The sequence below is a fragment of the Trichococcus sp. K1Tr genome, assembly GCF_028309625.1.
Lineage (GTDB): Bacteria > Bacillota > Bacilli > Lactobacillales > Aerococcaceae > Trichococcus.
In genome coordinates, this window is the sequence record NZ_JAQMHR010000001.1 from 519,044 (window position 1) to 576,714 (window position 57,671).

Below are 57,671 nucleotides of genomic sequence, written 5' to 3' on the forward strand. Positions count from 1 at the left end.
TACTACACCCACCAGGCCCAACTCTTCCCCGACGATGGACAAGATGAAATCGGTGTGGGGTTCCGGCAGATAGCCTGACTTCTGGATGCTTTCACCGATGCCTACACCGAAAAGGCCGCCCCTGCTTAAAGCGTAGTACGAATTCACCACTTGGTACCCGGAATCCTGTATGTCGGCAAACGGATCGATGAATGATGTGATCCGTTCCATCTGATAGGAATGGAAGAAAGGGATGCTGCTCCCGAATGTTTTCACCATGACGATGATCAGACCATAAATCGCTCCGATTGCCCCAAAAATCATTACCCCATATTTGACTTTGATGCCGCTGTGAAGGAACAGCACGAGGCAGATAAAAGCAATGATGGCAGCCCCGCCGAGATCGGGCTGCAAGAAGACCATTATCACTGCTGCCGCCGTAATCAGGAGCGGTTTCTTCATCGTATCGTAAAAAACATCATTGATGAGGGACTGGTGTTTGGAAATGAACCAGGACAAGTAAAGGATCAGGTTCAATTTCATGAACTCCGCAGGTTGGAACCCGATTGTTCCAAAGTAGATCCAGCCGCGCGCCCCTTTCGTTGCCGTACCCGGCCAAAGCAAAAGGTAAGCCAAGATGCCGAAAAGAATGTACAAAACAAACATCAGCAGCTTTTCATTTTTGAACAGACGTTTTGAGAGAAATGAAACGAACAGCGCACCGAACAGACCCAGGACGGCGAATAACATTTGCCTGTAGAAGAAGTGTTCCGAATTATTGTAATCCGTCATGGCGCGGTAACTGCTGGAACTGTAGACCATCAGTATCCCGAAACCCGACAGGATGATGTATGGGATCAGAAGACGCCAATCCATATAGGAGAATTTTTTCTTGATTGCATATTTAATCATGTAGACAACTAAACCCCTTTGTCGGCGGAATCGTTTTTCGATTGATCAAAATAGTTCGTGTACATGGCATTCAAGGAAGCCTCCAAATCACTCAATATCTTGTGTCCCTCTTCTTTCGAGATGATTCCCAATTTAACGGCATACTCGACTTCACGGGAGAATCCGTACATTTGCGTATCCACCACATCCTCAAAGGCTGGACAGTTCGCAAAGCAGAGGTGTTCTTTTTGGCTATTGATTAATTTGTAGATCTTTTCAGCATCCTGCATCAAGATTTCCAAAGCAGTCGTTTTGTTGATGCTATCCATTTTAATTCCTCCCCTCAAAAGTTACTTCATTCTATCTTGGATTACTCCGCATTCCTTGCGGTTGATACAAAAATTGTATGGTCTTTCCAGTCTATTATACCAAACAAACAGGCTGACGCCTACCGCCATTCATCCCCCAGCGGATTCCAGAGTAATGAAGAGAAAAAGGGCCGAGGCAATGGTTGCCACGGACCCTTTTCCTGAACTTGCTTTCGGATTACTCTGCTTTTTTCTTGCGTTTAGCAGATTTTTCGCGCTCATTTTTGTCTAAGATTTGTTTACGCAGACGTACACTTTCAGGCGTCACTTCGCAATATTCATCTTCTCCCATGAATTCAAGCGATTCTTCCAGCGTCAATGTGCGTGGACGTTTAATCACGTTTGTAGAATCTTTATTTGCAGAACGGATATTCGTCATTTGTTTCGCTCTTGTGATGTTAACAGCGATGTCGGTGTCGCGGGCATTTTCGCCGACAATCATACCTTCGTAGATTTCCACACCAGGTTCGATGAAGATCGTTCCACGGTCCTCTACGCCCATGATGCCGTAAGTTGTTGTTTTGCCTGTTTCAGTAGAGACAAGCGCGCCTTTGCTGCGTCCGCCGATTTTGCCTGGCAACTCTGGCAAGTACGCTTCAAACGTATGAGCCATGATGCCGTAACCGCGTGTAATGGATAAGAATTCAGTAGAGTAACCGATCAGTCCACGTGATGGAACAAGGAAGATGATACGGACTTGGCCATTGCCGCTGTTTTGCATATCTTGCATTTCAGCTTTGCGTTGGCTGATCGTTTCAATTACGGAACCCATATATTCTTCAGGGGTGTCGATCTGAACACGTTCAAACGGCTCGCATCTTACGCCATCAACTTCTCTGATGATAACTTCTGGACGGGATACTTGCAATTCGTAACCTTCACGACGCATGTTTTCGATCAGGATGGACAAGTGTAACTCGCCACGTCCGGAAACGATCCAAGCATCAGGAGAGTCGGTAGGATCAACACGCAAAGATACGTCTGTGTGCAATTGTTTCATCAAACGCTCTTCGATTTTACGGGAAGTGACCCATTTACCTTCACGGCCTGCGAAAGGAGAGTTGTTTGTAAGGAAAGTCATTTGCAATGTAGGCTCGTCGATATGCAGAACCGGCAAAGCTTCACGATGATCAACAGGAGTCACTGTTTCACCAACAAAGATATCTTCCATACCGGAAATGGCAATCAAATCGCCCGCTTTTGCTTCTTCGATTTCGATACGGTCCAAACCAAAGTAGCCGAACAGTTTTGATACACGGAAATTCTTGGATGTGCCATCCAATTTAAGTAAGGATACTTGGTCCCCAACTTTGATTGTGCCACGGAATACGCGTCCGATACCGATACGGCCAACAAAGTCACTGTAGTCAAGTAAAGCTACTTGGAATTGCAATGGTTCAGCAGAGTTGTCGATTGGAGCTGGGATGTGTTCGATGATTGCATCAAAAACGTTATCCATTGTATCTTCTTGTTCAGTTGGATCATCTGACATGCTTGAAGTACCATGCATTGCAGAAGCATAGACAACCGGGAATTCCAATTGTTCGTCATCAGCGCCCAATTCGATGAATAATTCCAGAACTTCATCAACAACTTCAGCTGGTCTGGCAGTCGGTTTGTCGATTTTGTTTACTACGACGATAGGAATCAGTTTTTGCTCCAAAGCTTTTTTCAATACGAAACGCGTTTGCGGCATCGTACCTTCGTAAGCATCGACAACAAGCACTACACCATCAACCATACGCATGATACGTTCAACTTCTCCACCGAAATCCGCGTGGCCTGGTGTATCCATGATGTTGATGCGTGTACCTTTGTATTGTACGGCTGTATTTTTCGCCAAGATCGTGATTCCGCGTTCTTTTTCAAGATCGTTGGAGTCCATTGCGCGTTCCATAAGCTCAGTTCTAGCGTTCAATGTATCCGATTGTTTCAACAATTCATCTACTAATGTTGTTTTACCATGGTCAACGTGGGCGATGATTGCAACATTACGAATATCTTTTCTAAATTCCATTTGTTGTTTTCCTCCAAAATTTTACTTGTTTTTCACTGCTGTTTGATATGCCAACTGCTACTGCCATTATATAGTCGATCACAATTCTGAATTTGAACTTCCCATCAGTTTTCGTTTGCGGAATAGGTGAAAACCCGCTGAAAACTCATGAAGACAACTATCAACTTATCCAGTCTATCACCTCCGGAACCATTTGGAAAGAAAAAAGTTCAATGTAACGGCTTTCTTGGAAAAGTTATTCTTTCGGTTGTCACTCCGTCTCAGCTGCCCCTGGCCAGCACGGATTCAGGGCCCTGCCTTCTTTATGGATTTATCCGCAAAAAGAGACATAATCCAGAATGATTATGCCTCTGATTTTTTTGATTGGGTCCTACATGTTTTTGATGACCAGTTCCGCAAATCCGGAGCAGCTGACTTTTTGGGCAGCATCGTCCTTCATCAGATAATAGAAATCGCGTGTTACTGTTTTGTTGGCAATCGTCTTTTCGATGCCACGGGTGATCAAGTCACTGACTTCATTCCAGCCGATGTACTCGAACATCATGGCGCCAGACAATAACACTGAAGAAGGATTCAATTCATCCAAACCGGCATATTCCGGGGCAGTTCCGTGTGTTGCTTCGAAAATGGCATGCCCAGTGTTCTCATTGATGTTAGCCCCCGGCGCAATCCCGATTCCGCCCACTTGAGCAGCCAACGCATCAGAAATATAGTCACCGTTCAGGTTCAATGTAGCGATGACGTCATAGTTCTCAGGGTTCATCAAAATTTCCTGCAGGAAGATGTCAGCGATCCGGTCCTTGATGATCAACTTGCCTGCGGCAACAGCTTCTTCATAAGCTTTATCCGCTGCCTCTCTGCCGTCTGCAGCTTTTAAGGCATCGTATTGGGCCCAAGTGAAGACTTTATCGCCAAATTCGCGTTCCGCTAAAGCATATCCCCACTTCTTGAAGCCACCCTCCGTAAATTTCATGATGTTGCCTTTATGGACCAACGTCACGGAAGTGCGTCCATTTGCCAACGCATACTGGATGGCGCTGCGGATCAAGCGTTCCGACCCTTCGATCGAAACCGGTTTGACGCCGATTGCTGATGTTTCAGGGAAGCGGATTTTGTCCACGCCGAATTGGGTCTGCAGAATCTCGATGATTCGTTTTGCCTCTTCGCTTTGCGCTTCGAACTCGATCCCTGCGTAGCAATCTTCGGTATTTTCCCGGAAGATGACCATATCGGTTTTTTCAGGTTCTTTCAGCGGTGTCGGCACGCCTTCAAAATAACGGACAGGTCGCAGGCAGACGAAAAGGTCCAATGTCTGGCGCAAAGCGACATTCAAGGAACGGATACCCCCGCCTATTGGTGTCGTCAGTGGTCCTTTGATGGCCACTAAATGCTCACGGATGACATCCATGGTCTCATCAGGCAACCAGGAACCAGTCAAATCAAAAGCCTTCCCTCCTGCAAGCACTTCTTTCCAGACGATTTTACGGGAATCACCGTAGGCTTTTTCAACTGCTGCTTCAAATACTTTTTTGGATGCTTGCCAAATTTCCGGACCGATGCCATCCCCTTCGATGAAAGGGATAATCGGAAAATCAGGTGTATGCAACCCTGTTTCGTTCATAACAATTTTTTCGCCTACTGTCATTGTGCAGTACCTCCAATAGTTTCTTTTTCGGACAAAGGGATGTAAGTCAGGTTAACGGCTCCCACGTATTTAGAACGCGGACGGATCAAGGTAGCTTCACGCTTTTGCTCAAATACGTGCCCTAACCACCCGGATACACGGCTCATCGAAAACAACAGCGTGAAGAGGTCATGCTCTATCCCAAAGCAGTGATAAACAGTTGCAGAGTAGAAATCCACATTCGGAATCAAGCCTTTTTCCTTCAATAGATAGTCCTCTACTTCGCAGGAAAGATCATATAAATCTTCTTTTCCGAATTCCTGGGTCAATTCCTTAGCCATGCGTTTCAAATGTTTCTTGCGGGGATCTTCCGTTTTGTAGACACGGTGACCGAATCCCATGATTTTTTCTTTATTGTCCAATTTTGCTTTCAAGTAGCCTGGAACATCTCTGGTGTCTGATTCCGCTATTTCGGAGAGCATATCGAAAACGCGCTCATTCGCTCCACCGTGCAAGGGGCCTTTCAGGGCTCCGATAGCACCTGTGATACACGAATAGACATCCGTCAGCGTAGAGGCTGCAACGCGTGCGGTGAAGGTTGATGCGTTAAGATCGTGATCGGCATGGAGTACCAAACAATGATTATACGCTCTGACCAAATCCGGATTCGCCTCTTCGCCTGTCAACATATACAGGAAATTGGCTCCGAACGAAAGGTCTTCGCGAGGCGCGATCGGATCCAAACCTTTGCGTAATCGTGCGAATGCGGCTACAATCGTCGGAATTTTTGCTTGTATCGAGATTGCTTGAATATAGACAGAACGTTCGTCCATATCTTCCGCATACGGATCGAATACGCCCAATAGTGAGACCGTCGTGCGCAATACACTCATCGGGTGCAGATTCTGGCGGCACTGTATTTTCAGGCAAGCAATGACACTTTCAGATAAGGCCATATGCGTGTGAAGATCTTGCTTCAACTGCGCAAATTCTTCCCGGCTAGGCATTCTTGAATTCCACAACAAAAAGATGATTTCCTCAAACGATGCATCTTTTTCCACTAATTCGTCGATATTATATCCTGAGTAGGATAATTGTCCCTCAACAATTGCGCTAAGGGAGGTTTCTGATACGACAACGTCTGCTAATCCTTTATGTACTTCCATGATTTTTCTCTCCTCTCAAAAACCTCTCTTCAGCAAATTGGATGGCTTGCGCTTAATAAGCAAGCCCCATTTTTTTACGGATAACCATCGGCAGGATGCCTCCGTTACGGTAGTAAGTCATATCCACTTCAGAATCAAAACGGGCAATGGTCGTGAACTTGATTTCTTGGCCATCTGATTTGACTGCCGTCACCGGAATTTCTGCATGGATGCCGACACTATCGTTCAAATCGATCGTGATTTTTTCCGATCCGTCCAGTCCCAAACTTTCTGCATCTTGGCCTGTTTGGTATTGCAAAGGCAATACGCCCATCATCACAAGATTCGAACGGTGGATTCTTTCATAGCTCTTGGCGATGACTGCTTCGACCCCAAGTAGTTTGACGCCTTTGGCAGCCCAATCGCGGGATGAACCCATCCCATAATCGTCACCTGCAAAAATCACTAATCCGGTTCCGTTTTGACGGTATTTTTCTGACGCATCAAAGATACTCATCTCTTCGCCGGTAGGCCAGTAAATCGTGAAGCCGCCGTCTTTGCCGGATACCAGTTGATTGCGGATACGCATATTCGCCAACGTACCGCGCATCATCACTTCATGATTTCCGCGTCTTGCGCCGTAGGAGTTGAAATCACGGACGCCCACGCCTTTAGAAGACAAATATTGTCCAGCTGGTGTGCTGATGTCGATGCTTCCTGCAGGGGAAATGTGATCGGTCGTAACCGAGTCACCGAATTTACCCAATACCGATAGCCCATTCAAAGATACGATTGGTTTCGGTTCAGGTGATAAATTCTCGAAGAATGGCGGATTTGCGATGTAAGTCGATCCCTCTTCCCACTGGTACAGAGCGTCATCATTCGTTTCGATCGCATTCCATTCAGCATTGTCATCAAACACATGCAGATATTCCTCTTTGAATATCTCAGGTGTCACAAAATCACGGATCATCGCTTCGACAGCGTGCCTTTCCGGCCACAGATCTGCTAAGTAGACAGGTTGACCGTCTTTGCCGTTACCGATCGGCTCGGTTTTCAGATCGATGTTCATCGTACCTGCCAACGCATAAGCGACTACCAATGGCGGCGATGCCAAGTAGTTGGCTTTGACCAATGCGTGGATCCGTCCTTCAAAGTTACGGTTTCCGCTCAATGCGCTTGAAACCAATAAGTCGTTGTTTTTGATTGCTTCTTCCACTTCAGGCAAAAGCGGTCCTGAATTTCCGATGCAGGTCGTACAGCCGTAGCCGACAGTATTGAAGCCCAGTTCTTCCAGGTAAGGCAGTAATCCGGCATTATCCAAATAAGCAGTGACTACTTTTGATCCGGGTGCCAACGAAGTCTTGACGTATTTCGGAACGTTCAGTCCCAACTCCACAGCTCGTTTCGCCAATAATCCGGCACTCAACATTACGTATGGATTCGATGTGTTCGTGCAGCTTGTAATGGCCGCGATCGCAATGTCTCCTGTTTTCATCTTCACTTCTTCTCCATCGAGGATCAGCGAAACTTCTTTTTCTGTTTCATCTTCGGATAATCCAAATCCGGCATTGCCTTTCGGCGCAACCAAGGATCTTTGGAAATCTTCTTTCAATTTCGATACCGGCACCAAGTCTTGCGGGCGTTTCGGTCCTGCAACATTAGCCTCGATTGTGCTCAAGTCGATTTCAACGACTGTGGTATATTCTGGTTCCGGATCTTCAACACGGTAGTAAAGATCGTTTGCCTTAACGTATTCTTCTACTATAGAAACATGTTTTTCATCTCTGCCTGTCAACGTCAAGTAGTTAAGCACTTCATCGTCAACCGGGAAGAAGCCGCAGGTCGCACCATATTCAGGCGCCATGTTGGCGATGGTCGCACGATCCGCTAATGTCATGGACGATAATCCAGGACCGAAGAATTCGACAAATTTTCCGACTACTTTCATTTCACGCAATTTCTGGGTGACTTTCAATGCCAAGTCGGTTGCGGTAGCTGCTTCCTGCAATGAATTGATGAAGCGTACACCTACGACTTCAGGAACAGGGAAGAAGGAAGGCTCACCAAGCATGCTGGCTTCCGCTTCGATTCCGCCTACTCCCCAGCCCAAGACGCCAAGCGCATTTGCCATCGTCGTATGCGAATCTGTCCCCACCAAAGTGTCAGGGAAAACTAAGCTTCTGTTTTCATCGATTGCTTTTTCTGTGACGACTGATGCCAAGTATTCAATATTGACTTGGTGTACGATACCAGTAGCAGGCGGTACAGCGCGATAGTTGTCGAATGCTTTTTGCGCCCAGCTCAAGAATTGATATCGTTCCTGATTGCGTAAGAATTCCATCTTCATGTTCGCGATCAAGGCTTGCGGGGATCCGAAGTTATCCACTTGTACGGAGTGATCGATGACCAGATCGACAGGCACTTCCGGATTGATGATAGCTGGATCTCCGCCTAAATCATGGACTGTTTTTCTCAAGGAAGCCAAATCAACGACTGCCGGCACTCCTGTGAAGTCCTGTAGGATAACGCGGGAAGGTTTGAAGGGTATTTCGCCCTCGTTCGTTTCAGTTGCACTCCAGTTAGATAAAGTGACAACATGTTCTTCCTTGATGCCGCTTTCTCCCACTTGACGTAACAATGACTCAAGCAGCACTCGGATCGAGTAAGGCAGTTTAGCGATTTTTATTTTTTCATTGTTTTCTAATTTTTTTAATTTATAGTATTCATACTGATGACCATTTAAACTAAAAGAAGCTATGGCATTTTGATTAAAATCTGACATTGTATAACCCCCATTTATCATCTGATTCACATTCAACTCACTTAATACGAAAATTATAACCATAATTTAATCAAATGTAAATGTTTTAAATAAAAAAAATACCGCAAGGACGCGAAAATGATCGGGAAAACCTTACATGAGTTTGTCAGGTTTTTCATTAGAAAAAATGAGAAGGATGCTTCCGATCGTTCCTAAAATGAGATACTCCCTCATGAACCACCATTAAAAAGGCTCTTACATACTCATTTATTTATCATTTTTTGAATTTTTTTCACATTTTCTATTTTTAATCCAATTCTCTTTCTGAGAAAGGTAATTCCTTTTTTCAACATAAGTAAATAAAATCGTTTAAATCATACCTTTTCATGTCATGAATTCTGACATCTTTCGTTAACCAAAAAAAAGTGAACAAAATACATCATTCTGTATCTTGTCCACTTTATTTTAATCTTAATGAGGTTCCAACACTCATTGCCATTCGTTCCGGATTTCTTGGAAAGCACATCTGTTGGCGATAATCACCGCATTGTTCTGCAGCAGATTTATTTTTTCTCCCGTAACTTGTCTATAGACCAAGCCCACCTCTTCAGCGATGACCAACCCGGCAGCGATGTCCCATGGGGCCAAGGAAGGAGCGATATAAGCTACCAATTTGCCGGAAGCAACCCAAGCCGTTTCCAGCCCGGCGGAGCCGTTAACGCGCAAGCCACTGCTGTTTTTTGCGATTCTGCGCGCTTCATCCGCATCCGAGACCACCAATCGGTTACTGATTGCGACCAATCCCTCAGATAGAGGCAGCTCCTCTACCATAGGCAGCCTCCGATCATTGCAATACGCCCCATTATCCCGGATAGCAAAATAGAGCTCGTCCCGGACGACATCATAAATATAGCCCAAATGACCGACACCATCCTCATAGATACCGATCATGATGGCAAAATTTGCTCTCTGCTTGATGAAATTGAGGGTGCCATCAATCGGATCGATGATCCAGACAATTCCATCCAGATCCTGTATATCATGCCCTACGCTTTCTTCTCCCAAAATACGCTCATCTGGAAAGTGTGCAGTGATTTTTTCATACAGGAACACCTCAATTTCCCGATCCATGTTAGTAACCAGATCCGTTCGCGATGTTTTTTCTTTAATTTCAAGCTCCTTATTGAACGATTCCCGCAGCAAGTCTGCAGCTTCATGCAACCAAGACTTGATCAGGCTATGTCTTCTATCGATCTGATCCATCCGGCGCCCCCTTTCTGCCGCTCCTCTATCTGCGACTTATCCAGTCATTCAACGCTCCCCTAGGAAGATCTTGTTCTTTTCGCTTTTCTTTATTTCCTGCAGCACTTTGTACAAAGAATAACCCGATTCTTTCTCGAACTGATTGCCGTATTTCTTTTCCTGACCGACTGAAGGCAGCACCGTCTTAAATTCACGGTAAGCCTGCATAAAGTCTTCTTTGCTGATTCCACTTTCATAAGCACGCTCGACAGCATTCCATAAAGAGATAACTTTAACGATTTCCTCTTTGGTCCATTCTACTTCGAACGGATAGTCATAATGTTGCATCTTATTCCCTCCATCTGATTCCTGTTTCTACTATATTATACATGACAAAAAAAATAAAGAGAATCCGGACCCGGATTCTCTCGACCTGTTACTATTTTGGAATTAGATGTGGATCGGCATGCCCAAAGCCAATTCGGCAGCGTCCATGATTGTTTCGGATAATGATGGATGACCGTGGATCGTCAACGCGATATCTTCTGCGTTCATTCCAGCCTCAATCGCCAATCCAAGCTCAGCGATGACTTCGCTGGCGTTCACACCGGCAACTTGCGCGCCGACAAGAACGTTATCTTCTTTTGTCGTAACCAAACGGACAAAACCTTCTGTCTGGTTCAATGATAATGCGCGTCCGTTCCCTGACAACGGGAATTTGGATGCTTTTACATCCAGACCTTTGTCTTTTGCTTCGGCAGCAGTGAAGCCGATGGTAGCTAATTCAGGATCCGTAAAGGCAACCCCTGGCATAGCGCGGTAATCAACTGCAGAAGGATGTCCTGCAATAGCTTCAGCAGCAATTTTAGCTTCATAGCTGGCTTTATGAGCCAAGGCAGCGCCAGGAACGATATCGCCGATCGCAAAAATGTGTTTTACATTTGTGCGGCCTTGATTATCGACCTTAACCAAACCACGGTCAGTCATTTCAACTCCGACTACTTCAAGACCCAAGTCATCCGTATTTGGACGGCGACCGACAGTAACCATTACGTAGTCAGCTTCGATGACTTCTTCTTTACCGTTTGCTTCATATTTGATGGTTACGCTGTCTCCGTTGTCGATGGCTTCTTTAGCCATTGCTTTCGTGACGACTGTAACACCTTTTTCTTGGAATGATTTTTCAACGAATTTAACCATATCTTTTTCGAATGTCGGTAAAATTTGTGGAGATCCTTCAAGAATAGTCACTTCAGAGCCTAGGTTAGCGTATGCTCCGCCCAGTTCAGTACCGATGACACCGCCGCCGACGATGACTAATTTCTTAGGAACTTCAGTTAAATTCAATCCGCCAGTGGAATCGATGACGCGTCCGCCAAATTTGAAACCTTTGATTTCGATCGGACGGCTACCAGTAGCGATGATCGCATTTTTGAAAGTATACGTTTGTGCTGCATCTTCAGTGAAGACACGCAATGTTTCTCCGTCATTGAAGAATGCATTCCCACGGATGATTTCAACTTTGTTTTTCTTCAACAAGTACTCAACACCAGACGTCAATGTTTTAACTACTTTGTTGTCTTTCCATTCTTGTGTTTTCGAGAAGTCCAGTTTCACATTTTCAGTTGTGATACCGAAAACCGAGGAATCCAAAGCTTCTTGATAATGATGTCCAGCAGAAATCAATGCTTTTGAAGGGATACAACCGACGTTCAAACAAACGCCCCCGATCCATTCTCTTTCGATGATTGCTACTTTTTGTCCTAATTGTGCAGCGCGGATGGCAGCTACATAGCCACCAGGTCCCGCTCCAACAACAACTGTATCTAATTCAACTGCGAAATCGCCTACTACCATTGTCTATTCTCACCCTTCCATCAATAATAATTCTGGATCAGCCAATAATCTCTTAATGTTGTTCATTGCTTTTTGAGCAGTTGCGCCGTCAACGATACGGTGGTCGAAACTCAATGAAAGTTTCATAACGCGACCGACTGCCAATTCGCCTTCTGCATTGACGATAGCTTGTTGCGCGATCGTCCCAACACCGAGGATGGCCACTTCAGGGTAGTTGATGACTGGCGTGAAGAATCCGCCGCCAACAGAACCGATATTGCTGATAGTTACAGAACCGTTTCTCATATCCGCAGCTGCCAGTTTGCCGTCTTGGGCTTGAGCTGCCATGTTGTTGATTTCATCGGCAATTTTGAACATGCCTTTTGTATTTGCATCTTTAACGTTCGGTACGTATAGACCGTTGTCTGTATCTGTAGCGATACCGATGTTGATGTAGTTCTTCAATACGATTTCTTGAGCAGCGTCGTCGATTGAAGCGTTCAGGATAGGGAAGTCGCGTACAGTCGCTGCCAAAGCCTTAACGACATAAGGCAAGAAAGTAAGTTTTGTTCCTTGTGCTGCAGCAACATCTTTGAATTTCTTGCGGTGATCCCATAATTTGGACACTTCAACTTCATCAAACAAAGTTACGTGAGGAGCCGTATGCTTGCTGTTGACCATTGCTTTCGCAATCGCTTTTCTCATCGGAGACATTTTTTGACGTGTTTCCGCTTCGCCCATGGTGGATGTGAATGGTTGAGCTGGCGCTGCAACTTGTGTTGCTTGGTCAGCTGCCGCTACTGGAGCCGCTTGGACTGCCGCTTGTGCCGAAGCTTGAGCTTGCACTGCTGGAGTCACAGCTTTTGCTGCCACTGGAGCTACTCCGCTGAAGTTATCGATATCTTCTTTCAGTACACGACCGCCTTTTCCTGTCGGTGCAACTGCAGTGATGTCGATGCCTTTTTCGCGTGCGTATTGACGCACGGATGGCATAGCCAAAACTTGCTTGTTAGGATCTGCTGCTGCAACCACGCCTGATGATGCTGGTGAAGTTGAAGCTGCTGCAGTTGAAGCTGCTGCTTTTGGTGCTGCTGCTTTTGGTGCTGCTGCAGCCGGGCCATTTTGGCCTGGTGCATCGATTTCCACCAATACATCTCCGATGACTGCAACTGTGCCTACTGGCGCTACGATGCGGACTACTCTACCTGTAACAGGAGATGGAATCTCTTCAACAGATTTGTCGTTCTGCACTTCAACCAATGTATCATCTTCATTGATCATATCGCCTTCTTTGATGGGCCAAGAAACGATTTCACCTTCCATGATACCCTCGCCTAGAGCAGGCAGTTTGAATTGGAACAGTCCTCCTGTTGAAGCTGCAGGTGCTGCTGGAGTTGATGCCGCTGAAGCTGTTGCTGGTGCAGGAGCTTCAGAACCTTCATCTTCATGACCTGGAGCGTCGATTTCCACCAATACATCTCCGATGACTGCAACCGTACCTACTGGCGCAACGATCTTCAAGACTTTCCCGGTTACTGGGGATGGGATTTCTTCGACTGATTTATCATTTTGTACTTCTAATAATGTGTCATCTTCATTGATGGTGTCGCCTTCTTTGATTGACCAAGAAACGATTTCACCTTCCATGATACCTTCGCCTAAAGCAGGCAACTTGAATTTAAAAGACATTTTCTTAACTTCCCTTCATTTGTCTATTTTTGGATTTCCGACGCACAAAAGCGAACAAATACAATTCTCTGGGATATGGAATTGTATTTGTTCAAGCTTTCAGCTCTTAGAAATGATAAGTTTCTCTTACTTTATTCTCGATATCAGTAGCATTCGGTAACCAAATGTTTTCTGCTTGACCGAACGGGAAGACAGTATCCGGAGCAGCAACACGTCCGATAGGAGCTTCTAACGATAACACTGCACGTTCAGAAATTTCGGACATGACCATTGCGCCCACACCAGCTTGACGCTGTGCTTCTTGGACTACTACGACACGGCCTGTTTTTTGCACAGAGGCAATGATCGTTTCGACATCAAGTGGAGCAACAGTGCGTAAATCGATTACTTCAACCGAAATGCCTTCTTTTTCAAGTGTTTCTGCAGCTTTGATAGCTTCGCGGACCATTGCGCCGTAAGTGATGACAGACACGTCAGTTCCTTCTTTTGTGATGGCAGCTTTGCCGATAGGAACAGTGTACGCTTCTTCAGGAACTTCATCACGGAATGAACGGTACAATTTCATATGCTCCAAGAAGACAACGGGATCGTTATCGCGGATAGCTGAAATCAACAAACCTTTTGCATCGTATGGGTTCGAAGGGATAACCACTTTCAAACCTGGTGATTGAGCCATCAAGCCTTCCAAGTTATCCGAGTGCAATTCAGGTGTATGCACACCGCCACCGAAAGGAGAGCGGAAAACGATAGGCAGATTACGCGTGCCTGCCATGCGGTAACGTGTACGTGCAGCTTGCGCTACAACTGTATCCATTACTTCAAATACAAAACCGAAGAATTGGATTTCCGCAACGGGGCGGAAACCTTCCAAAGCCAAACCGAATGCCAAACCACCTATACCGGATTCAGCTAAAGGAGTATCAAACACGCGGTCTTCGCCGAATTTCTCTTGAAGTCCTTGTGTCGCACGGAATACACCGCCGTTTTTACCAACGTCTTCTCCGAAGATCAAAACGTTTGGATCGTTTGCAAGTTCAATTGCAAGCGCATCAGTGATGGCTTGGATCATAGTTAATTGTGCCATGATTATTTAGTCTCCTTTGCTTCGTAGTACGCGATTTGTTCTGCCATAGTTTGATTAGGTTCTTCGAACATGCTCTTCAAGAAGTCAGATACTTTTTGTTTAGGAGCTTGGTCAGCTTCCTTGATGGCATCTTTGATTTCTTCTTTGACTGATTCGATGACTTCATTTTCTTTTTCTTCAGACCACAAGCCCTTTGCCGTCAAAAATTTGCGCATGCGGATCAATGGGTCTTTTGCTTGCCAGCCTTCCAATTCAGCAGTGTCACGGTAACGTGTTGGATCATCACCTGACAAAGTGTGCGGACCAAAGCGGTAGCAGATTGTTTCGATCAATACAGGGCCATTTCCGGCAACAGCATATTCTCTTGCTTTTTTGGTTATGGCATATACAGCCAAGATGTCCATTCCATCGACTTGGATACCAGGGATTCCGGCAGCCATAGCTTTCTGTGCCAACGTTTGAGCAGCTGTCTGCACGTGGCGAGGTGTTGAAATCGCCCATCCGTTGTTTTGGATGAAGAAGATGGCAGGTGCTTTGTAGGATCCGGCAAAGTTGATTCCTTCATAGAAATCCCCTTGCGAGCTTCCGCCGTCACCAGTGTAAGTGATGGCAACATTTTTCTTATTGCGCTTCTTCAAGCCCAATGCGACTCCGGCAGCTTGCACGTATTGTGCACCGATGATGATTTGCGGTGGCAAAGCTTTGATGTCGTCAGCGTATTTATTGCCATCCACATGGCCTCTTGACCAAAGGAAAGCTTGCGTCAACGGCAAACCATGTTTGACCAATTGAGGAACATCACGGTAACCAGGCAACAAGACATCTTCCTTGTCGATTGCTGCGATACTTCCTAATTGGCTCGCTTCCTGACCGGCTGTCGGCGCATAGAAACCTAATCTACCTTGACGATTCAACGCAGTTGAACGTTCATGTAAAATTCTGGACCATACCATATCTGTCATGAATTGAACCAATTGTTCATCAGAAAGATCTGGCATAAGGTCAGGGTTCACAATATTCCCTTCTTCGTCCATGATTTGGACCATGCGAAAATCTGTGTTCGTGCTGCTTAATAATGCGTCAATGTCGATTTTTGTTTGTTTTGTAGCCATGCTAACACTTTCCTCTCTATTCCCTTGATATTTCATCTCTGTCGATGAGGTTTATACAGATGATTTCAACTGTATCAATTCACAGTTGTTACATGAATAATTTACCACGCATCCGAGATATATGCAAGGCAAAAGGAAAGTTTTCGATTTTTGTGCACAGAATATCGAGTACTGCTTATTTGTAAGCGTTTAACATCTGCGTTTTGTTCATTATTTAACGAGCGTTAATTTTGCCTCTCTGTTTTTTTATTGATTCATTATTATTACGTATATTTACAGATTGTCGCAATCAGACACAAGGAATCTGTATCAAAGATACAAGAAAACTGTTTCCATTAAAATTATGAATCATTGATGGAATAGGCTTCCATAAGTATAACAGCCATTTTATTATAGCTACCCCTTTTTGGATAACCATTTTCAGCAGTTTTTCATAACCAGTTTGCTATTTTTTTGCGGTTTATGGCCCGCCATTCCATTCATTCACGAAATCACAATCTCGCCACTATGAAAATAGGATTAAAACGCCTGTGCATTCCCCTCAAAAACAAAGAAAAAAGGTTATTTCAATTAAGAAATAACCTTTTTTCTAAAAATTTATGCTGAAACTTATTTTAAACTAAACCTTGATAAATCATAGCATCGGCAACTTGCACAAACGCTGCGATGTTGGCACCTGCCAAATAGTTGCCCGGTATGCCGTATTCTTCAGCTGTTTTTTCAGCTGTCTTAAAGATGTTTGTCATAATCTCCTGCAGCTTGCCGTCGACTTCTTCGAATGTCCAATGACTATGGGCACTGTTCTGAGCCATTTCCAGCGCGGAAGTCGCTACTCCGCCTGCATTGGCTGCTTTAGCCGGCCCATAAAAAATGTTATTGTCTGCATAGATTTCCACAGCTTCCAAAGTGCTCGGCATGTTCGCGCCTTCGCTGACACAGTATACGCCAGCTTTGACTAATCTTTCAGCTTGTTCTTTGTCGATTTCATTTTGCGTTGCGCTTGGCAAGGCAATATCATAGTTCAGATCGAAGTCCCATACACTGCCATCTTTATATACCGCAGTCGCTTTTTCAGCAGCGTAGGCTGTCAATCTTTCGCGACGGACTTCTTTGATGTCCTGAAGCAATGCGACATCGATGCCTGATTCATCGTAGATAAATCCATTTGAATCGGAACAAGCCACAACCGTGCCACCAAATTCATGAACTTTTTGGATGGCATAGATGGCAACATTTCCGCTTCCGGATACTACCACTTTTTGGCCGGCAAACGATTTCCCGTTCGCTTTCAGCATTTCTTGTGTGTAGTAGACCAGGCCGTATCCTGTCGCTTCTGTACGAGCCAAACTTCCGTTCATGACGACCGGTTTCCCGGTCAGAACACCTGTCTCAGCGCCGTTCAAGCGTTTGTATTGGCCATACATGTAGCCGATTTCGCGTCCGCCGACACCGATATCGCCAGCAGGGACGTCCAAAGTAGGGCCGATGTGTCTTTGCAGTTCAGTCATGAATGATTGGCAGAATCGCATCACTTCTGCGTCTGTTTTGCCTTTAGGATCAAAATCTGATCCGCCTTTACCGCCGCCGATAGGTAATCCGGTCAGGCTGTTTTTAAAGACTTGTTCGAAACCTAAAAACTTCAGGATGCTTTCGTTGACGGTCGGGTGGAAACGCAAACCGCCTTTGTATGGTCCGATCGCCGAATTGAATTGGACGCGGAAACCTTTGCTGACTTGAACGTCCCCTTTGTCATCCATCCAAGGAACACGGAAGGAAACGATGCGTTCAGGTTCTACCATTCTTTCAAGGATGTTCCATTTTATGTAATGCGGATTCTTTTCCAAAGCTGGTTCGATCGTGTCGAACAACTCCCTTACCGCTTGTAAAAATTCTTTTTGATGCGGGCCTCTATCTTCGACCTTCTTATAGACTTTTTCGATATAATCTTTAGCAATTGTCATAAAAATCATCTCTTCTTTCGCTATAAAATTAAAAAAACCTCACACCGTCGTGTAATCATTTTTTCATTTTCTTATTTTACACAAACCTCTTCTTTATTACAAGGAAAAGATGAGTCTAGCTTTTTTTTTTCGAAACGTGTACTATGTAACGAGAAGTGTTTTGTAGTTTGCTAGCCCAATCATTTCAATATAAAAACCAGCAAAAGGAGGAATGCATGCATGATCACTATGGATAACATCATCCGGGAAGGTCATCCTACATTGCGGAGGTCGGCTGACTTGGTCACTTTCCCTTTATCCGCGGAGGATCGGAAAATCGCCGCAGAAATGATGGAGTTCCTTTCGAACAGTCAGGACGAAGAAATCGCCGAGCAACTCAATTTGCGCGCAGGTGTCGGTTTGGCAGCTCCGCAAATCGACGTATCCAAGCGCATCGTTGCGCTACTGATACCAGGGGAGTATGAAGATGATCCTCCGGAATTGGCTAAAGTGATGTTCAACCCTAAAATCGTCAGCCATTCCATCGAAAGCGCCTGCCTTAAAGGTGGCGAAGGTTGCCTTTCAGTGGACCGCGAAGTACCGGGGTTTGTCGTCAGGCACAGCCGCATTACGGTAGCTTACCAGGATGCCGAAGGAGTGACACACAAAGCCCGCTACAAAGGCTATACAGCCATTGTGGTCCAGCACGAAATCGACCACCTCAACGGAGTCATGTTCTACGACCACATCAATGAACAAGCACCCTTTGCAGTTGCCGACGACGTCATCATCATCGAATAGGAAATGAAAAAGAAGAACGGAACTGCAGCTGCTGCAGAACCGTTCTTCTTTGTTTTTATTTTGTAAGATATCTTTCCAGGAATTGCTTCGTGCGGGCCTCGGTTGGATGATAAAAGATATGATCAGGGGATCCCTGTTCCAGGATGACGCCTTGATCCATGAAGATGACGCGATCAGAAACTTCCCTCGCGAACTCCATTTCATGCGTCACGACGATCATAGTCAAGCCACTGTTGGCAAGATCCTTCATGACCTTCAATACTTCCCCCACCATCTCCGGGTCCAAAGCCGATGTCGGCTCATCGAACAACAGCGCATCCGGTTCCATCGTCAAAGCGCGGGCGATAGCGACGCGTTGTTTTTGTCCGCCTGACAACTGATCCGGTTTGGCGTTTATGAAGTTCCCCATCCCAACCTGTTCCAAATAACCCATGGCGATTTTTTCGGCTTCCTGCTGGGATTTTTTCAGGATCTTCACAGGCCCTACCGTGCAATTATGCAGCACGTCCAAGTTGTTGAACAGATTGAACTGCTGGAACACCATACCCAATTTGCTGCGGTACTTGAAGATATCATGCTTCGAGTCCAATACGTTCTCGCCGTTGTAGATGATTTCTCCTGCTGTAGGTTTTTCCAGCAGATTGATGCAGCGCAACAGAGTCGATTTACCGGAGCCCGATGAACCGATGATGCACACAACTTCTCCTTTATTCACGCTGAAATCGATGTCCTTCAGCACTTCATGTTGGCCGAAGTTCTTCTTCAGATGCTGTACGTCAATTACTTTTTCCATCAAATGATTCCTCCTGTGGCAATTAATTTGCTCTGTCTCTTCCTGCTTGTTTTTTGCGAGCCATTAATTCGGGTGTAGTTAATTGGTCTTGTCCTGCACCCATCATCTGATAATTATCAGGGCCTTGCATTTTTCTTTCGATGGCACGCAAGATGCGGGTCACCGTGAAGGTCATGACGAAGTAAATGATTGAAGCCACGAAGAATGATTCGAAGTAACGGAAGTTATTCCCGGAAATCGATTTAGTCGTAAAGAACAATTCGGAAACGGAGATGACGTTCAATACCGACGTATCTTTGATGTTGATGACGAATTCGTTCCCTGTCGCCGGCAGGATATTCCGGATCACTTGCGGCATGACGACATTGCGCATCGTCTGCAGATGATTCATCCCGATCGCTTGAGCGGCTTCGAATTGCCCTTTGTCGATGGAAATGATCCCACCGCGGACAATCTCCGACATATAAGCGCCCGTATTGACCGATACAATCAGCAGCGCTGCGAAGATGCGGTTCATGTCGATATCAAATGCCAAAGCCGCTCCGTAATAGATGACCATCGCTTGCACGATCATCGGTGTGCCGCGGAAAATTTCGATGTAGCATGACAATAAAAAATTCACCACGTTGTACACGTGTTTTTTCCAGCCCGATTCCGCAACCGGGATCGTACGGATGACGCCGATCATAAGACCGATCCCCAGTCCGATGATGGTTCCGATTAAAGCTATATATAATGTTGTCCATGCACCTGATAAAAACTGTCTCCAGTTTTCTTCGATGATGCGGATAACCCAACTAAACTCCATTTAATGTATGCCCCTTTTTGATGTTCCGTCCGCCTTGATTATTCAGCTGATGGTTGGTTTTGGATTGCTTCATCCATCATTTGGATGCGTTCTTCTTCGGTGATGCCGCTCAAGATCTCATTGATCTGATCTTTCAATTCGCTTTCTTTGATCAAACCGATTGCGATTTCTGAATCAGCCGCGGACAATTCGAACGTATCCGCTTCATCCAACTCGATCATTTTGAACGCGGAATTGGCTGCTGAAGCGCTGATGGCTTCCGGACGTTCCGATACGTAAGCATCGATTGTGCCAGACTCCAAAGCTACGCGCATGGAAGTGAAACTGTCCATTGCCGGTTGCTTTTGTACGCCTTCAATCTGATCGATGACGCCATAGTGCAACGTGTTCAACTGTGCAGTCACTTTTGCGTCCGCGAAGTCAGCCAAAGCTGTTGCATCTGCATAAGCGCCATCCGCTTTGACGACAATCACAAGTTCAGTCGTATAGTAGGAATCCGAGAAATCGATCGCTTCTTTGCGTTCCTCTGTCGGCGACATGCCCGCAACGATAGCATCGATTTTGGATGAAACTAATGCCGGCACCAGGCCATCCCATTCCGTCTTGACGATGACCAGTTCTTTGCCTAAACCATCCGCCACTTTTTGGGCCATCTGAACGTCATAACCGTTGGCGTAACCGTCAGCGCCGTCGATTTTCACCGCGCCGTTGCTGTCGTCATTTTGGGTCCAGTTGAAAGGAGGATAGCCCGCTTCCATTCCGACCGTGAATGTTTCAGAATCCGCTGAACCGTTTGCGGATGAATCATCAGTTGCTCCGCTTCCGCATCCCGCCAAAATAAACAAACCTGTCAATGCTGCCAATGTTTTTTTCCATGTTTTTACTGTCATCTCTATTTCCTCCTATTGTATATAGTCCTTTATTATGCTCAAAAAATTATAAAATACCTCTTCTTATCCGGCTGCTTTTTTGTCCACCTTTCGACCCATAGAGCGTCATAACAATGCTAATTCAGTCCGTTTTTGTGCAAAAAAATAGACTATAAAGCAAAAGGCCCTATAATCCAGCTTCCTTCTGCCCGCAATACCGAAAGTACTCCACAAACGATTTTGGGCAAATCGTTCTGACAGTGTCAGGATTCTTAACCCTGACCCCAACACAGCAAACGCTGTATTTCGGCGAACACCCCTTTCAAACGGGCATTTTACTCTTGATGTTCGCAGCCTCTTCCATTATTGTATGATCGTATGACATTATTGTATGTTATTATACTGTACGGATTTTTAATTTGCAACAAAAAGCGCCTTGCCCCGCCATCCAACGCCCTATGCTCGTCGATGGCCACCATCAGGGACTGTCTCTGTTTTTCTGTTTCAAAAAATAGGTTTCGGATGCTATACTGACTGCAACAACAAAAGGAAGGAACTACCTCAACAATGCTTATTATACTATTCGATTTAGACGATACTTTATATGACACAGCAAGCCCGTTCTTCCAGGTGCTGGAAAATTACCGCTTGGAGAACAGCTACAGCGAAGAAGCCACCTTCGCCCTTTTCCGCGAACATTGCGATGCGGCTTTCGACCTGTTCTCCAGCGGGGTCCTGACGTTGGCCGAGTCACACATCATGCGCACACAGCATACGTTCGCCGACCTAGGTCTTGCGCTCACCACCGAAGAGGCAATGCACTTCCAGGAAACCTACCAAAAAAGGCAAGCAGAAATCACGTTAAGCCCGGGGATCGAGCAGCTTTTGAATGAGCTGGAAAGTCGGAGCATTCCGATCGCGGTCTTCACAAACGGTCCTGAAAAGCACCAGATGAAGAAGTTCAACGCCTTGGGTCTGGAGAGATGGGTGCCGCCAGCGCGCATCTTCATTTCCGAAAAAATCGGTTGCCCAAAACCACACGCCGAAGCATTCGCGCATGTGCAGGAGGCTTTGAACGCCACTCCTGGTGAGCTGCTCTTCATCGGGGACACCTACGAAACGGACATCATCGGCGGTCAGGCTGCGGGTTGGACTACTTTGTGGTACAACCATCGCCGGAAGTCGGAGCATGAAAAAGTGGTGTTGGAGCCAACCTTCTATTCTGTAGCGGAAATGCACAAAGCCATTCACGACAACATCTCAAAACGAAAGGAAATGTGACTTATGATCCAAACAAAATTAGCCATCATCGGGGTCGGTCATGTCGGTTCCCAAGTATTGACCGACTGCAGCCACCTCAACTTATTTTCCGACATCGTCCTGATCGATTGCAACGAGGACACGGCAAGAGGCGAAGCCCTGGACCACCGTCATGCGCTGGCCGCAAGTTACAGGACAAACAGCAAAATATATGGCGGCGACTATGAGGACTGCGCCGATGCCGACGTCATCATCATTTCCGCGGGCGTCAGCGAGAAGCCGCGCCCGGGTGAGGATATGCCTCCAAGAGCGTTGATGGGCAAAGAGAATGCCAATGAAATACGCAAAATCATGACAAGCATCACCCAGCACACAAAAGATGCCATCATCATCCTGATAACGAATCCGGTCGATACGATCACCTACATCGCCGAAAATGAGTTCGATTATCCGAAAGGCAAGATTTTCGGCACCGGAACGACTTTGGATACTTTCCGCTACCGTCAAATTGTCGCTGCCCACTATCAGGTCGATCCCAAAAACGTCAGCGGCTACATCATGGGCGAACACGGCAGCACCGCCTTCCCGGCTTTCAGCAGCACGACTGTGGGTGCGCTCACCCTTCCCCAATGTGATGACTTATTGGATCCGGTGGAACCATTGGACCGGGAATTCGTCAGCCAAGAAGTGGTGCACACGGCATCCGATGTCTTCAACTGGAAAGGCTGGACCAATTCAGGCATCGGGGAAGTGGCGGCAGCCTTGGCCCGCGCGGTCATGCTGGACGAGAAAAGCATCTTCCCTGTGACCGCAACTGTCAATGGCTTTTACAACTGCCATGGCGAAGCAGCCTTCAGTATGCCTTGCATCATCGGCAAGAACGGCTTGGAGAAACAGATACCCTTGCCGTTGGATGAAGAGGAATACGAAAAACTGCAACTATCCATCAAAGATATTCAATTCACGCTACAATCCGTGAGATAGGAAAAGCGCAACCGCATCATAGCCGATTGGCCGGATGCGGTTGCGCTTATTTTTTGTAGCTATATGGACAGCCTACATACTTAGTCTGCCATGCTCTTCATAGCGTGTGACTGTTGTGATGGCATTCTGCTCATCGACAAACACCACAAGCGGTTTGTGTTCCTTCGCTTCATGTTCATCCATCATGCAGTAAGCCATGATGATGATTTTGTCGGACACCTGAACGCAACGGGCGGCGGCACCGTTCAGGCAAATCATGCCCGAGCCGCGTTCGCCTGCGATGACGTATGTTTCGAACCTGGCCCCGTTGTCGATGTCGACGATCTGGACCTTCTCATATTCAATCAGCCCTGCGGCGTCAAGCAGATCCTTGTCGACAGTGATGCTGCCCACATAGGAAAGCTCCGCTTGGACAACGACGGCGCGGTGTATTTTACTTTTTAGCATATTTAGTTGCATTGTTTTTCCCCCCACTTATTCCGTGATAAAATTATCGATCAGACGCGTTTTACCGATATAGACTGCCAAAGCCAACAACACAGGTCGCTCAACGCTTTCCACTTGCTGCAGCGTACGCGCATCCACCAACTCCACATAATCGATCTTCGCCATCGGTTCGGCTTGGATTGTTTCCGAAATGGCCTTCAGGATTTTGGCAACATCCCGCTCGCCACCCGCAAGCATTTGCTTCGCAACTTCGAGCGCTCGGCTCAGCACCAGTGCGGCCTTGCGCTCATCTGCTGACAGATAACTGTTGCGCGAGCTTTTGGCCAATCCGTCCGCTTCCCGGATGATTGGGCAGCCGACGACGGCAACGTCCATATTGAGGTCGCGGACCATCTGCTGGATGACCGCCAATTGTTGGGCGTCCTTCTGTCCGAAATAGGCGCGGTCCGGCTGCACGATGTTGAACAGCTTTGTCACGACGGTGCAGACGCCCCGGAAATGGGCCGGCCTGCTTTTCCCGCACAAGCTCTCCGTCAGACCATGCATGTCCACAAAGCTGCTGAAATCAGGATGGTACATCTCCTTCGGCTCGGGATGGAAAATCAGATCCACTCCGCTGGCTTCGCACAAAGCGGCATCCTTTTCCAGATCCCGTGGATAGCTTTCCAAGTCTTCGGAAGGACCGAATTGCATCGGATTCACAAAAATACTGACGACCACCCGATCGTTTTCGCTGACGGATTTCTGCATCAAGCTTTGATGGCCTTCATGGAGATAGCCCATCGTCGGTACGAAGCCGACCGACAAACCTTCCTTTTTCCAGGCCTTCACGGCACTGCGGATTTCTTCAACCGTTGCTGCAATCTTCATTCGTGATTACTCCTCTAATATAATTTTTCGATGACCGCATCGGACAACGCAAAGGTGTGCTCCGCTGCCGGAAACGCGCCGTTTTTCACTTCGTTTATGTAGTCTTCGATGGCTGTCTGCATCTGCGGTCCTATTTCTGCATAGCGCTTGACGAATTTAGGCGTGAAATCGGAATAGAGTCCCAGCATGTCCTGGTAGACCAACACTTGGCCGTCGCAGCCGTTCCCCGCGCCGATGCCGATCGTCGGAATCGAGATGCTTTTGGTGATCAACTCAGCCAGCTTGGCCGGAATGCATTCCAGCACCACCGCAAAGGCTCCTGCCGCTTCAACCGCTTTCGCCTGTTCAATCAAGCTGCGCGCCGCTTCTTCATCTTTCCCTTGGACCTTGAAGCCGCCGAAAGCATTGACGGATTGGGGCGTCAGGCCGAGATGCGCCATGACCGGAATGGAAGCTTCCACGATTGCCTTTATCTGCGGGCAGACTTCAAGGCCGCCTTCCAGTTTGACTGCCTGCGCCCGGCCTTCCTTGATCAGCCTGCCGGCATTGGAGACCGCATCATAGACGGATGTCTGATAGGACATGAACGGCAGATCGCTTACAACCAACGCATCCTTTACCCCTCTGGCGACAGCTTTCGTGTGGTGGATCATGTCCTCCATCGTTACCGATAAGGTGTCTTCATACCCAAGCATCACCATCCCCAGCGAATCGCCCACAAGCACCGAGTCGATCCCTGAAGCATCGATCAGTTTGGCAGTGGAATAGTCATAAGCAGTCAGCATCGTCAGCCGCTCATTTTTCTGCTTGGCATTGCGGAAAGTCAAAACCGATTTCTTCACCCGAATTCTCATCCTCTCTTCATCCCAATATAATATATTATTCACACATTACGTTCTGCGGGGAATAATGTCAACTACTTTTTGAAACTGGAAGCCCTACCAAAAACATTTACTGTCATGACAGATGGATACCCCAGTGAAAAATTAGTCAGCAACCTAGTCAGAACAAAAAAATAACCCCTAGAACGCCGAAGGAACAACTTCCTATCAGCGTTTCTAAAGGTTATTCTTTTAATATGATGTTTACGATGGTTTTTGTCGTCGACTAATTAATCTAACAATCTAAAACTACCGCGCTAAAATGCAGTAGGTAGATGAGAGACCATTCAAAGGGAATTCTTTAATCCTAATTCCATTTTGAGTGTTTTTCTGAGTGTATTTTAAAACAGTCAGCATTTTATGGCTTCTCAGTTTGAGAGTTTTTTTGGGGGTTCGTATTTCCGAGAAATGCCTAATGATGACCTTCTCTAATTAAAAACTTATCGGATTAAATAGAGCTATGTCCTTTTGGCGATTTCAAACAGTTCTTCAATAACTTTGGAAGTTTGGATGCTGCGTTTATTGTATTTATCAATGAAATTTTTCAGCATCTCTGAGTATTCCTTAGCAAATGGGGACGTAATGCAATTTTTTATATAATTCAATAGCGAACCGGCGTGACATAACTACAATCATTGATTTCCCGAACTGTACCTAATTTTAAAAATTTTAAGTACTCATTTTTGTTATTAAATTTGAAAGACGCCGTCATTCGCGATTATCTCTTTCGCGCGCTCCTCGGTTATTTCCTCAAAATCTGTAGAAGCATTCATAATGATTTCTTCGTACCAATAATCGGATGCTTCCCAGGTTTTGCTCTCCGGGACGTACTTAAACATCCAGTCGCCGTATTTCAAAAGGAAATTTTTCCGATCCGCCCTCGTCGTTATGTAATATTTTGTCTTTCTCATCATTTCACCTCTTCCTTCTAGCTAACTTCTTTAAGTTAATTATACACCTGTTCTGATTCAAAATGATCTATGCTAAACATGTCCAGCGATGTGATTATGATTATTTATGCTCATGCAACCGAAAAGGCAAAAGGCGAAACAGCTGATAAATTTGCTGCATACGTGAATTTTTAGCATTACATGGCCAATAATCACATGGTCAAAAAAAACAGACCTTAGAAACATACAGAAATGGCTCTGCATCAACGCTTCTAGGGTCTATTAATTTTCTAAGATGGAGACGATGGGGCTCGAACCCACGACCTCTTGACTGCCAGTCAAGCACTCTCCCAACTGAGCTACGCCCCCGAAATAACAGGGTATCAACGACGTTCGGCAAAAACGCCTTATGAATGATATGATACCCTATTTTCACTTCTATAACAAGCCTAATTTTTCAAGTGCGTAAGCAATTCCGCCTGAATTGCAGTCTTTCGTGACAAATTTGGCGACATCCTTGACGGGATCGACCGCATTCCCCATTGCGACGCCATAGCCGACACTGGAAATGAGTTCATAATCGTTGTTTCCGTCACCGAAAGCTATTGTATCTTCATGCGCAAAGCCCAGATGCTTCGCCATCCACAGGGCAGTTTGTGCTTTTGAACCAGGATTCGGCAACACATCCACACCAGCATCGTGCCAACGCACAAAGCGGAATTCCGGAAAAGCGCCATCTTCATAGATTGCTTTCTCATCATCTTTGTAGAACAAGAGTGCTTGATAAAGCGGATTGTTCAGATAAAAAGACTCATCATGGTCAGGGACTTCGAACTCGATGCTCTGCATCGCTTCGGTTGCGTTGTTCTCAATCGATTCATGGCGTCGAGCCAGAGCATGAGCTGATTCGTAGACAACCTGATGGCCGCTATCATCGGATACCTGCAACAATTTTTCAAATGCATTCAGATCCAATTTGTTCTCATACTTGAGTTCATGTTTGAAGTAACCTGCAGCACCGTTGCAGACGATGTAATTGTCCAATTGGAAGGTATCGATGACCTCTTGGGCCAGAAACAGATTCCGTCCCGTCGCGATCGCGATTTCGTGCCCGTTCTTCTGCAGTTGGCGCAAGGCTTGGAGAGTGCTCTCAAGCGGCATCTTTTCATCGTTCAGCAATGTTCCGTCGATATCAAAGAAAATGAATTTTTTGTTTTCCAAATTTTTTGCTCCTCTTATTCTGCCTCGTTTTTGAATTGACTCGTGTACAAATCGTAATAAAATCCTTTTCTTTCCAACAATTCTGCGTGTTTGCCATGTTCGATTATTTCGCCTTGATCCATGACGAGAATCAAATCGGCGTCGCGGATGGTGGAAAGCCGGTGCGCAATCACAAAACTGGTCCTGCCTTGCATGATGCGTTTCATCGCTTTTTGGATTAAAGCTTCCAGTCTAGTATCTACGGAACTTGTCGCTTCGTCAAGTATTAAGATTTTAGGATCCGCGATGAAGGCACGGGCGATCGTCAGCAATTGTTTTTGCCCCAAGGAAATATTGGAGGCCTCCTGGTTTATGACCGTATCGTAGCCTGCACCCAAAGTCTGGATGAAGTGATGAACATTGGCTGTGGTCGCCGCGTCCACTACTTCTTCGAAGGTAGCGTCCAGTTTTCCGAAGCGGATATTCCCTGTGATCGTGTCCTTATAAAGCCATGCGTCCTGCAGCACCATGCCGAATTGGGAACGCAAGTCAGCGCGGGTCAGTTCTTTCGTGTCATAACCATCTATTTTGATGGCGCCCGAATCCACCTCATAGAAGCGCATCAGGAGATTGATCATCGTAGTTTTGCCGGCGCCTGTCGGACCGACGATAGCTACTGTTTCCCCGCTTTTTACGTCGATGTTGAAATTTTTGATCAGCGGATCTTCTTTGTCATAGCTGAAGGAGACATTTTCAAAAGTGACATCGCCGCGGATTTCCTTCGGCAAACTCATTTTCACTTCTGCTTGCACCTCTTCTTCTTGATCAAGGAGATCGAAGACGCGCTGAATGGAAGAAGCAGCCGATTGGATGATGGCCGATAATTGTGTGATCGTCGAGATTGGCTGGTTCACTTGCCAGACGTACTGCACCATAGCCTGCACATTACCGATCGTCATCGATCCAGCCATCGCTTGCAGAATACCGAGCACAGCTATGATGATATAGGAAGCATTGGTGACGAGTGCCACAGCCGGTGACAGCAATCCGGAAATGAAAGCCGCCTTGAAACCATTCTTTGTCAGGGATTCATTGATGGAATGAAACTCATCGAAAGCATCCGCTTCTTTGCCGTAAAGCTTGATGATGGAGAAGCCGGTCAGCGATTCCTGGACAAACCCGTTCAGCTGTCCGAGATATTTCGCTTGCCCACGGAAATACGGCTGCGACAGCAGCGTGATCTTTTTGGAAAGGATGGTGGCCAACGGAATTAGCACGACCATGGTGAGAGCCAGCTTCCAACTGATTGCGAACATCATGATGAGCGCAAATGTGATTCCCAAAACGGCATTCAGCACCTGAAGCAACGATTGCTGCAGCGCATTGCCGATGGAATCGACATCGTTCGTCACTTTGCTCAGAATGTCGCCGAATTGGTTGCGGTCAAAGTAGGCAATCGGCAGCCTGTTCAATTTGTCGCTCAGATCCTTGCGCAAATCACGCATGGCATCCTGGACGACATCCGTCATGAACAATTGCGAATAGAGATTCGTAGCTTGGAAAAGCAATGCCCGAACAAAATAGATGACCAGCACTTGCGACAAGTAATTGTAATTGATGCCGGCACCTTCCACGCCTTTCAACATATCCGAAACATTTCTGCCGATTTCCGTGATGGCAAATCCGATGATGAAAGGCTCAAGTACATTCAGTATCGTCATCGCTATGGTCAAGAGGATGGAGCCGAAGAACTTCAGTTTGTAAAATTTGAGGTAATCCCATACCCGGAGCAACGTTTTTTTGTCCACTTTTTTCATGCGAGTTCCTCCTTGCTCATTTGCGAGGATGCTATATCATAATAGATTTCACAATTCTGCAACAGGTATTTGTGGGTCCCCTGACCGACGACCTCACCTTCATTCATTACAATGATCTTATCTGCATGCATGATCGTACTGACGCGCTGGGCCACAATGATGACTGTCGCTTTTCCGGTCTCTTTTTTGAGCCGCGCGCGCAAAGTCGCATCCGTCTTGTAATCCAAGGCCGAGAAACTGTCATCGAAAATATAGATATCCGGTTTGCGGACGATTGCCCGGGCAATGGATAACCGCTGCTTTTGCCCGCCGGAAAGATTGCTTCCGCCTTCTGCCAAATGTTCATCGAAACGTTTTGGTTTGCGCGCTATGAATTCCTTGGCTTGGGAAATATCGGAGGCTTCTTCGATTTCTTTTTTCGAGGCATCCCATTTCCCGTAACGAAGATTTTCGGAGATCGTTCCGGTGAAAAGCAAGGCTTTCTGAGGAATAAAGCCGATTTTCTTGCGCAAAGCTTTCAGATTATAATCGCGCACGTCATGCCCATCGATCAGGATGCGCCCTTTTGTGACATCATAAAAACGCGGAATCAATTGGATTAGCGTTGATTTGCCGCTCCCTGTGCTGCCGATGAAGGCGATCGTTTGTCCCGGTTCAGCCGAAAAGGAAATATCCTTGATCACCGGAGTATCTGTGTTCCCAGGATACGCAAAACTGACATCTTCAAACGTCAGATAACCATGCGTCAGTGTTTCCGTGATCCCCTCTTCGTTCGGGGAAATGCTGCTGGTTGTGGCCAACACTTCCTGGATCCGCTTCGCGGAAACCGATGCCCGCGGGTACATCATGAAGACGACCGCAAAATTCAGAAACGAGAACAAGGCATGGAAACTGTATTCGATGAAAGCCGTCATGTCCCCTAATTGAAGACTGCCCCCTTCGATCTGTTCGGAACCAAACCACATGATGGCGATGATGATCAGATTGATGACATGTGAAAATACAGGTTGATTCCAGGCCATCAGGCGGAACAGTTTTTTTGAAACCACGCTGTAGGCGTTATTGACTCCCTCAAACCGTTGAGCTTGAAAAGCCTCCTGGACAAACGCCCGGATGACACGCATGCCGGAAAGCGATTCCCTTAAATTCCCGTTGATGTCATCAAGATTTTGCTGTTGTGCCTCGGATAACGGTTGCGATTTTTTGCCGATCACGATGATCATCACAAGCAGTGCGGGAAAAGCCGGCAACAGGATAATCGATAAGTCCGGACTCGTGCGCGCTATCATAAACGCACTGGCGAACATCATGATGAAGGTCATCAACCCCATCCGCAGCAGCATCTGGGCGAATTGCATCAGAATGAAGGCGTCATTGGTGACACGCGTCACCAATGATGAAACGCCGATGCGATCATACTCTTCGTGGGAAAAAGTCTGGATATTTTGGTACATGTCATTGCGCATGTCCGCTACCATGTTGGTAGTGATTCTGCCGGTTGCATAGGCGACAATGATTCTTCCCACAAACCCGACCAAGGCCAAGCCGACCATGACCGCAGTCGCACGCAGAATATTCTCTTTTCCGCTGCCTGCAACCGTCTCATTGATCAGGCCCGCAAGCATCGTGGGCAATCCCAATTCCACAAGCACAAAGCCGAAAGCTCCCAACACATTTAATAAAAATAATTTGTTATACCGACTGATATAACGCCATATTAAAGACATTTCGATACACCTACCTTAATGGAAACAATTCGTCGGGTTTCTTCGGGGCAAAAAAAAAGAACGTTCTAATTTTTTCTCTCCAACCTTCCAACCCTTCTGTATCCAGTCTAGCCAATTGCTGTGTTTAAGTCTACAAAAATATTGATTGCTTTCGTTAAAAAAATCAAAAGAGAATTGCCTTACTTTTGGAAAGGCTTGCACCTCTGCAAAAATGATTTTACCAGTCATTTCTATACTAACTGCCTTAATTGTGGTAAACTTAGAGTACCGATTGTATGAAAAAATACAACTATTGACCAAGTTAACAAACTAAGATTGTAATTTTTAAGTACAGTACTATCAAAAACAAATAAGAAAAATGGAGTGAACTATATGATATTTAAAGTAACATACCAACCAGCAAAATTTGATGCACCTACCAGAGAGAACACGGAATCTCTTTACGTGGAGGCATCCGATCTCGTAACAGCCAGAAGATTAGTTGAACAAAATACCCCCTACAACATTGAATTCATCCAACCTTTGGAAGGCAGCCATTTAGAATACGAACAAAAAGATCCTAATTTTAAAATCACGGAGTTCAATGTATGAAACCTAACATAAAAAACAATGAAGTCGGTGTATTTGCCTTCGGGGGTTTAGGGGAAATCGGCAAAAACATGTACGGTATACAATTCCAGGATGAGATCATCATTCTTGATTCCGGGATCATGTTTCCGGAAGATGACTTGCTTGGCATTGATTATGTGATACCCGACTACAGTTACTTGGTGCAAAACCAATCCAAAATCAAAGGATTGTTCATTTCTCACGGACACGAAGATCACATCGGTGGTGTCCCGTTTCTTTTGAAAGAATTGAATGTCCCTATCTATGCTGGCAAACTGGCGCTCGCCATGATCCGCAACAAACTGGATGAGCACGGCTTGCTCAGGGATGCCATCCTGCACGAAATCAATGAAGATTCTATCATCAAATTCCGTAAAACCAGCATCAGCTTCTTCGGAACAACCCACAGCATACCGGACACCATGGGGATCGTGGTCAAGACTCCTCCAGGCAACGTTGTGTTTACAGGGGATTTCAAGTTCGATTTCACGCCTGCAAACGGCAAACCGGCAAATATCCATAAGATGGCTAAAATCGGGGAAGAAGGCGTCCTGTTGCTTATGAGCGACAGCACCAATGCAGAAACACCAACATTTACGCAATCAGAGCAAATTGTTGGTCAATCCCTTAAAAACATCATTCAAAAAGTTTCGGGAAGAATCATTTTTGCTTCCTTCTCGTCCAATATCTACAGATTGCAGCAAGTCACTGAAGTCGCGCTCGAAACGGACCGAAAAATCGCTATATTCGGCCGCAGCATGGAGACGAACTTCCGGACGGCCAGAGAATTGGGCTTCATCGTGGCTCCGGATGACCTGTTCATCGAAACACGCCAATTAAACAGCCTTCCTGCGGATAAAGTGCTGATCATGTGTACGGGTTCCCAAGGCGAACCGATGGCTGCATTGAGCCGTATCGCCAACGGTACACACAGACAGATTTCCATCCAACCGGGTGACACTGTGATTTTCTCAAGTTCACCGATTCCAGGCAACACAACCAGTGTCAACCGCGTCATCAACCTGCTGTTGGAGGCTGGGGCAGCCGTAGTTCACGGTAAAGTAAACAACGTCCACACCTCCGGACATGGTGGGCAGCAAGAGCAAAAACTGATGTTGACCCTGATGAAACCAAAATATTTCATGCCTGTCCACGGCGAGTACCGGATGCTGAAGATTCATACAGAATTGGCAGAGGCAGTCGGCATTCCAGCGGAAAACTGCTTCATCTCCGACAATGGCGATATCCTCGCTTTGACGGCGGATTCCGCAAGACGCGCCGGCAACTTCACGGCAGCTGACGTATATGTTGATGGAAAAGGCATCGGCGATATCGGAAACATCGTCCTGCGCGATCGTCGTGTCCTTTCTGAAGATGGACTTGTAGTCGTGGTATTGACCGTCGATTTCCGCAACAAAGATTTATTGGCAGGACCGGACATCCTTTCCCGCGGATTCATCTATATGCGCGAATCAGGCGATCTGATTAATGAGGCACAAGCAATCGTCCGCCAAGATGTTCTTTCTTTGTTGAAGGGCCCTGATGCGGTCACCGAGAAGAAATTGAAGGACACCGTCACGAATGCCATTCAGCCTTACCTATATGAAAAAACGAAACGTCGTCCGATGATTGTACCAGTCATTATGGGCGTCTGAAACTGTAAACCTGAACTGAACACAAAAAGAGGGCCTGGATCAAAAATCCAGCGCCCTCTTTTTATTTGTCCTCTTTATTTTGTGCGATGAAGTTATACTCCGGTTCGCGTTGCTTTTCATCGAAACCGACATGCAGATCATAGCCATTAAAGAACCAATCATCTGCATCCTCTACATAATATAAAATACCATTATACTCGGCTTTTCCGATCGGTGATACTGGCTCATCCACATCGAGCCCCACGGAGAACCCTTCATGTATTTGGCTATTGCCGTACACTTTCCCAAGGAAACGAACCCCTTTTTTGCCGGAAATGCCCATTTCCTGTTCAAACCACTTTTGTGCGCGTTCACTGATTTCTATTTTCATCTAGTCGCTGATCGGATGATCAGCCTGCCCCCCCTCACTACTCTCTATCATATTCATCTTATCATAAGGAAGCATCATTTTATAACACTTTGCTCACAGTCATTGAATCAGATGATGCTTGAATGCGTAAATCGTAGCTTGGGTCCTGTCATCCACTTCCAACTTTGTCAGAATGTTGGACACGTGCGTTTTGACTGTCTTCAGTGTGATGAACAGTTGGTCGGCAATATCCTGATTGGAATAGCCTTGCGCGATGAGCAGCAACACTTCCCGCTCTCTGGCGGTCAGCTCTTCATGCAACGGCCGGATATTCCTTTTCGAGAAGCGCTCCAGCATTTTATCGGTCACTTCCGGCTCCAGGACAGACTCGCCGTGGTAAGTGGAACGGATCGCGTCGGCAATTTCATGCGCTGAAGAGGTTTTCAGCATGTAACTGGAAGCCCCCGCCTCCAATGCCGGGTAAACCTTCTCGTCATCGATGAAACTGGTGACGATGATAATTTTCGCTTTGGGCCATTCATTCAATATCGCCTTCGTCGAGGCAATGCCGTCCATCACTTCCATGACCAGATCCATCAAAATGATGTCCGGTCGCAAATCCAGGGCCATTTCATAGCCGATCAAGCCGTTTTCCGCTTCCCCTATTACTTCAATGTCATCTTGGATGGACAAATAAGCCGAGTACCCCAGCCTCACCATCTCGTGATCGTCGATAATCAATACACGTATCAACCTGAACCCTCCTAAAGGAACTTTTTTCTGAAACTTCCGTCATCCTATTCAGCACTTGCGTCGTTTGTGTTCACATTTGTATTCGGGATGCGGATTTCGATCACGGTCCCTTTTTTGGGGAAACTGATGATCTTACAGCTCCCGCCCATCCCCTGCACGCGTTCTTTGATGTTCATCAGGCCATAGCTGCCGGATTTTTCGATTGAGGTATCGAAGCCGACGCCATCGTCGTAAACGCGAAGACTGATTTCCTGCAAAGTTTGTTTCAGGTACACTTCCAGATGGCTTGCCTTTGCATGCCTCAGGGTGTTCGAAAGCAGCTCCTGCACAATACGGAAAAAGTGATCCTCGATGCCGCTCATCGTGTGGACATCGTCGATTTCCCATTTAATCGCGATTTGGACTTTCGACTTCAATTCCACCAACAACTGTTCGATCCCTTTTTTCAGGGATTTGCCTTCGAGTTTGGTTGGACGAAGATGAAGGAGCAATGCTCGCATCTCCGACTGGGATTCGTTGATGATGCCTTCTATGAGACGCATCTGTTTCTGAATTTTTTCCGGAAAATCATCGGCTCGTTCATTGACCGCCGACAGCATCATCATTGCGGCAAAAAGTTGTTGACTGACGGAATCATGCAACTCCCTCGCGATCCGGTGTCTTTCCTGCTCGAGAATTTCTTCTTTTGTTTCATTGCCGACCTGCTGCGGATGTGCGCTCAGATGCTGCACTTCCCGGGACAGGCTGAGCATCTTTTTCCTGAGCATTTCGATTTCAAGGTGGATCGCGTTGCAATACTGATCCATAAATAATGATTTATCACGCTTTTTTGTGAATGCCGCATGCTCATAATTGCCGAGATAAAGCCAATGCAACTTGTCCTTGATACGATTTTCTTGATTTTTCAAATAAAAGTGGGCAATCCAAGTTACAACGATTGCAGCAAACAGCAGCAAGACGATGATGTAAAGGAATGCCGGCACATAAAAACGATCCACCTCGAGCAGTTCCTGATAACTTAAATAGGGCCTCAGGGCAAACAATACGCCTGCCGCGATAAAAGCAAAGACGCCAAGTATCGTGCCGAACAGAATCATAACCGTGCTTCTCCTCATAGGTAGATCACCTCCAAGTCACCCAGAAGGCTATTGGACACGATCTTGATCTTTCTGTTTGCCTCATCGTAATCCCGGCTGTATAATTTGACCGTTTCGTTGATCAGATCAAGTTCAGTTTCATTGAACATAAGCTGACCTCTGATGGTGGAATGATGGACAGCCACTCCGATTCCCAACGGTACGATCACCCTGGTCTTTCCGAATCCTTTGCGGATCAGAATGATATTTTCCTCTTTCGGCAATAACGTATTCCCCAAATCGATAATCGTATCCCCCATGAATACGGTCAGATTGACATCATCCCATTCGTAGACATCCGACCCGATACTGGTGTTTCCGATCCATTTCTGACGCTTTCTGGAACCGTTCCGCTGTTCCGGTTCTTTCGTTTTGACCGTACGGAACGCTTTTTCTTCCCAAGGAACGTCCACAAAAGTATCCAGCTTCAACTCAGACCAGATTCCTTTTCCATTGATGACAACGAACAGTATGAAAAGAATCAACATCAGCCACACCGAGAAAGTGGAGAGTATGCTCATGCCTACCATAAACCATCCGATCAACCCAAGAATCTGACGACGCTCGCCTTTTCCGGTGCCGAATTTGATGAATATCAGTCCGAACACAAAGACTAGCAGCAAATCTGTGTCCTGCACCAATTGAAACAGGACAGCCAACCCCAATAGGCCTTCAACGAGCATAAATAATTTCAAGGCTCCCTTTTTCATCCTAATCCCCTCCTTCCTCTTCGATGTTTCATACATTTCCGCTGAACGCTGACTTGCAGGCGCGGCAAACAGGAACATAAGTATCTGCTTCCATTATAGATTACCCGGACCGATTTGACAGTGCGCTAAGGGTGGAGAGTATGCTAGGACTAAAGTCGTACAGTCCAACTGATTGCATGTACTCTGTCATTATACCCGATGAGCCAAAAAGAAACATAAACAAATAGAGGATAGGACAAGAATCATTCCGAATGATTTTTGTCCTATCCTCTTCTTGAATGCTTTTTTTAAGCTTGTTCGATTCTGACGATTTTCACGTTCATATCGCCGCCCGGTGTGCCGATGGCGACTTCTGCTCCGATTTGCTTGCCCAACAAGGCTTTAGCGATCGGAGAATCGTTTGAAATTTTGCCTTCCAGCGGATCTGCTTCTGCACTGCCGACAATAGTGTACGTTTCTTCATCGCCATCCGGTAATTCTACGAATGTCACTTTCAGTCCAATCGAAACCACATTGCTGTCGACGTTTTGTACTTCAATGATTTCCGCAAAACGGATCATTTTTTCCAATGTTGTGATGCGGCCTTCGACGAAAGCTTGTTCGTCTTTTGCAGATTCATATTCCGAATTTTCGGATAGATCTCCATAGCTTCTGGCAATCTTGATGCGTTCAACGATTTCTCTTCTTTTGTTCACTTTTAAGTCTTCAAGTTCAGCTTCTAATTTGGCTTTACCTTCAGCTGTCATCGGATATGCTTTTTCAATCATAAGAAATATGCCCCTTTTAAGTAATGATTCAATATTCAATATGCAGCACAGGACTGCAGTTCCCTTTTTTTATTGATAGCTGTCCTCGAAAGCCAAACGGATCTGGGACAGGTAGCATGTCATCCAAAGAGAAATAATCATTTCCTGTGGCTCTACATCGTTTATTGGCTGCCTAATTAATAGTGAATTTAAAATACCATTTAATTCCAGTAAAAGCAATTATATTTTTAAAATATTACAGGTATCTATTATTATTCTGCATTTTCAGACAAAATTGAAGCAATTTTGGTGGTCATCAGATCGATTGCGACTTGATTTTGTCCACCTTCAGGAATGATGATATCCGCAAATTTTTTGGTTGGCTCGATGAACTGCTGATGCATCGGCTTGACCACTGTCAGATATTGGTGGATGACAGAATCAAGTGTCCGGCCTCTTGATTCCATGTCGCGTTTGATTCTTCGGATGATACGGATATCATCATCCGTGTCCACATAGACTTTGATGTCCATCAAATCGCGCAGGCGTTGATCCTCTAAAATCAGGATTCCCTCAACGATTATGACTTCTTTCGGCTCGCGATGGATCACTTTATCGCTGCGCGTGTGCTTGGAGTAGTCGTAAACAGGTTGCTCGACGCTCTCGTATTTTATCAATTTTTTAAGATCTTCGATGAACAGATCCGTATCAAACGCAAACGGATGATCATAGTTTGTTTTCAGGCGCTCCTCAAACGGCAGATCGCTTTGATCTTTGTAATAAAAATCCTGTTCCAGCAGCAAAATGGAAACATCGGTAAACTTGTCTAAGATTGCCCGGCTGACACTGGTTTTCCCGCTTCCCGATCCCCCTGTCACCCCAATAACGATAGGTTTTTTCACTGGTGTATTCTTCCTCTCTTCATGCAGCTCGCTTTATTCGTCTTATTCGCTGTCTACGTATTGGCTTTGCAATTGCAAATGTTCTTCATATGTTTCGGAAAAATAAACGATGCCTGTTGTTGTGTCCGCAACGAAATACAGATAGTTCGTATCAGCTGGTGACAGAGTCGCTTGAATGGATCCTTCGCTTGGGCTATTGAATGGCCCAGGCCCCATGCCTGTGTTTCTGTACAGGTTATACGGTGAATCTATTTCAAGATCCTCGAAAGTCACTAATTCCTTATGCTCATTCAGCGCATACAAAATACTGATGTCCGATTGGATCGGCATATCGATTTCCAGACGATTAAAGAATACGCCGGCAATGTTCGCACGATCTTCCGGAGTAACGCCTTCTTTTTCGACTAGTGAAGCAATCGTCAGAATTTCATGAAGGGTATGGCCAGAAGAAGCAATCTGTTCTGCATAGGGCGTGAGCACTTCATTCGTCTTCTGCAACATCTGTAAAACCACTTCATCCAAACTATTTCCGGTCATATAATCATAAGTCGCCGGATAGAGGTATCCTTCCAAACGATAACGCGTATCGGTGCGTTGGGATGCTTCAGTCAAAATATCAGGGTACTGCGCAGCCGCATTCGTCAGGAATTCCGGTTCATTCACTTTCGCCAAAAATTCATCAGTTGTGAAATCCGTCTTCTCTTCGACTTCCGCTGCGATTTCTTCGATCGTATTGCCTTCTCTTACGATAATTTTGTGATCGCTCGATTGCGGCACCGGACTTCCGCCCGCTTGAAGCGTCGCAATGATGTCGTCCAAGCTCATGGAAGGCGATAATTCATAAAAGCCTGCTTGGAAATCAGAAACATTTTGCGTCTTGATGTAGTAATTGAAGATGGTCGCGTTTTTGATGACGTTGCCTTCTTCCAACAGTTGGGTGATCCCTTTTGTGGACGTCCCTATCGGAATTTCCACTTCGACGACTTCCGTACTTTCTGGCTCCAATGGCTGAAGTGCGTCTGTTATATATTTGTAGCCGGCAAAACCAACGATGACTCCTAACAGGATTCCTATCGTTACGATTGCAAAAATAATTTTCCGCACGAGTGACCGTTCTTTTTTGCGTATTTTCATTTTGTCTACGGCTTCTTTCTCCAACGTAGGCCGAATGAGTTTTTGTTGCTCTTGAGGTTCTTGCTGATTATTTTGTGACAAAGACGAGGCCTCCTAACTTGAGTATATGGCTATTTGTGGACTATTAGCCATTCGACTTCCGTAATTATACACGAAAACCCTTATAAATTGAATCTTTTTCGTTATTTGCATAGACATATGGAGCACCTTGGACAGTTTTCTCATCATTTTATCAGGGCGGGTCCGGTTCGATGCCAAAAGCTCGAAAAAGCAACGCAGCAACCGCAAAACAAAAGAGGACCCAGACAAGAGTTGTCCCGATCCTCCTTATTATCCTTACAAGTCGCTTACAAATTTATTGAAGGTCTTCGTCTTCCATAAATGTGTTCAGCACTTCTTCGATCATATCCCATTCTTCATCCGATTCGATCGGCTCTAAATCGCCTTCTCCGCCATCTTCGGTTTCAACATAGGAATAAGCCTGCAATTCGATTTCTTCTCCTTCAGGAGCTCCTGCCGGGTAAACCAGCACGTAAGACTTCCCGAAATCTTCTGATTCGAAAGTGAATAAAATTTCGAATAACTCTTCATTTCCGTTCTCATCCACGATTGTGATGTGCTCGTGGCTATCTTCGTGATCGTGGTCGTGATTGTGGTCATGATCGTGATCGTGATTATGTTCAGTCATGGTATGCACCTCTTTATCTAATTATTGTTTTTATCGTTCAAACAAAGGATATTGTAACGCAAACAGGGCAAAAAAACCACTCTCTTTACTGGCTGTCCAAATAATTCTGAAGAAGTATGACAGCAGCAAGTTTGTCGATAACCTTTTTCCGTTTTTTGCGGGAAACATTTCCTTCATTGATCAACATTTTTTCTGCTTGCACAGTGGTAAGTCTTTCATCAACGTAATCGACCGGCAAACCCAGCTCTTTTTCAAGCAAATTTCCATAGGCGATGGAAGCCTCCGCCCGGAAACCAATGCTGTTGTCCATATTTTTTGGCAAACCGAGTACAAACTTCTCAACTTCATACTCCTTAACCAATTCGGCAATCCGTTCAAGACCAAATATTCCGTTGACTTCGTCGATTTTGACGATTTCTATCCCCTGCGCCGTCCATCCCATCGGATCGCTGATGGCTACTCCTACCGTTTTGGACCCGACATCCAAGCCCATGAGCCTCATTGGATGATTCTGCCTGTTCCAGAAAGATAGCTTTTCACTAATTCCTCCATTATTTCATCACGTTCGTGACGGCGGATCAGGTTTCTGGCATCGTTATGACGCGGGATATAAGCTGGATCGCCAGAAAGTAGGTAGCCCACAATCTGGTTGATAGGGTTGTATCCTTTTTCTTCCAATGCGTCATAAACAAGGGCTAATGTCTCTTGGATATTCTTTTTCAGATTATCATCAAAATTGAATAACATCGTTTCATCTTTCGAACTCATAGCGACACCCCAGTTTTCTTTAGTATATTTACCATTTTACAAGAAATGACTAAAAACTACAACAAAGAAATGCCATTGCCCTTCTGCAGAGCGGCATAGCGCCTTGTCTCATTTCCCTCCTGTTTGTATATTCCGCATTTTGTCGGAAGCGGATCGAGTTAAAAAAAAGCAGGGGCAGACATCTTTTTTTGGATGCCTGCCCCTGGGAAAGGACGCTTATTTTGTGTTTTCAGCGATCCAGGCCGCAACGTGTTTCAGAGCATCCGGGATGCCCGCTGGGTTATTGCCGCCTGCTTGTGCCATATCCGGACGTCCGCCGCCTTTGCCTCCAGCAAATGGAGCAAGCGTCTTGATCAGATCGCCGGCTTTCAGGCCCTGCTCCAATTTCTCTTGGGAAACGGCAGCCAGCATATTGACTTTGCCGTCTGTAGCCGAAGCTGCCACGAAGAGATCAGAGACTGCCTTTTGACGCCATTGGTCAGCCAATTGACGCAAAGCATTCATGTCCTGATTCTTCGTTTCATAGGTGATGTACGTGACGCCGTTGACGGTCTCCACGTTTTCGAAGAGATCTTTGGCTTCGGCATTCATGATTTTGGCTTTCAAGGACTCATTTTCGCCTTGCATTTCCTTCATTTCTTGCTTGAGCTGATTGATTTTACCGGCAACTTCTTTTGTTTGTTGGGCCTTCACAAGCTGTGCCGCCTCGCTCAATTCAGCTTCTTTTGTACGGAAATACTGGTAAGCTGCCTGGCCGGTCACTGCTTCGATGCGTCGAACGCCTGCACCGATGCCGGATTCCGACAAAATCTTGAAGACGCCGATGTCCTGCGAATTTTGTACATGAACCCCGCCGCATAGTTCGACAGAGTAGCCACCGACAGCAACGACTCGGACTTCTTTGCCGTATTTTTCACCGAACAAAGCCATGGCGCCCATTTCTTTCGCTTTATCGACGGTTGTTTCGACCGTTACGACAGGCAATGCTTCCCAAATCTTTTCATTCACGATTTCTTCCATCCGCACTAGCTCTTCTGCTGTGACTTGGCCGAAATGGGTGAAGTCAAAACGAAGTTGATTCGGATTCACAAGCGAACCGGCTTGATTGGCATGATTCCCCAAAACATCCTTCAGCGCTTGGTGCAACAGATGCGTCGCCGTATGGTTCTTGGTGATGCTTCTTCTGCGCGCTTCATCCACGTGCAGGACATAGCTTTCGTTCGAATGGATTTCCGTCAGGACACGCGCAATGTGCATCGTTTGGCCATTAGGGGCGCGTTTGACGTCTTCGATTTCTGCGATCACTTCACCCGCTTCGGTTTCGATCGTTCCTTTGTCCGCAACCTGTCCACCCATTTCTGCATAAAACGGTGTTTCGCGGAAAATGATCTGAACGCGATCATCTGCAGCTGCTTTTTCGACGATTTCGTCATCCGCAACCATCACTGAAAGCTCGGACGAAATTTTTGTTTGTGCATATCCGGAAAACGTGCTTGGAACCAGTACTTCAGCCCAGACCGGGGATTGCACGGAGAAGGAGTCTTCCACTTGCCTTGCTGCACGGGCGCGGTTACGTTGTTCCTGCATCTCTTGGTTGAACCCTGTTGTATCGACTGTGAAGCCTTTTTCTTCGGCATATTCGCTAGTCAATTCCAACGGAAAGCCGTATGTATCATACAGTTTGAAGGCATTCTTACCGTTTACGGCAGTTTCGCCCTTTTCGTTCATCTCTTCAAAGACGCTGTTCAGGATGTCCATCCCTTCGTGGATCGTTTCCTGAAACCGTTGCTCTTCATTTGTGATGACTTTGATGATGAAATCTTGGTCCGCTTTGACTTCAGGATAATAAGATTCCATGATAGCTGCGACAACCGGAACCAATTCGTTCAGGAACAGTTTTTCGATGCCCAATTTTTGGCCATGCATGACGGAGCGGCGGATCAAACGACGCAAAATGTAGCCGCGGCCTTCATTTGATGGCAAGGCACGGTCTCCGATCGCGAAGCTGACGGCGCGGACGTGATCAGCGATGACTTTGAAGGAAATATCCAATGTTTTGTTTTCGCCGTATTTCTTGCCGTCGCTCAGTGTTTCGATTTTTTCGATGATCGGCATGAACAGATCCGTTTCGAAGTTGGTCGGTGTGTTTTGGACTACGCTCGTGACACGTTCCAGACCCATCCCCGTATCGACGTTCTTGTGCGGCAGCGGCTCATAGGTGCCGTCCGGCTTGTGGTTAAATTCGGAGAACACAAGGTTCCAGATTTCAAGGTAGCGTTCATTTTCACCGCCCGGATACATTTCAGGGTCTCCGTCAGGCAAATCCTGGAAGGCTGGTCCGCGGTCATAGAAAATTTCTGTATCCGGTCCGCACGGGCCTGCCCCGATATCCCAGAAGTTGTCCGCGATCGGAACGATATGATCTTCCGGCAAACCGACTTTTTCCTGCCAAATGCGTTTTGTGTCCGTGTCTTCCGGATAATAAGTGACGTAGAGCAGCTCCGGATCGAACGCCAGCCATTTTTCATCCGTCAGGAATTCCCAAGCCCAAGGGATGGCTTCTTCCTTGAAGTAGTCCCCGATCGAAAAATTCCCCAACATTTCGAATAAAGTGTGGTGTCTTGCCGTCACGCCGACATTTTCGATATCGTTTGTGCGGATGCTTTTTTGAGCATTGGTGATGCGCGGATTTTCAGGGATCAACGTGCCATCAAAATATTTTTTCAATGTCGCTACGCCTGAGTTGATCCATAATAAGGTAGGGTCGTTGACCGGTACCAGCGAAGCGCTCGGTTCCACTTTTGACCCTTTCGTTGCCCAAAAATCAAGATACATTTGACGGATGTCACTGCTTTTCAGATTCTTCATTATTACCTTCCTTTTCTCTTCATTTATTTTTGGAGTGGATAAAATAAAAAACACCCCACTGCATACAAGGACGAATTACGCGGTACCACCTTGTTTGCAATGAAATGTTTTGATCATTCATTACCTCTCGGATCCGTTAACGCTGGAAGCGATAGTATTTCTACTATATTCACGCAAAGGGAGCATAAACGGATGTGTTTCCTTTCACCAAACGGAAACTCTCTTTTGTTATCCATTCCCATATCCTCTGCTTCAATCAAAAACTAGTATAACCAAAATTGAGTAAGCATGCAAGCAGTTCTTAAGAAAAGCGGATCCGATCACATTTCTATGCGGATGGAACGTCTTGCGCAGTAATATCCGGGTGACAATGGCTCTTGCTGCTTCGCTTTCAAAGCATCGGCATGGTTTTCATAATAGGTAGCGTAAGGCAGGAGTTTCTCCAGTATATTCTCGGCTTGAATGAAAATCCAGCCGCCTTTGGCCAACAGCCTGTCTTCGACGAGTTCCGGTCCCCAGCCCATGTTCGCGATTTCCAGACCGAACATGTTTTTTTTGTAGAGGTAGCTTTCATCCGGTTCGAACAGGTTGCGATGCAACTGATTGCCCCAACGGAAAAGCCTGCGTGTGGATGCGCCGCAGCAATATTCCCATTCATCGCTGGACAACAGCCCCATGCCATCTTTCTCCAATTGCTTGCGCATTTCTGCATACGTTGTCTGGTAAGGCGCGTATACGGTGTACGTATCCAAATCTTCATTCTGCCGCAGAAAGAAGGCATCGTTTTGGACCAGATGCGCCGGAAAATCCGCAAATACCGAGGATCCGTTTGCGCTCGGCATCAAGGCCTGATGAATGTCCTTCTCGTGTATGCTGAACCAATCGGCCTGCCCTTCAAATTTCCCGTTTATGACTGCATAATTCCCGACTTTCGTCATTCCCACATAAGTCGGACTGACTTCCACCAATAACGGAGGGATTTCTGTCGTCCGGAGCTGCGACATCTGGCTGTTGACCAATTCATCCAATTCCTCCAACGAATGGATCGGTTCGATTTTCTTCTTCATCCAATGGTCGTCATGCAAAAACTCAGCGCCTTGAACAGATAGTTTCAGGCAATTTTCGATGGCGAGGTACATCTCTTTTCTGTCGGAGCTGATGTCCAATGGGTCCAGACCGTTGATTCCGCTGTCCCAACCGAGGACGGCCTCCTTGTGCCCGGGCACAAAAACAAACGGTGCGCCGTTGATGTCCACTGTAAACGTCTCGGTCTTGATTCCGCCCATCTGGTAATACGCCGGACGGATATCCGCGACAGGCAACAGGGGATTCACAAAATAACGGACAACGCTGCTGGCCAGAACCAGCTTGTGCTCCATCGGGATGTTCTTCCAGTTCGGATTCATCAATTGATCAAATAGTTCCATGATACCACTCTCTTCTTGTAGCTGTATTTGGAAAACCAGTAAATTGCTTTACTGTCAGTATAGCAGAATATTGAGGCGGCGAGTAGCTTATTTCTTTTGCTGAGCCTACCGACTTTTGGTGCGACTTTGATCGGAGCATTCTGCGCTGATTGATTTTCTGACAGCTGAAAAGTCCGCAGACAATTTCTGCATTGTCTGCGGACTTTTCCCGGGTTATTTTTCATTCATGAAAGTTTCCGGCGTTATATTTTCCATGCCGATCATCGGATCGATGCTCCCATCGGAAATCTGTCCGATGGTCAAATGGTAGACGGGTATGATTTTTGGAGACTCTTTGTTTTCTGGCTTTTGGGTTGCGGATTCTGTAGTTGTTTCGGTGATCGATACAGCAGCTTCATTCCCGGCGCCGGGCGCCTTCGTTTCCTTGCTTTCGGCCGGTTCTTCCGCAGTGAAGACCTTGTCATTGTTCAGGTTGCGTTCCAGTTTTTCATGCAGCATCGTTTTCCGGATGTCGCCGGTGCTTACGACTGCCGTTTCGAAAGCTTCGTAATCCCCGCACAAAATCAATTTGCTTTTGCTCCTGGTGATGGCTGTGTAAAGCAGGTTGCGGCGCAGCATCCGCCCATACTGTTTCACCATCGGCAGAATGACCATCGTAAATTCGCTGCCCTGCGATTTATGGATGGAACAACAGTAAGCCAAAACGAACTTGTTCCAATTGTTCCGGTTATAGGTGACTTCCACGGTATCGAAGAGGATCGTGATCTGGTCGACTTTCTCTTCCGTTTCCTTGGCGAATTGGATGGCGGTGATTTCGCCCATGTCCCCGTTGAAGACATTGTTTTCCGGTTGGTTCACCAACTGCAGCACCTTGTCGCCGACCCGATAGACGACATCAAAAAAAGCGACTTCCCGTCTTTTCTTGTTCCCTTTCGGATTGAAGATCTCCTGCATCATCGTATTGATGGCATCAATGCCGGCAGCGCCTTTGTACATCGGCGCCAGAATCTGGATATCCTTCGCGGTGAACCCTTTTGACTTCGCTTTTTCGACGACTTGCCGGATCACCGGTTCGATCTGGTGCGTTTGGCAAGGCAAAAACGACCGGTCCGCTTGATTGTTGCGGAAATCGCGCGGGAGGATGCCGTTCTTGATTTCGTGCGCCAACGGGATGATCGATGAATCGCCGGACTGCCTGAATATCTCGTTCAGCTCGACCTGCGGCAACGCTTTGCAGTTCAGAAGATCGAACAGCACCTGACCAGGGCCGACCGACGGCAATTGGTCCTTATCCCCCACAAACAGCACTTGCATACCCTGCGGCACCGATTTCAGGAGCCTGTGCATCAACCACGTATCCACCATCGAAACTTCGTCGATGATCAACAGCTTGCCTTCCAGCTCTTGCGTATAAAGCTCCTCGGATTCCTTTTCTTGGCCCGTCAAGCCCAGCAAGCGGTGAATCGTGCTGCCGGGCAGACCTGTCGTTTCCTGCATCCTTTTCGCTGCACGTCCGGTCGGAGCGGCAAGCAATATCGGGAATAGTCCGTCTTTGTAATCGTGAGGGTCTTCCGGCAGATCGTTCAATTCGGAGAACATGCGCACGATCCCTTTCAGAACGGTCGTTTTGCCGGTACCGGGTCCCCCGGTCAGGATGAAGAACGGTGAAAGCAAAGCTGCTTTTATCGCTTCAATTTGGGAAGCGCCGTAGCGGATCTGCAAGTTTGATTGCAGATGCTCGATTTCCAGATCCAAATCCACTCCCGGATAAGCAATTTTCGTCTTCCGTTTCAGAAGCCTATCGATCGATGATGCGATGCCCTCTTCTGCGAAATAAAGGGATGGGATGGCAAAACGGCTGTGATCCTCGACCACCTTCATGTCCATCACCATCTCCATCAACGCCTCGATGACGGGCGCATCCTCGATGATGAAGCGCCGGCTTTGCTCAAGCAAATGGATCGTCCGCTCAAGCAAGACGGTCCCGTCGGCATAGGTATCCCCGTTCGAGAGGCAAAGTTCCTGCAACGTCGCAAACAAGCCCCCCTTCAGCCGGCTCGTGTGATCCGGAGCGAAATTCAACTCCTCCGCCAATTGATCGGCCTTCTTGAAGCCGATGCCTTCGATGTCCTCGAGCAGTCGGTAAGGATTTTCGTTGAGGACAGTCAGCGTTTCGGTACGGTAAAAATGAAAGATATTCGCTGCCTGATTATTGGAGAAACCATAGTTCCCCAAAGCGATCAGGATCTTCTCGGTCCCTTGCGTCTGCATCAGCACATCGCGCATCATTTCCCTTTTTTTGGGTGTCATACCGCTGATGTTTTTCAGCGCATCCGGGTCATCGAGGATGACGTCGACCGCTTCTTCGCCAAAAGTCTCGACGATTTTTTCAGCTGTCCGTTTACCGATGCCCGGGAACCGTTCCCCCGACAAGAATGCAATCAACCCATTCTTGGAGGTGGGTTTTTCCTGTTGATAGGAATTGGCTTGGAATTGGACCCCGTATCTTGGATGCTCCACGACCTCGCCGAAAAAGCGGTAGGCTGTATCTTCGGTTATCTGACCGAAGCTTCCCGTCACAACAATTTCATCAAGCTTTTGCGGGAGATTCGATTCACTGACTGAAATCAGCATGACTTTGTAGAAATTACTCGCGTTTTCAAAGAAAATCACTTTGATTTCTCCAACGATATAGCCTTGTTCTGTATCCATCCGGATGATCCCCTCCCTTTTTTAAAATATTCAGACTTGTTACAAGATTCCTTAAGAACGATACCACAATTCCCGATCAAATTAAAGAGAGGCCGGAGAAAAAAACCGGCCTCTCGCTTTATTAAAAGATAAACTATTTCAAATTTAAAAGCGCATCACCGTAGGTGGTTCACAAGATTGAAAAAAGTTTCATGTATTCCAAATCGTTGGCTAGCTTCACGGGTAAGCCCTTCGGAATTTAGATAAATCTTACCTATTGCGCTCTTCGATGCTCAGTCGGTAAGATTTCCTAAAATTCTTTCAGGGCTGAGCGAACCCGTTCAGCTTTTCTTATTTAGATGTACTGCAGGACGCGTTCGGCTTGATAAGCCTTGTCGATCGTTCCCCCACCGAGACACTCCATGCCGTCATAAAATACGACTGCTTGGCCTGGTGTGATGGCACGGACCGGTTCCGCAAATTCCACACGGGCGGTCGTTTGGTCTTCGTTCAGGTAGACAGTGACCGCAGTGTCTTTTTGACGATACCGGAATTTTGCCGTACAGGTGAACACGGATGGTTTTTTGCCTTCGGTTGTGAAATGGATATCGGTCGCATCCAGACTGTCAGCGTAGAGGTTCTCATGGTGATAGCCTTGGCCCACGTAAAGCGTGTTTGTCTCCAGATCCTTGCCGATGACGAACCAAGGATCGTCGGATTCTCCGCCGCCGCCGATTCCCAAGCCTTTTCTTTGCCCGATCGTATAGTACATCAATCCGGCATGCTCACCCATCACATCGCCGCTCAAAGTGACCATTTTGCCCGGGATTGCCGGCAGAAAGTTCGTCAAAAATTCTTTGAAGTTCTTCTCGCCGATGAAACAGATGCCTGTCGAATCTTTTTTCTTGGCTGTCGCCAAACCCGCTTCTTCAGCGATGCGGCGCACTTCCGGTTTTTCGATTCCGCCCAGCGGAAACATCGTTTTGGAAAGTTGCTCTTGGGAAAGCTGATTCAGGAAATAGGTTTGGTCCTTGTTGTCGTCCACGCCTCTGAGCAGATGAGCCGTGCCATCTTCGTCACGTACGACTTGCGCATAGTGCCCGGTTGCAACATAATCCGCCCCCAATTCCATCGCATAATCCAAGAAAGCCTTGAACTTGATTTCCTTATTGCACATGACATCCGGATTCGGAGTCCGTCCCTTCTTATACTCGTCCAGGAAATATTGGAAGACCTTATCCCAGTATTCCTTTTCGAAATTGACGGAATAATAGGGAATGCCGATCTGTTGTGCGACAGCCTGAACATCCTTGTAATCTTCCGTTGCCGTACAGAATCCGAATTCATCCGTATCATCCCAATTCTTCATGAAAATGCCGATGACGTCGTAGCCTTGTTCCTTCAAAAGCAATGCTGTGACAGAAGAGTCAACACCACCGCTCATTCCGACCACCACGCGTATTTTTGAATTGTCTTGCATGCCTATCACACCCTTACTTGATTTGTGTATTTAATCACTTCTTACATTATATAAGTAACATCCGATACAAAGAAACAGTTTACACCATCCCAGCGCATAATTCAAGCTTTCTCGCCTGTCCACATCCAACCCGACAGTCACATCAGTCTGGCGATAAGCATCAGGATAACTTGATGGATAGGATAATAGGCATAACCGGCCCATTTCGGCAGCGGTCTGATCCGGAAATCAACCGGCAGAAGCATGGGAATGAGCGCCACTGCAGCGATTGCCTGCAATGAGGGGAATTGCATGGCATTCACCAACAAAAACAAAGCGATTCCCGCAGCGGCATGTTTTTCCGAAAGCACATAGATTGTCCAGCCCATCAACAAGCCATACAAACCGTATTCCGTAAAATGGACCAACAAGATTGCCGGCAAGATGAACCGGTAGTCTTTGATCGATAAGGCAAAAAGTGCCAAGGTGAAAAGGATATTGAAGACATTCCCTGTTTGGGCGGTTATCGGCATACTGATGAGCCCGGTCAGGACCAGCCGCAGCAGATACTTGCGGAAATCACGCGTCTCCCTTACCCCTTGCACGGTTGTATACAAAAAACAAGGGAAAGCGATGCGTCCGACAACTCGCAGAAAAAGCAGTGAGGGGAACAGATAATAGCCGATATGGTCGATCGTCATGGTTATGATCGCTATCCATTTGATGAGTGCCGTTTTGTTGTTGTACGCCATTCCGTCACTTCCGATCTTCTTGAATTGTGTGGATTTCCAAAAAACTTTCGCAATAAAGAAAACAAAGCAGAAAACCTTGGAAGGATTTCTGCTTCATTTTCAGGGAAACTTTCGCTCAGACTGTATAAGGCTTCGCATCCAAATTCAGGTGCGCCAAAGCTTGCTCGATGTCTTCGATGATGTCATCCACGTTTTCAAGCCCTACCGAAAAGCGGATCAGACCCGGCGTGATGCCTGCTGCCGCCAATTGCTCGTCGGTCAGCTGTCTGTGGGTCGAACTTGCCGGATGGAGCACACAAGTCCGGATGTCGGCCACATGGACTTCATTGGACGCCAACTTCAGGCTGTCCATGAATTTGATGGCATTTTCTCTGCTTCCTTCGATCGAAAGCGAAATGACGCCGCACGTTCCGAGCGGCAGATATTTATTTGCCAATTCGTGGTACTTGTCTCCTTCTAAGCCGGGATAATTCACAAATTCGACTTTTTCGGATTGTTTGAAATATTCAGCGACTTTCAAGGCGTTGCTGCAATGTCTGTCCATCCTCACAGGCAGTGTTTCAAGCCCCAGATTCAATAAGAAGGCAGCATTGGCGGTTGGGTACGCCCCCATGTCCCTCATCATCTGTACCCGTGCTTTTGTGATATACGCAGCTTTCTCAAAGCTGTCCGTATAGACGATACCATGGTAGGATTCATCCGGTTCGGTGAATTCTGGGAAATTGCCGTTCTTCCAGTCAAAATTGCCGCTGTCGACAATGACCCCACCCATCTGCACAGCATGGCCATCCATGTATTTCGAAGTGGAATGGACCACGATGTCCGCTCCAAACTCGAACGGTCGGCAAAGGTACGGCGTCGGGAACGTGTTGTCCACGATCAAAGGCACGTTGTTGTTGTGAGCGATCGCTGCCCATTTTTCGATGTCCAGAACGGACAAAGCGGGGTTTGCGATGGTTTCGCCGAATACAGCCTTTGTATTCGGTTTGAACATTTTTTGGATTTCTTCCTCAGGCAGTTCTTGGTCGACAAATGTGCATTCGATTCCGAATCGCTTCAAAGTTACGGCAAACAGATTAATGGTACCGCCATAAATGGAGGCGGTGCTGATGAAATGATCGCCTTGCTTGAGGATGTTCATCAAGCTGATCATGGTGGCTGCCTGTCCGGAAGTTGTGCACAAAGCCCCTACGCCACCCTCCATCGCCGCAATTTTCTCTTCCACGGCCGCAACCGTAGGATTGGATATGCGCGAATACATGTGTCCGGCAGCCGTCAAGTCGAATAATTTACCGATATGTTCTGTCGAGTCATATCTGTACGTAGTGCTTTGGTAAATCGGAAGCGCACTTGGCTCCCCGTTCCCTGGGTGATACCCTTCGTGTAAACATTGTGTTTCAATTCTCATGATTGACCCTCCTCATTAAGATAACGCTCATAATCTCATATATATTTAACATTTTACCACAATTCCAAAAGGCTTTGTGGAGATATTGAGGCGAAATCGAAAGATCCTGAGGAACAAAAAAAGACAGAGCGTGTCTGTCTTCCGGACTTGCTATTCTTCGATAAACTGTACCGTACCGTTTTCAAAAGCCTTGATGCGCGCCAATGAATAGACATCCATGCCTTGCTCTTCCAGAATTTTTCTGCCTTTTTGGAAGGATTTCTCGATGACGATACCGACACCGGCAATCTCCGCTCCAGCCTGCTTGCAGATCTCCATCAAGCCGTTGGTGGCTTGTCCGTTCGCCAAAAAGTCGTCGATGATAAGGACCGTATCGTTCTCATCAAGATATTGTTTGGAGATTGTGATTTCGTTTGTGACATCTTTCGTGAAAGAGTACACGGTGGCTGAATAAAGATTGTCTTTCATCGTCAGACTCTTTTGTTTTCTTGCAAAAACAACTTTCACTCCCAATGCCAAACCTGTGAATACTGCGGGCACAATGCCGGATGTCTCCACCGTCAATATTTTGGTGATTTTTTTGTCGGCAAAATACCGTGCAAATTCATCTCCCAATTGTTGCATCAATACCGGATCGATCTGATGGTTCAAGAAATTGTCCACCTTCAACACGTTGTCCCCCAACACGATGCCGTCCTTCAGTATGCGTTCTTCAAGCAATTTCATAAAAAAAATCCTCCTTCATCACATTTCGTTCTATCTATCAGCCGCTTGCGACAGTCGGCTAGCATGACTTATTTCCGTTAACAAATAACAGTAAAACAATACAGATAATCTTCGTTTTTGTCAACCATCCGTAAGCGTTATCGCCGGTTGGGGTAAGCATCCACCCGGAAAAACGAACAAATCTTCATTCGGGCAGTTTTTTATCCGTAGAAGAAAAAACGAGAAGGATCCGGCTCCCGGACCCTTCTCGTTTTCAGTTGTGAAGCTTAGTCAACGTATACTTCGGAATCTTTGTTCATCCATGAGTACAGCAAACCGATGATCAATCCGCCGCCGATGTAATTGCCGATCATAGCGAAGAACCAGTTCGTCAGAACGCTGCCGACCGTCATCCCTGGCAAAGCGCCGCCGAATGCGAAAAACGCAAGGCTGAAGGATGAGAAGTTGGCGATAACGTGCTCAAAGCCTAAAAATGCAAAGATGAAGATGATGAAAATGGTCGAGAAAAGCTTGCCGGCGTCATCCTTCATATGCGCGCTCACAAATACAGTCGTATTTACGATGACGTTCGCGAAAATACCTTCGGCTACCATCTGGATAGGTGTTTTGAGCAACTTGCCTTCAACTGCATGGAAAAGGAAGTGCTCCGCCGGCAAATCTTGGAAAATATTCGTGAATGACATGACGAATGAAGCGATTGTTCCGCCGATAAGGTTGAATAAAATACAAGCGAATAAAATTGCTAAAGCTCTTTTTGGTGCCAGCACCTTGCGGTAAATAGCTGCTGTCATGTACATCATGTTGGATGTACCCAATTCTGTGTTCATGTAATTGATCATGACCAAAGACCATGCAAACATGAATGAGTAGAAAAATTTCCCGCTACCTGGCAGCATGTGTTCTGCTTTTTCAGCGACCATAACAGCGATTGCTGTACCCAACGTCAAAAACATACCAGCAAGCATACATCTGATGAAATATTTTACTTGTGAAGTCTCAAATAAATGTGACTTCTTGAGGGCGCTTTTATCAACTGTAGTCATGGCTGCGCCTTGATATTTTTGTTCCACTTTCTTCATCTCCCGAATTGTTTGTGCGATTCTGAATAAGTATATCATATTTCATAGGAATTGGAATGAAAAAAATAACGGTTTATATAATTATATTAATGTGCTTATAGTGTGCATCGTGTTCTTTTGGTGCACACGCATCCAAGCGGATTACGTTTTTCAATTTGATGCAAAAAAGACCGGCCGTAAGATTAACTCTCACAGTGCCGGTCCGTTGTTTTCAGATATCGAAAATAAGTTTGGATCACTCAGAAACTTCAGTCAGGACGCCGTTTTCGACCAAACTGTCCAAAATATATTCCAACTGTTCTTTTGCAGCCGACATGGTTGCCTTACCGTAGACATCCACTGTCTGCAATCCGTTGCTCGTCGTTGTGGAAACTTTCAATGTTTTCAGATCGGCAGCGACGACAATTTTCACTTTGATCCCTTGTTTATGCAGCACGCTGCTGTCCAAATCGCGGACCATTTGGAAATTGCCGTTTTTGGTTTCTTCAAAACCATTGTCGCGCAAAGTGTAGCGTTTCACCTGTTCATTCAATCGAAAGGTTTTTCCGGATCCCTTTAAAGATACATTTTTTTCGAATGCCATATGCAGTCCTCCAAGATAACGTTTTCTCTATCATAACATACTTTTTTTCTTTCGTTCAGCCGTTCTTGTATTGCTTATTGTGGATGCTTTCCAGCAATGCGATCAGTGTGTCCACCTCATCGGTAGTGTTATCCGGTCCGAAAGAAATGCGCAAGGATTCTGTTGCGCGTGGATTCCCCTTACCGTACATCGCTGCCAATACGTGACTCGGTTCAAGACTGCCGGCTGTACAGGCGGATCCGGCCGCCAGCATGATCCCTTTGAGATCGCACTGGATCAGCATTTTATCGGAACGCATGCCGGGCAGCCAGATGTTCAAGATGTGCGGTACCCCTTCAGTGTAGACACCGTTGCATTCGAATGGGACACCGCTCTTTTCAAGCTCGCTCAGAAAATACTCGCCCAGTTCACGCTTTTTCCGGTTGCTTTCTTTGCGTTCCGCCTCCATCAGTGCGACGGCTTTGGCAAACCCTCTGATGTAGGGCGTGTTTTCCGTACCGCCGCGGTGGTCGTTCTCCTGGCTGCCGCCATGGATGAAATTAGGCAGATGCAGGCTATTTTTGCGGTATAAAAACCCAATGCCTTTGGGCCCATTGATTTTATGCGCGGAAACGGACAAGAGGTCGATATGCTGTTGCCCGACATCAATCTGCTCGCTGCCATAAGCCTGAACGGCATCGGTATGGAAAAGGATGTTCTGCTCGGCCAAAAATGCGCCGATTTCAGCGATCGGATTGATGCTGCCAACCTCGTTGTTGGCATACATCAGTGAGACAAGGATCGTATCTTCTCGAATCGCATCCTTCACGGATTGCAAGTTTACTATTCCGGCAGCGTCCACCGGCAGATAGGTCACCTCAAAGCCTAACGTTTCCAGATAATGCATCGGATGCAGGACTGCATGGTGTTCCGCTGCCGAAGTGATCAGGTGTTTCCCCTTTTCCTTCAGAGCCAACGCAGTCGGTATGATCGCTGTATTGTTGGATTCGGAGCCGCAGCTTGTGATGATGATATCAGCCGGGTCTGCTTGGATGGATGCCGCAAAAACCCTGCGCGACTGGTCGATATGCTGTCTAGTTCGTCTTCCCATCGCATAGGTGCTGGAAGGATTCCCGTAATCTTCGCTAAGCGATTCCTGAATGACCGCGACAACTTCAGGTCGCACCGGGGTCGTAGCGGCATGGTCGAAATAAATCATTTTGTTACCTTCTTTCTTTCACAAGTCTTTCTACTGTTCAAAATAACTGTTCAGCCATCGGTACAGGCGCAGTTCGATGCTGTTGTCCAATTCTGTATTGGATTTTTCAGCATCTGCTGGACCCTGTCCCAATAATTTCTTCGTTGCTTCAATATCGATAAGACAGAAAAACGCATAGGACGCTCTTATTCTGTTGTTTGCATACCAGTACCTTTTCAACAATGGGTGGGCTTGTATTTGGATGTATTTTTTCTCTGCATTAGCGACCCGACCGAACAGCGCATCGCAAAATAAAGATTCCATCACATAGATGGGCCAATAGACCGACTCTGTGACCGGACGATTGGCTGAAAAAGTCTGCAACAATGAATCGGCTTCTTCAAAATCCAGTTCCCCCAAAGCGCGGACATAGGCGACCATGTAGAAGTAGTCAACCAGGAAGGTTTTTTGATACTGCGCATCTTTTAAGCTTTCGAAATAAGCGTCCGGAAAGTCCGTGAATGGGACTTTTTCTTCGATAAGCCGCGCCATTTCCAATTGCTGGAACAGGAGCCTGCGCGCGGGCATAGATCGGCTCACTTCCCTCAGCACGGCTCCATCATTCTGCCCTTTCGGCAGCAGGTTCGCTAAAGCCATCCAGACAGGCACAAAACTGAACAAAACGAGCAGGGAGCCCGCCTTCAGCTCCAGCAAAAAAGCCGCGCTGTACAAGAGTGCCCCCGTCAAAGCATTAGCCATAATGCCCCCCAGCAGATAACCGCGATAAGGTAATTCCGCATAGTCCCCTTTCGGCGGCGCCATCAAGCATTGGCCCGCCAGCAAAGGCGAGGCAGTCTGCCTATGATGCAGACTGTGATCCGCTTGGCTGTACTTGAAACGTCTGACTTGAAAGCTGACCAGCCGATAACCGCTCAGTTTTCCGAAGAGAAAATGTCCCCCTTCATGAAGAAAGATGTGCACATAGATGGATAAGAACAGACCGACAAACAATAGGGGAATGAGGATCGGATCAAACGACAACAGTTGCACCCAATTGTTGAATCCCATCGCAATCAGGTATCCATACAGCATGATGAAGGCAATTGAAATATGGATGGCAATTCTCAGAAATGATTTTTTCATGAAGTTCCCCCTACTCTTCCTCCAGCTGCATTTCCGGGAACAACAAGCGCAGGATTTCCATCGTCAAACGTCGGCTTTTCCCTTGGTACGGATAAATGTGGATCAGCATGGCTGGGTTGAAGTTCGCCTCGATCACCCCGTAATTCGGCTCCACTTTCGCGGCCGGGACTGAATGGTCCGGGATGATGATATCCACCCCACACACTGCAACACCCAGTGAGGCTGCCATCTGCACAGCCAATTGCTTGTAGCTATCGTCCATCTGATCCGTAAAATCAATCGAATCGCCGCCGGTACTGATATTTGAATTATCCCGCAGACGGACAGTCGTGCCTACAGGCGGGATACTGTCGAAAGTATAGCCTTGGCCTTGAATCGTCAACTTCTCGAGTTCCCCGGTCCCGATCAATGCCAGCGGCGTACGATGATTTTTGCCGCGCAAGCTGTCTTTATTCTTTTCCTCGACCAATTGGCGGATCGTCCGGCTGCCGTCGCCTACCACATTGGCGGGTACACGCAGCAATACAGCCTTCGTTTCGTTTCCGACGACAAAGAAACGGTACTCGGTGCCGGACAAGTAATCTTCCACGAGCACATCTTCGTCCTCTTCAAATGCCATATGGATAGCTTTCTCATAATTTTCAAAGGATGCGCCATCCTTGAAGATGGAAATCCCCAGACCATAGTTCGTGGACTTTGGTTTGACTACGATGCCTTTCCCGGCAAAGATAGGATAGTCGCGCAAGGCTGCTGCCACCGAGTGGTACTCTCCGCTGTCCGGAACCGCAAATCCGTTCTCCGCCAATATTTTTTTGGTGACAACCTTGTTTTCCATGATGAGCGGGCCAATATAGCTGTCTTTTGCCGTCATATTGCCGTTCTTCACGTATTCGCGATGGTTTTTGTAAGTCAGCGAGATGAATTGGTCATATCGGTCGAGCATGTTGACCTTCAAACCTTTTTGGATGGCGTCGAAAAGCAGAATCTGCGTGGAGAGTTCCATGTCCTCAAAGCCTCTCAAGGCATACGGCCGTTTCCAGGCAGCTTCTTTGTACTGTTTGGCCAAAGATGCGGCCCAAACCGCTTTGTCCTCTGCCGCGTCCAATGCTTTGACCATCTGCCCAGCCACTGTCTTTTCCGGATTGTGGAATGCTTCGATTTTTTCTTTGACGATTGCACTGATTTTCTCTTCTGCACCGATCGCTTCCAGCATCTGCAGCATCCCTTTCAGAATGGACAGCCCTTCAGCTTGGAATGCTGATGGCTGCAGAGGATTCTCCAAAGCAGTGCTGTAATTCATTTCTTTCCCGATCTTCATCTCTTCTTCGCTGGCATCTTGCTCGATCCACAATAAATAGAGCAGGAAATAATGGATGAAGTACATATCCTCTTTATGCATGCCGAACTCAGCAAATGGGTTCAGATCGAACAGCCTGAATTCGAGGTAGGCGATTCCGTTCGTCAGCAAATCACGCGCTTTGTTGGCCCCTCTGAAACGGACAGTGGAATAAAATTCTTTTTCGGCAATGAGTTTGCCGGTTGTCACCATTTTTTCGATATCCTGCACGTAGGCATCAATCGATTCAAAAGAAACATGCACATCCGCTTTATTGACGTATCCGTACTTGCTGCTGCGGATGCTTCTTGTGTACCTGTCCAGAGGCAAATCGTGCTGTGTTTCTTTTTCGAAGTAGGAGCTGTCGGCGGATATGGATCCTCCCATAAGATAGGTCATGATCCATTGGTGACGGATGAAGTTATGCGCCATCTTCAAGTAGACATCCGATTGGAACGCTTTGAGCGTCCCGGCAGCCCCGGAAAGCTGATGCAGTTCTTTGATGAGGGCAGGATCCAACTCGAAGTTGAAGTG

Annotated in this window: 51 protein-coding genes, 1 tRNA gene and 1 riboswitch (2 of these 53 running past the window's edge); of the genes, 5 read left to right on the forward strand and 47 right to left on the reverse strand. The window is 46.6% G+C overall.

All coding sequences use genetic code 11. The features are described from left to right. The 13 genes from ftsW to gdhA all read right to left on the reverse strand — a co-directional run. Positions 1 to 891, reverse strand: partial view of a putative lipid II flippase FtsW gene (gene ftsW, locus PH235_RS02385; RefSeq protein ID WP_272160852.1) — the 5' portion only. Its footprint begins 279 nt before the window's first position; the window shows 891 of its 1,170 coding nt (coding positions 1-891); it begins with the start codon at positions 889 to 891; its stop codon lies beyond the left edge, outside the window. An 8-nt stretch (positions 892 to 899) separates the two neighbouring features. Continuing rightward, positions 900 to 1,199: a YlaN family protein gene (locus PH235_RS02390; protein WP_086628219.1), complete on the reverse strand. Its 300-nt coding sequence runs from the start codon at positions 1,197 to 1,199 to the stop codon at positions 900 to 902. Positions 1,200 to 1,416: 217 nt separating this feature from the next. Next, positions 1,417 to 3,255, reverse strand: a complete 1,839-nt coding sequence (gene typA / locus PH235_RS02395) for a translational GTPase TypA (protein ID WP_106448745.1) — start codon at positions 3,253 to 3,255, stop codon at positions 1,417 to 1,419. A 370-nt stretch (positions 3,256 to 3,625) separates the two neighbouring features. Beyond that, positions 3,626 to 4,900 carry an NADP-dependent isocitrate dehydrogenase gene (gene icd, locus PH235_RS02400; RefSeq protein WP_272160855.1) on the reverse strand — a complete coding sequence of 425 codons (1,275 nt, stop codon included), beginning with the start codon at positions 4,898 to 4,900 and terminating at the stop codon, positions 3,626 to 3,628. Beyond that, positions 4,897 to 6,045, reverse strand: coding sequence for a citrate synthase (locus PH235_RS02405; RefSeq protein ID WP_272160856.1), 1,149 nt, complete (start codon positions 6,043 to 6,045; stop codon positions 4,897 to 4,899). The genes icd and PH235_RS02405 overlap by 4 nt, the downstream gene beginning before the upstream one ends. Positions 6,046 to 6,097: 52 nt before the next feature. Further along, positions 6,098 to 8,809, reverse strand: coding sequence for an aconitate hydratase AcnA (gene acnA / locus PH235_RS02410; protein WP_272160857.1), 2,712 nt, complete (start codon positions 8,807 to 8,809; stop codon positions 6,098 to 6,100). Between the two features lie 468 nt (positions 8,810 to 9,277). Continuing rightward, positions 9,278 to 10,051 carry an inositol monophosphatase family protein gene (locus tag PH235_RS02415; RefSeq protein WP_272160858.1) on the reverse strand — a complete coding sequence of 258 codons (774 nt, stop codon included), beginning with the start codon at positions 10,049 to 10,051 and terminating at the stop codon, positions 9,278 to 9,280. 48 nt (positions 10,052 to 10,099) lie between these two features. After that, entirely contained in the window at positions 10,100 to 10,378 is a 279-nt protein-coding gene (locus PH235_RS02420) for a UPF0223 family protein (protein WP_272160859.1), read from the reverse strand. A gap of 102 nt (positions 10,379 to 10,480) precedes the next feature. Further along, complete coding sequence (gene lpdA, locus PH235_RS02425) at positions 10,481 to 11,887, reverse strand: dihydrolipoyl dehydrogenase (protein ID WP_272160861.1); 1,407 nt, start codon at positions 11,885 to 11,887, stop codon at positions 10,481 to 10,483. Positions 11,888 to 11,896: 9 nt separating this feature from the next. Beyond that, entirely contained in the window at positions 11,897 to 13,555 is a 1,659-nt protein-coding gene (locus PH235_RS02430) for a 2-oxo acid dehydrogenase subunit E2 (protein ID WP_272160862.1), read from the reverse strand. A gap of 106 nt (positions 13,556 to 13,661) precedes the next feature. Next, positions 13,662 to 14,639: an alpha-ketoacid dehydrogenase subunit beta gene (locus tag PH235_RS02435; RefSeq protein ID WP_272160863.1), complete on the reverse strand. Its 978-nt coding sequence runs from the start codon at positions 14,637 to 14,639 to the stop codon at positions 13,662 to 13,664. Between the two features lie 2 nt (positions 14,640 to 14,641). Then, on the reverse strand, positions 14,642 to 15,751 hold the full coding sequence (pdhA, locus tag PH235_RS02440) for a pyruvate dehydrogenase (acetyl-transferring) E1 component subunit alpha (RefSeq protein WP_106448754.1): 1,110 nt from the start codon (positions 15,749 to 15,751) through the stop codon (positions 14,642 to 14,644). Positions 15,752 to 16,365: 614 nt separating this feature from the next. Continuing rightward, entirely contained in the window at positions 16,366 to 17,712 is a 1,347-nt protein-coding gene (gdhA, locus tag PH235_RS02445) for an NADP-specific glutamate dehydrogenase (protein ID WP_272160865.1), read from the reverse strand. Between the two features lie 219 nt (positions 17,713 to 17,931). Between gdhA and def the strand changes: the two genes are divergently transcribed. After that, positions 17,932 to 18,492 (forward strand): peptide deformylase, encoded by a 561-nt coding sequence (def, locus tag PH235_RS02450; RefSeq protein WP_086628231.1) that lies wholly within the window; start codon positions 17,932 to 17,934, stop codon positions 18,490 to 18,492. A gap of 55 nt (positions 18,493 to 18,547) precedes the next feature. On the opposite strand, the gene PH235_RS02455 is transcribed toward def, so the two are convergent. The 3 genes from PH235_RS02455 to PH235_RS02465 are packed head-to-tail and all read right to left on the reverse strand — an operon-like array spanning position 18,548 to position 20,983. Then, positions 18,548 to 19,285, reverse strand: a complete 738-nt coding sequence (locus tag PH235_RS02455; RefSeq protein ID WP_106448757.1) for an amino acid ABC transporter ATP-binding protein — start codon at positions 19,283 to 19,285, stop codon at positions 18,548 to 18,550. Between the two features lie 22 nt (positions 19,286 to 19,307). Then, positions 19,308 to 20,093, reverse strand: coding sequence for an amino acid ABC transporter permease (locus PH235_RS02460; protein ID WP_106448758.1), 786 nt, complete (start codon positions 20,091 to 20,093; stop codon positions 19,308 to 19,310). Positions 20,094 to 20,131: 38 nt separating this feature from the next. Continuing rightward, positions 20,132 to 20,983 (reverse strand): transporter substrate-binding domain-containing protein, encoded by an 852-nt coding sequence (locus PH235_RS02465; RefSeq protein ID WP_272160867.1) that lies wholly within the window; start codon positions 20,981 to 20,983, stop codon positions 20,132 to 20,134. A 192-nt stretch (positions 20,984 to 21,175) separates the two neighbouring features. Further along, positions 21,176 to 21,330, reverse strand: a riboswitch (Lysine riboswitch). A 199-nt stretch (positions 21,331 to 21,529) separates the two neighbouring features. Between PH235_RS02465 and PH235_RS02470 the strand changes: the two genes are divergently transcribed. Together PH235_RS02470 and PH235_RS02475 are read left to right on the forward strand one after the other, a co-directional pair. Further along, a complete protein-coding gene (locus PH235_RS02470) occupies positions 21,530 to 22,243 on the forward strand; it encodes an HAD family hydrolase (RefSeq protein WP_272160869.1) in 714 nt (237 codons plus the stop codon). A 3-nt stretch (positions 22,244 to 22,246) separates the two neighbouring features. After that, the gene (locus tag PH235_RS02475) at positions 22,247 to 23,206 is read left to right on the forward strand and encodes a lactate/malate family dehydrogenase (protein WP_272160870.1); all 960 of its coding nucleotides are present in this window, start codon (positions 22,247 to 22,249) and stop codon (positions 23,204 to 23,206) included. A 72-nt stretch (positions 23,207 to 23,278) separates the two neighbouring features. Here PH235_RS02475 and panD read toward each other — a convergent pair whose 3' ends face one another. From panD to PH235_RS02520, 9 genes are all read right to left on the reverse strand, one after another. After that, complete coding sequence (gene panD, locus PH235_RS02480; RefSeq protein ID WP_272160871.1) at positions 23,279 to 23,665, reverse strand: aspartate 1-decarboxylase; 387 nt, start codon at positions 23,663 to 23,665, stop codon at positions 23,279 to 23,281. Between the two features lie 15 nt (positions 23,666 to 23,680). Then, positions 23,681 to 24,523, reverse strand: coding sequence for a pantoate--beta-alanine ligase (gene panC, locus PH235_RS02485; protein ID WP_272160872.1), 843 nt, complete (start codon positions 24,521 to 24,523; stop codon positions 23,681 to 23,683). A gap of 14 nt (positions 24,524 to 24,537) precedes the next feature. After that, positions 24,538 to 25,308, reverse strand: coding sequence for a 3-methyl-2-oxobutanoate hydroxymethyltransferase (gene panB, locus PH235_RS02490; RefSeq protein ID WP_443080833.1), 771 nt, complete (start codon positions 25,306 to 25,308; stop codon positions 24,538 to 24,540). 554 nt (positions 25,309 to 25,862) lie between these two features. Further along, positions 25,863 to 26,009, reverse strand: coding sequence for a type I restriction enzyme endonuclease domain-containing protein (locus tag PH235_RS02495; protein ID WP_272160874.1), 147 nt, complete (start codon positions 26,007 to 26,009; stop codon positions 25,863 to 25,865). An 84-nt stretch (positions 26,010 to 26,093) separates the two neighbouring features. Beyond that, positions 26,094 to 26,315: a hypothetical protein gene (locus PH235_RS02500; protein WP_272160875.1), complete on the reverse strand. Its 222-nt coding sequence runs from the start codon at positions 26,313 to 26,315 to the stop codon at positions 26,094 to 26,096. Positions 26,316 to 26,590: 275 nt separating this feature from the next. Continuing rightward, positions 26,591 to 26,663: transfer RNA gene (locus PH235_RS02505), tRNA-Ala, on the reverse strand. A gap of 69 nt (positions 26,664 to 26,732) precedes the next feature. Then, complete coding sequence (locus tag PH235_RS02510) at positions 26,733 to 27,515, reverse strand: Cof-type HAD-IIB family hydrolase (RefSeq protein ID WP_272160877.1); 783 nt, start codon at positions 27,513 to 27,515, stop codon at positions 26,733 to 26,735. A gap of 14 nt (positions 27,516 to 27,529) precedes the next feature. Next, positions 27,530 to 29,311, reverse strand: a complete 1,782-nt coding sequence (locus PH235_RS02515) for an ABC transporter ATP-binding protein (RefSeq protein WP_272160878.1) — start codon at positions 29,309 to 29,311, stop codon at positions 27,530 to 27,532. Further along, the gene (locus PH235_RS02520) at positions 29,308 to 31,038 is read right to left on the reverse strand and encodes an ABC transporter ATP-binding protein (protein WP_272160879.1); all 1,731 of its coding nucleotides are present in this window, start codon (positions 31,036 to 31,038) and stop codon (positions 29,308 to 29,310) included. The genes PH235_RS02515 and PH235_RS02520 overlap by 4 nt, the downstream gene beginning before the upstream one ends. Positions 31,039 to 31,410: 372 nt before the next feature. Here PH235_RS02520 and PH235_RS02525 point away from each other — a divergent pair, with 372 nt between their 5' ends. After that, entirely contained in the window at positions 31,411 to 31,629 is a 219-nt protein-coding gene (locus PH235_RS02525; RefSeq protein ID WP_272160881.1) for a DNA-directed RNA polymerase subunit epsilon, read from the forward strand. Beyond that, on the forward strand, positions 31,626 to 33,302 hold the full coding sequence (rnjA, locus tag PH235_RS02530; protein WP_272160883.1) for a ribonuclease J1: 1,677 nt from the start codon (positions 31,626 to 31,628) through the stop codon (positions 33,300 to 33,302). The genes PH235_RS02525 and rnjA overlap by 4 nt, the downstream gene beginning before the upstream one ends. Positions 33,303 to 33,363: 61 nt before the next feature. Here the strand turns inward: rnjA and PH235_RS02535 are convergent, their stop codons facing one another. From PH235_RS02535 to gshAB, 22 genes are all read right to left on the reverse strand, one after another. Further along, complete coding sequence (locus PH235_RS02535; RefSeq protein WP_272160885.1) at positions 33,364 to 33,672, reverse strand: HesB/YadR/YfhF family protein; 309 nt, start codon at positions 33,670 to 33,672, stop codon at positions 33,364 to 33,366. Positions 33,673 to 33,771: 99 nt separating this feature from the next. Next, on the reverse strand, positions 33,772 to 34,404 hold the full coding sequence (locus PH235_RS02540) for a response regulator transcription factor (RefSeq protein WP_086985367.1): 633 nt from the start codon (positions 34,402 to 34,404) through the stop codon (positions 33,772 to 33,774). Between the two features lie 44 nt (positions 34,405 to 34,448). Then, positions 34,449 to 35,519, reverse strand: coding sequence for a sensor histidine kinase (locus tag PH235_RS02545; protein WP_272160886.1), 1,071 nt, complete (start codon positions 35,517 to 35,519; stop codon positions 34,449 to 34,451). Continuing rightward, positions 35,516 to 36,250: a cell wall-active antibiotics response protein LiaF gene (gene liaF, locus PH235_RS02550; protein ID WP_272160887.1), complete on the reverse strand. Its 735-nt coding sequence runs from the start codon at positions 36,248 to 36,250 to the stop codon at positions 35,516 to 35,518. The genes PH235_RS02545 and liaF overlap by 4 nt, the downstream gene beginning before the upstream one ends. A gap of 287 nt (positions 36,251 to 36,537) precedes the next feature. After that, positions 36,538 to 37,017 carry a transcription elongation factor GreA gene (gene greA / locus PH235_RS02555; RefSeq protein WP_086628273.1) on the reverse strand — a complete coding sequence of 160 codons (480 nt, stop codon included), beginning with the start codon at positions 37,015 to 37,017 and terminating at the stop codon, positions 36,538 to 36,540. 251 nt (positions 37,018 to 37,268) lie between these two features. Continuing rightward, positions 37,269 to 37,898, reverse strand: coding sequence for a uridine kinase (udk, locus tag PH235_RS02560; RefSeq protein ID WP_106448777.1), 630 nt, complete (start codon positions 37,896 to 37,898; stop codon positions 37,269 to 37,271). A 42-nt stretch (positions 37,899 to 37,940) separates the two neighbouring features. After that, the gene (gene mltG / locus PH235_RS02565; protein ID WP_272160889.1) at positions 37,941 to 39,113 is read right to left on the reverse strand and encodes an endolytic transglycosylase MltG; all 1,173 of its coding nucleotides are present in this window, start codon (positions 39,111 to 39,113) and stop codon (positions 37,941 to 37,943) included. Positions 39,114 to 39,387: 274 nt separating this feature from the next. Then, positions 39,388 to 39,720 carry a DUF1292 domain-containing protein gene (locus PH235_RS02570; protein ID WP_272160890.1) on the reverse strand — a complete coding sequence of 111 codons (333 nt, stop codon included), beginning with the start codon at positions 39,718 to 39,720 and terminating at the stop codon, positions 39,388 to 39,390. Between the two features lie 85 nt (positions 39,721 to 39,805). Beyond that, on the reverse strand, positions 39,806 to 40,222 hold the full coding sequence (gene ruvX / locus PH235_RS02575; protein ID WP_272160891.1) for a Holliday junction resolvase RuvX: 417 nt from the start codon (positions 40,220 to 40,222) through the stop codon (positions 39,806 to 39,808). Continuing rightward, the gene (locus tag PH235_RS02580; RefSeq protein ID WP_086628278.1) at positions 40,219 to 40,488 is read right to left on the reverse strand and encodes an IreB family regulatory phosphoprotein; all 270 of its coding nucleotides are present in this window, start codon (positions 40,486 to 40,488) and stop codon (positions 40,219 to 40,221) included. Before PH235_RS02580 ends, ruvX begins: the two co-directional genes overlap by 4 nt. 216 nt (positions 40,489 to 40,704) lie before the next feature. Continuing rightward, positions 40,705 to 43,356 carry an alanine--tRNA ligase gene (gene alaS / locus PH235_RS02585; RefSeq protein ID WP_272160892.1) on the reverse strand — a complete coding sequence of 884 codons (2,652 nt, stop codon included), beginning with the start codon at positions 43,354 to 43,356 and terminating at the stop codon, positions 40,705 to 40,707. 320 nt (positions 43,357 to 43,676) lie between these two features. Then, positions 43,677 to 44,783, reverse strand: coding sequence for a DUF7278 family profilin-like fold-containing protein (locus PH235_RS02590; protein WP_272160894.1), 1,107 nt, complete (start codon positions 44,781 to 44,783; stop codon positions 43,677 to 43,679). 213 nt (positions 44,784 to 44,996) lie between these two features. Further along, positions 44,997 to 47,495 (reverse strand): SF1B family DNA helicase RecD2, encoded by a 2,499-nt coding sequence (recD2, locus tag PH235_RS02595; RefSeq protein ID WP_272160895.1) that lies wholly within the window; start codon positions 47,493 to 47,495, stop codon positions 44,997 to 44,999. A gap of 334 nt (positions 47,496 to 47,829) precedes the next feature. Then, positions 47,830 to 48,954 carry a tRNA 2-thiouridine(34) synthase MnmA gene (gene mnmA, locus PH235_RS02600; RefSeq protein WP_272160896.1) on the reverse strand — a complete coding sequence of 375 codons (1,125 nt, stop codon included), beginning with the start codon at positions 48,952 to 48,954 and terminating at the stop codon, positions 47,830 to 47,832. Positions 48,955 to 49,091: 137 nt separating this feature from the next. Continuing rightward, positions 49,092 to 49,685: a TraX family protein gene (locus PH235_RS02605; protein ID WP_272160897.1), complete on the reverse strand. Its 594-nt coding sequence runs from the start codon at positions 49,683 to 49,685 to the stop codon at positions 49,092 to 49,094. A gap of 115 nt (positions 49,686 to 49,800) precedes the next feature. Further along, positions 49,801 to 51,093, reverse strand: a complete 1,293-nt coding sequence (locus PH235_RS02610; protein WP_272160898.1) for an O-acetylhomoserine aminocarboxypropyltransferase/cysteine synthase family protein — start codon at positions 51,091 to 51,093, stop codon at positions 49,801 to 49,803. Positions 51,094 to 51,243: 150 nt separating this feature from the next. Continuing rightward, complete coding sequence (locus tag PH235_RS02615) at positions 51,244 to 51,819, reverse strand: xanthine phosphoribosyltransferase (protein ID WP_272160900.1); 576 nt, start codon at positions 51,817 to 51,819, stop codon at positions 51,244 to 51,246. A 266-nt stretch (positions 51,820 to 52,085) separates the two neighbouring features. Beyond that, a complete protein-coding gene (locus PH235_RS02620) occupies positions 52,086 to 52,862 on the reverse strand; it encodes a formate/nitrite transporter family protein (protein ID WP_272161032.1) in 777 nt (258 codons plus the stop codon). Positions 52,863 to 53,133: 271 nt separating this feature from the next. After that, positions 53,134 to 53,481: a cysteine desulfurase gene (locus tag PH235_RS02625; RefSeq protein ID WP_272160901.1), complete on the reverse strand. Its 348-nt coding sequence runs from the start codon at positions 53,479 to 53,481 to the stop codon at positions 53,134 to 53,136. 55 nt (positions 53,482 to 53,536) lie between these two features. Beyond that, positions 53,537 to 54,679 carry a cysteine desulfurase family protein gene (locus PH235_RS02630; RefSeq protein WP_272160902.1) on the reverse strand — a complete coding sequence of 381 codons (1,143 nt, stop codon included), beginning with the start codon at positions 54,677 to 54,679 and terminating at the stop codon, positions 53,537 to 53,539. A 30-nt stretch (positions 54,680 to 54,709) separates the two neighbouring features. Beyond that, positions 54,710 to 55,801, reverse strand: a complete 1,092-nt coding sequence (locus PH235_RS02635) for a hypothetical protein (RefSeq protein WP_272160904.1) — start codon at positions 55,799 to 55,801, stop codon at positions 54,710 to 54,712. A 10-nt stretch (positions 55,802 to 55,811) separates the two neighbouring features. Beyond that, a protein-coding gene (gshAB, locus tag PH235_RS02640; protein WP_272160906.1) for a bifunctional glutamate--cysteine ligase GshA/glutathione synthetase GshB crosses the window boundary here: on the reverse strand, positions 55,812 to 57,671 show its 3' portion. 432 nt of this gene lie beyond the right edge of the window; 1,860 of the gene's 2,292 nt are visible here — the last part of the coding sequence; its start codon lies beyond the right edge, outside the window; it ends in the stop codon at positions 55,812 to 55,814.

Excerpts from the sequence above, each read along its gene's own strand:
- PH235_RS02390 (WP_086628219.1), bottom strand. The coding sequence starts at position 1,199 with ATGGATAGCATCAACAAAACGACTGCTTTGGAAATCTTGATGCAGGAT.
- typA (WP_106448745.1), bottom strand. The coding sequence starts at position 3,255 with ATGGAATTTAGAAAAGATATTCGTAATGTTGCAATCATCGCCCACGTT.
- icd (WP_272160855.1), bottom strand. The coding sequence starts at position 4,900 with ATGACAGTAGGCGAAAAAATTGTTATGAACGAAACAGGGTTGCATACA.
- PH235_RS02405 (WP_272160856.1), bottom strand. The coding sequence starts at position 6,045 with ATGGAAGTACATAAAGGATTAGCAGACGTTGTCGTATCAGAAACCTCC.
- acnA (WP_272160857.1), bottom strand. The coding sequence starts at position 8,809 with ATGTCAGATTTTAATCAAAATGCCATAGCTTCTTTTAGTTTAAATGGT.
- PH235_RS02415 (WP_272160858.1), bottom strand. The coding sequence starts at position 10,051 with ATGGATCAGATCGATAGAAGACATAGCCTGATCAAGTCTTGGTTGCAT.
- PH235_RS02420 (WP_272160859.1), bottom strand. The coding sequence starts at position 10,378 with ATGCAACATTATGACTATCCGTTCGAAGTAGAATGGACCAAAGAGGAA.
- lpdA (WP_272160861.1), bottom strand. The coding sequence starts at position 11,887 with ATGGTAGTAGGCGATTTCGCAGTTGAATTAGATACAGTTGTTGTTGGA.
- PH235_RS02430 (WP_272160862.1), bottom strand. The coding sequence starts at position 13,555 with ATGTCTTTTAAATTCAAGTTGCCTGCTTTAGGCGAAGGTATCATGGAA.
- PH235_RS02435 (WP_272160863.1), bottom strand. The coding sequence starts at position 14,639 with ATGGCACAATTAACTATGATCCAAGCCATCACTGATGCGCTTGCAATT.
- pdhA (WP_106448754.1), bottom strand. The coding sequence starts at position 15,751 with ATGGCTACAAAACAAACAAAAATCGACATTGACGCATTATTAAGCAGC.
- gdhA (WP_272160865.1), bottom strand. The coding sequence starts at position 17,712 with ATGACAATTGCTAAAGATTATATCGAAAAAGTCTATAAGAAGGTCGAA.
- def (WP_086628231.1), top strand. The coding sequence starts at position 17,932 with ATGATCACTATGGATAACATCATCCGGGAAGGTCATCCTACATTGCGG.
- PH235_RS02455 (WP_106448757.1), bottom strand. The coding sequence starts at position 19,285 with ATGGAAAAAGTAATTGACGTACAGCATCTGAAGAAGAACTTCGGCCAA.
- PH235_RS02460 (WP_106448758.1), bottom strand. The coding sequence starts at position 20,093 with ATGGAGTTTAGTTGGGTTATCCGCATCATCGAAGAAAACTGGAGACAG.
- PH235_RS02465 (WP_272160867.1), bottom strand. The coding sequence starts at position 20,983 with ATGACAGTAAAAACATGGAAAAAAACATTGGCAGCATTGACAGGTTTG.
- PH235_RS02470 (WP_272160869.1), top strand. The coding sequence starts at position 21,530 with ATGCTTATTATACTATTCGATTTAGACGATACTTTATATGACACAGCA.
- PH235_RS02475 (WP_272160870.1), top strand. The coding sequence starts at position 22,247 with ATGATCCAAACAAAATTAGCCATCATCGGGGTCGGTCATGTCGGTTCC.
- panD (WP_272160871.1), bottom strand. The coding sequence starts at position 23,665 with ATGCAACTAAATATGCTAAAAAGTAAAATACACCGCGCCGTCGTTGTC.
- panC (WP_272160872.1), bottom strand. The coding sequence starts at position 24,523 with ATGAAGATTGCAGCAACGGTTGAAGAAATCCGCAGTGCCGTGAAGGCC.
- panB (WP_443080833.1), bottom strand. The coding sequence starts at position 25,308 with ATGCTGACTGCTTATGACTATTCCACTGCCAAACTGATCGATGCTTCA.
- PH235_RS02500 (WP_272160875.1), bottom strand. The coding sequence starts at position 26,315 with ATGAGAAAGACAAAATATTACATAACGACGAGGGCGGATCGGAAAAAT.
- PH235_RS02515 (WP_272160878.1), bottom strand. The coding sequence starts at position 29,311 with ATGAAAAAAGTGGACAAAAAAACGTTGCTCCGGGTATGGGATTACCTC.
- PH235_RS02520 (WP_272160879.1), bottom strand. The coding sequence starts at position 31,038 with ATGTCTTTAATATGGCGTTATATCAGTCGGTATAACAAATTATTTTTA.
- PH235_RS02525 (WP_272160881.1), top strand. The coding sequence starts at position 31,411 with ATGATATTTAAAGTAACATACCAACCAGCAAAATTTGATGCACCTACC.
- rnjA (WP_272160883.1), top strand. The coding sequence starts at position 31,626 with ATGAAACCTAACATAAAAAACAATGAAGTCGGTGTATTTGCCTTCGGG.
- PH235_RS02535 (WP_272160885.1), bottom strand. The coding sequence starts at position 33,672 with ATGAAAATAGAAATCAGTGAACGCGCACAAAAGTGGTTTGAACAGGAA.
- PH235_RS02545 (WP_272160886.1), bottom strand. The coding sequence starts at position 35,519 with ATGAGGAGAAGCACGGTTATGATTCTGTTCGGCACGATACTTGGCGTC.
- liaF (WP_272160887.1), bottom strand. The coding sequence starts at position 36,250 with ATGAAAAAGGGAGCCTTGAAATTATTTATGCTCGTTGAAGGCCTATTG.
- greA (WP_086628273.1), bottom strand. The coding sequence starts at position 37,017 with ATGATTGAAAAAGCATATCCGATGACAGCTGAAGGTAAAGCCAAATTA.
- PH235_RS02570 (WP_272160890.1), bottom strand. The coding sequence starts at position 39,720 with ATGACTGAACATAATCACGATCACGATCATGACCACAATCACGACCAC.
- ruvX (WP_272160891.1), bottom strand. The coding sequence starts at position 40,222 with ATGAGGCTCATGGGCTTGGATGTCGGGTCCAAAACGGTAGGAGTAGCC.
- PH235_RS02580 (WP_086628278.1), bottom strand. The coding sequence starts at position 40,488 with ATGAGTTCGAAAGATGAAACGATGTTATTCAATTTTGATGATAATCTG.
- alaS (WP_272160892.1), bottom strand. The coding sequence starts at position 43,356 with ATGAAGAATCTGAAAAGCAGTGACATCCGTCAAATGTATCTTGATTTT.
- PH235_RS02590 (WP_272160894.1), bottom strand. The coding sequence starts at position 44,783 with ATGGAACTATTTGATCAATTGATGAATCCGAACTGGAAGAACATCCCG.
- recD2 (WP_272160895.1), bottom strand. The coding sequence starts at position 47,495 with ATGGATACAGAACAAGGCTATATCGTTGGAGAAATCAAAGTGATTTTC.
- mnmA (WP_272160896.1), bottom strand. The coding sequence starts at position 48,954 with ATGCAAGACAATTCAAAAATACGCGTGGTGGTCGGAATGAGCGGTGGT.
- PH235_RS02605 (WP_272160897.1), bottom strand. The coding sequence starts at position 49,685 with ATGGCGTACAACAACAAAACGGCACTCATCAAATGGATAGCGATCATA.
- PH235_RS02610 (WP_272160898.1), bottom strand. The coding sequence starts at position 51,093 with ATGAGAATTGAAACACAATGTTTACACGAAGGGTATCACCCAGGGAAC.
- PH235_RS02615 (WP_272160900.1), bottom strand. The coding sequence starts at position 51,819 with ATGAAATTGCTTGAAGAACGCATACTGAAGGACGGCATCGTGTTGGGG.
- PH235_RS02620 (WP_272161032.1), bottom strand. The coding sequence starts at position 52,862 with ATGACTACAGTTGATAAAAGCGCCCTCAAGAAGTCACATTTATTTGAG.
- PH235_RS02625 (WP_272160901.1), bottom strand. The coding sequence starts at position 53,481 with ATGGCATTCGAAAAAAATGTATCTTTAAAGGGATCCGGAAAAACCTTT.
- PH235_RS02630 (WP_272160902.1), bottom strand. The coding sequence starts at position 54,679 with ATGATTTATTTCGACCATGCCGCTACGACCCCGGTGCGACCTGAAGTT.
- PH235_RS02635 (WP_272160904.1), bottom strand. The coding sequence starts at position 55,801 with ATGAAAAAATCATTTCTGAGAATTGCCATCCATATTTCAATTGCCTTC.